Source organism: Streptomyces sp. NPDC057271, assembly GCF_042668715.1.
Lineage (GTDB): Bacteria > Actinomycetota > Actinomycetes > Streptomycetales > Streptomycetaceae > Streptomyces.
This window is the reverse complement of sequence record NZ_JBHUYJ010000048.1, coordinates 1-53,856: the sequence shown is the minus strand read 5'-3', so window position 1 is coordinate 53,856 and position 53,856 is coordinate 1. Positions and strand designations below refer to the sequence as shown.

Here is a 53,856-nt window from a genome sequence, read left to right as displayed (position 1 = left end):
GGGGGGAACGCGGCGAGGCCCGTACGGAGCGGTCTCCGTAGGGGCCCCACGCCGGCCGCTCACCACCTCGGGCCGTTGACGACCTCGGGCGGTGTTGACGACCTCGGGCCGTCGACGACCTCGGGCCGTTAAAGGCCGGCCGCCTCCGACAGGTCGCGCTTGATCGCGGCGAGGATCTCGGCGCCCGTCGCGCGCGCCGTCGCCAGCTCGCTCGCGTCGGCGACCGGGACCACGACCTCCAGGTAGCACTTGAGCTTGGGCTCGGTGCCGGACGGGCGGACGATCACCCGGGCCTTGTAGTCGCCCTCCAGGTAGTACCGCAGTCCGTCCGTCGGGGGCAGCTGCTCCGTGCCCTTCGTCAGGTCCTCGGCCGTGGTGACCGTCAGTCCCGCGAGGTGGACCGGCGGCCGCGAGCGCAGCGCGCTCATCGCGTTCGCGATGATGCTCAGGTCCTCGACCCGCACCGACAGCTGGTCCGTGGCGTGCAGCCCGTGGGCCACCGCCAGGTCGTCCAGCAGATCGGTCAGCGTGCGGTCCTGCTCCTTGAGCTCCGAGGCCAGCTCGGCGACGAGCAGCGCCGCCGTGATGCCGTCCTTGTCACGGACGCCCTCGGGGTCGACGCAGTAGCCCAGCGCCTCCTCGTAGCCGTATCGCAGGCCCTCCACGCGGGCGATCCACTTGAAGCCGGTCAGCGTCTCCTCGTAGCCGACGCCCGCCGCCTCGGCGATCCGGCCGAGCAGCGAGGACGACACGATCGACTCGGCGAAGACGCTCTTCTTCCCGTTGCGCGAGACGCCCTTGTGCACCAGGTGCGCCGCGAGCAGCGCGCCCACCTCGTCGCCGCGCAGCATCCGCCAGCCGCCCTGGACCGTCGGGTCCGGCACGGCCACGGCGCAGCGGTCGGCGTCCGGGTCGTTGGCGATGACGATGTCGGGCTCCACGGCGCGGGCCGCCTCCAAGGCGAGGTCCATCGCGCCCGGCTCCTCCGGGTTGGGGAAGGCGACCGTCGGGAACGCCGGGTCCGGCTCGGCCTGCTCGGCGACGAGCACGGGCGGCGGGAAGCCGGCGCGGGCGAAGGCGGCCGTGACGACGTCCTTGCCGACGCCGTGCATCGCGGTGTAGACGGTGCGGACGCCCCGCGGGGAGCCCGGGGTCAGGACGGCGTCCGTACGGGCCAGGTAGGCCTCGAGGACCTCGTCGCCGAGGGTCTCCCAGCCGTCGGTCGCACGAGGGACGTCGGCGAGCGAGCGCACCGCGTCGATCTCGGCGGCGATCTCGGCGTCGGCGGGCGGCACGATCTGCGAGCCGTCGCCGAGGTAGACCTTGTAGCCGTTGTCACGCGGCGGGTTGTGGCTCGCGGTGACCTCGACACCGGCGACGGCGCCCAGATGCCTTATGGCGTATGCCAGGACGGGAGTCGGCAGCGGGCGGGGGAGCAGGGCCGCGCGCAGACCGGCACCGGTCATCACGGCGGCGGTGTCGCGCGCGAAGTCGGCCGACTTGTAGCGGGCGTCGTAGCCGATGACGACGAGCCCTCCGGCGTGGCCCTTCGCCTTCAGGTACGCGGCGAGACCGGCGGCGGCCCTGATGACGACCGAACGGTTCATCCGCATCGGACCGGCGCCCAGCTCGCCGCGGAGACCCGCGGTGCCGAACTGGAGCGTGCCGCTGAACCGGGCGGCGAGCCCGTCGGTCCCACCGGCCTCGATGAGCTTGGCCAGCTCGTCGCGGGTCTCCGGGTCGGGGTCCTCCGCGAGCCATGCCTGGGCTCGGGCGAGGAGGTCGTCCTGCGTCACGGTGTGCCTTTCGGGGGTACGGGAGGGATGGGCGCGGGCTCGGGCGCGGCGGCGGCGGGGGTCGGGAGCGAGGGTCGGGCGCGGGCGGGTGGGCGCGGGCGGGTGGGCGCGGGTGGGCCGCTGCGCGGAGCCTTTCCCCGCCCCGCCCCTTCCCGAACGGGGGCAGGCCCCCGGGCCCCCGTCGGGGTGCCCGGCGTTGCCCGGCATGCCCGCAGGGCGCAGGACCGCGGCCGCGGTCTCGAGACGCCGGACGGGCTGGACTCCGCCCGCAGGGCGCGGTCCAGCCCCGGCGCCGTCAGATGCGGTCGAGGACCCGCGTCAGGAGCTCGCCCATCCGGGCGGCCGAGTCGCGGCCCGCCTGGAGGACCTCTTCGTGGTTCAGCGGCTCACCCGACAGGCCCGCCGCCAGATTGGTGACGAGGGAGATGCCCAGGACCTCGGCGCCCGCCTCGCGGGCCGCGATGGCCTCAAGGACGGTGGACATGCCGACCAGGTCGCCGCCCATGACGCGGACCATGTTGATCTCGGCCGGGGTCTCGTAGTGCGGCCCGGGGAACTGCACGTAGACGCCCTCTTCGAGGGTCTCGTCGACCTCCTTGCACAGGGCGCGCAGCCGCGGCGAGTACAGGTCGGTGAGGTCCACGAAGTTGGCGCCGACGATCGGGGAGGCGGCCGTCAGGTTGAGGTGGTCGCTGATCAGGACCGGCTGGCCGGGGCGCATGCCCTCACGCAGACCGCCGCAGCCGTTGGTCAGGACGACGGTCTTGCAGCCGGCGGCGACGGCGGTGCGCACCCCGTGGGCGACGGAGGCGACGCCCCGGCCCTCGTAGAAGTGTGTGCGGCCCAGGAAGACCAGGACGTGCTTGGCGCCGATCTTGTACGAGCGGACCTTGCCGCCGTGTCCCTCGACGGCCGGCGGCGGGAAGCCGGGCAGCTCGGTCACGGGGAACTCGGCCTCCGGAGCGCCGAGCGCGTCGACGGCCGGCGCCCAGCCGGAGCCCATGACGAGCGCCACGTCGTGGTTCTCGATTCCGGTCAGCTCGCGAAGTCGCGCGGCTGCGGCCTCGGCGGCCTCGTACGGGGTGGCAGTTGCGTTCACTGACTCTCTCGCCTCGGGGAGGGGGGTCCGAGGGGAGCCCCGGACGGATTTCGTACCCGCAGAAGCGTAGCCCGAGAATTCCTACGCGCGTAGATGACAGTGCGGACGGACATGCGATCGTTGTCTTGTCGTTTCCGACAAACGGCGCCCCGGCCCCGGGCCTCCCGGGTCTCACGGTCGGTCCGGGCGCGTCGGCGACGCGTCAGCACGGACGCTTGCGCAGCTCCATCACGTAGTCGTGGGGGGCGCCCGCGGACTCCGCCGCGTCGGCGACCTCGCCCAGGTAGCGGGCCGAGGGCAGCCCGCCCTCGTAGGCGTTCAGGACGTAGACCCAGGCGGACTCGTCGCCGTCCAGGGTGTGCACGCGCACCCGCATCCGCCGGTAGATGTCGAGGCCGACGCCCTCCCAGCGGTCCATCGACTCCTCGTCCATCGGAGCGATGTCGTACAGCGCGACGAAGACCTGGGACCGCGGGGCCTCGACGATCGTGGCCAGCGCCCCCTCCCAGCCCATCTGCTCGCCGCCGAAGGTGAGCCGCCAGCCGTTCAGCCAGCCGGTGCCGCGCAGCGGGGAGTGCGGGGCGCGGCGGGTCATGAGCCGCGCGTCGAGGTTGCCGGCGTACGCGGCGTAGAGCGACATGGGGTCGAGGGTACGGGAGGGGGGCGGGTGTCCGTGGATGTCGGTGACCGGGCAGCGGCGGGGACCGTACGGAGCCCCCGGGGAGAGACCACCGCCGGCGTACGGGACAATGGGGTACGCACTTGAAGCGTGCGGGACAATGGCGTACGCACTGCAGCCCAGCGGGGGACCCCCCGGCAGAACGAGAGCGCGAGGCGTAGATCCCAGTGACCCGGATCGTGATCATCGGCGGCGGACCCGGCGGATACGAGGCTGCCCTGGTGGGCGCCCAACTCGGCGCGGAGGTGACCGTCGTCGACTGCGACGGTCTCGGCGGCGCGTCCGTCCTGACCGACTGCGTCCCCTCCAAGACGCTCATCGCGACGGCCGAGGTGATGACCACCTTCGACTCCTCGTACGAGGAGCTGGGCATCATCGTCGCCGACGACACCCCCCACGTGGAGCAGGCCGCCCGCGTCGTGGGCGTCGACCTCGGCAAGGTCAACCGCCGGGTGAAGCGCCTCGCGCTCGCCCAGTCCCACGACATCACCGCCGCCGTCACCCGGGCCGGCGCCCGGGTGCTGCGCGGCCGTGGCCGGCTCTCCGGCCGCCAGGCGACGGACGGCTCGCGCCAGGTGATCGTGACCGCCGCCGACGGTTCCGAGGAGACGCTGACCGCCGACGCCGTGCTGATCGCGACCGGCGGCCACCCGCGGGAGCTGCCCGACGCCCAGCCCGACGGCGAGCGGATCCTCAACTGGACCCAGGTCTACGACCTCAAGGAGCTCCCCGAGGAGCTCATTGTGGTCGGTTCCGGTGTCACCGGCGCCGAGTTCGCCGGCGCCTACCAGGCGCTGGGCTCGCGGGTGACCCTGGTCTCCTCCCGTGACCGCGTGCTGCCCGGCGAGGACCCGGACGCCGCCGCCGTCCTGGAGGACGTCTTCCGCCGCCGGGGCATGAACGTCATGGCCCGCTCGCGCGCCGAGTCCGCCAAGAGGGTGGGCGACCGGGTCGAGGTCACCCTCTCCGACGGCCGGGTCATCTCCGGCACCCACTGCCTGATGGCCGTCGGCGCCATCCCGAACTCGGCCGGAATGGGTCTGGAGGAGGCCGGGGTCCGGCTGAAGGACTCCGGGCACATCTGGACCGACAAGGTCTCCCGCACCTCCGCCCCCGGTGTCTACGCGGCCGGTGACGTCACCGGCGTCTTCGCGCTCGCCTCGGTGGCGGCCATGCAGGGCCGGATCGCGATGTACCACTTCCTCGGCGACGCGGTGACCCCGCTGAACCTGAAGACGGTCTCCTCGAACGTCTTCACCGACCCGGAGATCGCCACCGTCGGCTACACGCAGGCCGACGTGGACGCGGGCAAGATCGACGCCCGGGTCGTGAAGCTTCCGCTGCTGCGCAACCCGCGCGCGAAGATGCAGGGCATCCGGGACGGCTTCGTCAAGATCTTCTGCCGCCCGGGCACCGGGATCGTGGTCGGCGGCTGTGTCGTCGCCCCCCGGGCCAGCGAGCTGATCCACCCCATCTCGATCGCGGTCGACAACAATCTGACGGTCGAACAGATCGCAAACGCTTTCACCGTGTACCCCTCCCTGTCGGGCTCGATCGCGGAAGTGGCACGGCAGTTGCACACCCGAAAGGCGACGGGCGAGGGCTGACCCGCCCTCCCGCCTGGGGCGATCTGGACAACCCCCGGCAAGGCGGGGCATGGAACGATCAACGAGGGGGCCTCCCATACCACTTGGAGGTCCCGTCTGTGCGTATCTTCTGCAATTCGGCGCATAGTGCTGAAAAGTTCCGGCCGGTCAGGTTACTGTCAGTTTCGTGTTCGCTGCAGAACGTCGTCAGTTGATCCTCGAAATGGTGCGCGCCAACGGAGCCGTGTCGCTCCGGGAGCTCGCCCGCGTCGTCCAGACCTCAGAAGTGACCGTACGGCGAGACGTGCGGGCCCTTGAGGCAGAAGGACTCCTCGACCGCCGGCACGGCGGTGCGGTACTGCCGGGCGGTTTCACGCGAGAGTCCGGCTTCCCGCAGAAATCCCATCTCGCGACCGCGGAGAAGACGGCCATCGCCGATGTCGCCGCGAGCCTCGTCGAAGAGGGCGAGGCCATCGTCGTCGGCGCCGGGACCACCACGCAGGAGCTGGCGCGCCGGCTCGCCCGCGTGCCCGGCCTCACGGTGGTCACCAACTCCCTGCTCGTCGCCCAGGCGCTGGCCCATGCCAACCGGGTCGAGGTCGTCATGACCGGCGGCACGCTGCGTGGCTCCAACTACGCGCTGGTGGGCAGCGGGGCCGAGCAGTCCCTCCAGGGGCTGCGGGTCTCCCGGGCCTTCCTCTCCGGCAGCGGCCTGACGGCCGAGCGCGGTCTGTCCACGTCCAACATGCTCTCCGCGAGCGTGGACCGGGCGCTGGTGCAGGCGGCGGCGGAGGTCGTGGTCCTGGCCGATCACACCAAGCTCGGCACCGACACCATGTTCCAGACAGTGCCGACGGACGTGATCACCCGGCTGGTCACCGACGAGCCCCCGGCCCACGACGACCGGGCCGCGACGGAGCTCCAGGCACTGGCCGACCAGGGCGTCCAGATCGCCGTGGCGGGCGCGGGTGTGGGCGGTGACGCGGTCCCCCCGCCCGGACGCCCCCGCCGCGACGTCCCCCTCCCGGGGCAGCGGGGTCGGCTCCCGGGCGCTCAACTCCGCAGCGCGGGCGGAGCGTTGACGAGTGAGGTACTCGCCCCCGAGCGCGCGGCGCGGGTGGCCGACATGCGCAGGCGCTGAGAGGCGATCCGGTGGCCCCTCCCCCAGGGGGCCCGGGTGGGAGGGCCCGCCCTCCCGGCTCAGTGCTTCAGGCCCCGCAGGGTCAGTGCGAGCAGGCGGTCTGCCAACTCCTCGTCCTCCGGGGACTCTTCAGCGGCCAGGGCGATCGCGTTGGTGAGCTGCATCAGATCGCCGATCGACACGTCGTCCCGTACCGCGCCGGCCTCCTGGGCACGTGACAGCAAGGTCTCGCCCGCCGCGCGCAGCGGTACACCGCACTGCGCGAGGGCCGAACGCGCTTCCCGCGAGCCCGACATGGCGGTCATCAGCGCCCGAGAGAGCCCACGGTACTCACCCGCATGGGTGATCAGGGAGCGCAGCCACTCCACGAGCGCCGGGCACGGCTCCTCGGCCCCCGCCAGCTCCCGGCCCCGCTCGAGCAGCGCCGCCAGCGCGTCCTGGAACACCGCGTTGATCAGCGCCTCACGGGTGGGGAAGTGCCGGTAGAGCGTCCCGATACCGACCGCCGCCCGACGGGCGACGTCCTCCAGCGAGGCGTCCGTGCCGTGCTCGGCGAAGACGGCGCGGGCCTCGGTCAGCAGCCGCTCGTGGTTGCGGCGCGCGTCGGCACGCATGGGCCTCCCTCCGGATACGGGCGAAGGGCCCGCAGGTGGTGTGCCTGCGAGCCCTTCGTACCGTACCTGTGTCCAGGCCCTGCCACGGATGCGGTGATCAGTCCTTGATCTCGCAGATCGCTGCGCCGGACGTCACCGAGGCGCCGACCTCGGCCGACAGACCCTTGATCGTGCCGGAGCGGTGCGCGTTGAGCGGCTGCTCCATCTTCATGGCCTCCAGGACGACGATCAGATCGCCTTCCTTGACCTCCTGGCCCTCCTCCACCGCGATCTTCACGATGGTGCCCTGCATCGGGGAGGCGAGGGTGTCGCCGGAGGCCGTCGGGCCGGACTTCTTCGCGGCGCGGCGCTTCGGCTTGGCGCCGGCGGCCAGACCCGTACGGGCCAGGGACATGCCGAGCGAGGAGGGGAGGGAGACCTCGAGACGCTTGCCGCCGACCTCGACGACGATGGTCTCGCGGCCGGACTCGTCCTCCTCGGCCTCGGCACCGGCCGGGGCGAAGGGCTTGATCTCGTTGACGAACTCGGTCTCGATCCACCGGGTGTGGACCCGGAAGGGGTCCGCGGTGAACGCCGGGTCGACCACGACGGCCTGGTGGAACGGGATGGCGGTGGCCATGCCCTCGACCTTGAACTCCGCGAGCGCGCGGGCGGCGCGCTGGAGCGCCTGCTCGCGGGTGGCGCCGGTGACGATCAGCTTCGCCAGGAGCGAGTCCCAGGCGGGGCCGATGACCGAGCCGGACTCGACGCCGGCGTCCAGACGGACACCGGGGCCGGTCGGCGGGTTGAACGTCGTGACCGTGCCCGGCGCGGGGAGGAAGTTGCGGCCCGGGTCCTCGCCGTTGATACGGAACTCGAAGGAGTGACCCCTTATGGCCGGGTCGTCGTACCCCAGCTCCTCGCCGTCGGCGATGCGGAACATCTCCCGTACGAGGTCGATGCCGGTGACCTCTTCGGTGACCGGGTGCTCGACCTGGAGGCGGGTGTTGACCTCGAGGAAGGAGATCGTGCCGTCGAGGCCGACGAGGAACTCGACCGTTCCGGCGCCGACGTAGCCGGCCTCCTTCAGGATCGCCTTCGACGCGCTGTAGAGCTGCGCGTTCTGCTCCTCCGTCAGGAACGGGGCCGGGGCCTCCTCCACCAGCTTCTGGTGGCGGCGCTGGAGGGAGCAGTCACGGGTGGAGACGACGACCACGTTGCCGTGGGAGTCGGCCAGGCACTGGGTCTCGACGTGGCGCGGCTTGTCGAGGTAGCGCTCGACGAAGCACTCGCCACGGCCGAACGCGGCGACGGCCTCGCGGACGGCGGAGTCGTACAGCTCGGGGACCTCTTCGAGGGTGCGGGCCACCTTCAGACCGCGGCCGCCACCGCCGAACGCGGCCTTGATCGCGATCGGGAGTCCGTGCTCCTCGGCGAAGGCGACGACCTCGTCGGCCCCGGAGACCGGGTCGGGGGTGCCGGCGACCAGGGGGGCACCGGCGCGCTGCGCGATGTGGCGGGCGGCGACCTTGTCGCCGAGGTCGCGGATCGCCTGCGGCGGCGGGCCGATCCAGGTCAGGCCGGCGTCGAGGACGGCCTGGGCGAAGTCGGCGTTCTCGGAGAGGAAGCCGTACCCGGGGTGGATGGCGTCCGCGCCGGAGTCCTTCGCGGCCTGAAGCACCTTGGCCATGTCCAGATAGCTGGCGGCCGGGGTGTCACCGCCCAGGGCGAACGCCTCGTCGGCCGCGCGGACGTGCAACGCGTCCCGGTCCGGCTCGGCGTAGACGGCTACGCTCGCGATCCCCGCATCCCGGCATGCCCGGGCGACGCGGACAGCGATTTCGCCACGGTTGGCGATGAGCACCTTGCGCACGATGGCTCCCTCCTTGAAAACAAGCTGAGTTTAGGGACTGCCGACACGTCTTTTCGACCCGTCCCCAGTGGTGAGCTTGCCCACACGGAGCGTGATACGAGGCGTTCGGGCTCGTGAAATCCCTTGTCCTGCCACGGTACGCAGGGTTCCTCTACGGCACAGTAGCTCGCCTGTGTGGCACAGGTCTCTGTTCAAGCGATCAGTCGCTGATACGGATTCTTTGTGGAGTCCCTACGAATGGCCCAATGATTCTTTGCGGCGGCTTCGTCCGTCGCCGACCCTTGTCCACGGGTTTACCCGGCAGTAGCCTTCGCGCAGTCGTACGTACTGTCGGTAACAGCCGTATACAGGGGGTGGCCGAGTGGCCCGCAGACCGATAGCGCTCGTGACGGCGGGGGTGCTGTTCCTGGAGGCGCCGGGCATCGTCGCGCTCAACGCCGTCATGGCACGGTTCGTCGAAGCGCAGTCGATGTCCCTCGACGGCCTCGACCCGGACGCGATGGTCACCGGCACATGGGTGCTCGGGATCGTCTCGGGCGTGTTGCTCGCCCTCTGCGCCACCGTCGCGCTGCTCGCCGGCGTCCGCGACAGGCGACCCGGGCGCGCCGGCCGGGCCCTGCTCATCGGCTGCGCCGTGGTCCACGGGCTGCTCGGCGCGGTGACGGTCGGTCTGATCGGCTGGGGTGCCTTCGCTTTCATGACCGTGGTGCTCGGACTGATCGTGCTGACCCTGGTGGCGTACGGAAAGGGCGTCGACGTCCCCGAGGGGGAGCCGGCGCCCGCGTAGCGATCCCGGGGCTCAGTGCCACAGCTCTGTGATGGAGATCCCGAGCTTGCCCAGCAGGGTCCGCAGCAGGGGCAGGGACAGGCCGATCACGTTGCCCGGGTCGCCGTCGATGCCGTCGATGAACGGCGCCGAGCGGCCGTCGAGGGTGAACGCGCCCGCCACGTGCAGCGGCTCGCCGCTCGCCACGTACGCGGCGACCTCGGCGTCGGTGGGCTCGCCGAAGCGCACCACGGTGGAGGCGGTCGCCGACTCGTAGCGCTTCGCGGCCGTGTCGTACACGCAGTGACCCGTCTGGAGGATGCCCACCCGGCCCCGCATGGCCTTCCAGCGGGCGATGGCCTCCTCGGCGTCGGCGGGCTTGCCCAGGGCCTTGCCGTCGAGCTCCAGGACCGAGTCGCAGCCGATGACGAGCGCGCCGAAGACCTCGGGGCGGGCGGCCACGTGGGCGGCCTTGGCCTCGGCGAGCGCGAGGGCGAGTTCGGCGGGGGTCGGGGCGTGCACCTTGTCCTCGTCGACGCCGCTCACGATGACCTCGGGGGCCAGTCCGGCCTGCCGCAGCAGTCCGAGCCGGGCGGGGGAGGCGGAGGCGAGCACGACACGGCGGCGATCAGCAGTCATGGACGAAGCGTAGCCAGTACGGACGCCCCCGGCGCCACACGGCCCGTGACCGGTCGTCAGTGGACGTTGACGACGAACATCGCCACCACCATCGCCAGGGCCAGCAGGATCGACGCGCGGCGCAGCATGGCCTGCATGTCGCGCATCTCCTTCGGCGGCTCGTTCTCCGGGTCGGACCACAGCATGCCTCCGATCCTGCTCGCGCGAGGGCCGGGCCGCCTGAGTACCCGTACTCAGACGAACCCGTGCCGACGAACTAGGCCCGGTCGTCGAAGTGGCGCCGGTAGGGCCCTCGGCGTCCGGTGCCGTGCATCGCAAGGCGGAGGGGCGCCCGACCACTGGACGTACTCGGGTGCTCCGACAACGCGGCGAGGTGCGGTGCCGGGCGTCGCGGGCCAGGCGAGACTTCGACGACAGGGCCTAGTCACGTGGTGGTGAACACCCCGGCGTCCGCCGCCGTCAGCGCCGCCCGGACCGCTCGTTCGGCGTCGTCGGGGCCCAGCGGCTCGCGGCTGATCATGAAGCGGTAGTAGAGCGGGGCCGAGACCGCGCGCAGCAGCTCCAGCGCGTCCGTCTCCGGCGGGATCTCGCCGCGCGACGCGCCCCGCTTGACCACCGGGGCCCATTCCTCCAGCCGGGCCCGGTAGAAGCCGTTCAGCGCCTCGGCGCACTCCTCGTCGCAGGCGGCGGCCGCGATGACGGCGCGGAAGACGCCGCCCATCCGGGGGTCGGTGAGGGTCCGGGTGACGAGCGCGGCGTTGGCCCGCAGGTCCCCGGCCAGGCTTCCGGTGTCGGAGGCCGGCAGGGACTGCTCCGCCATGTCGCGCAGCAGGTCGGCGACGAGGCCGACGGGGGAGCCCCAGCGCCGGTAGACGGTCGTCTTGCCGACGCCCGCGCTCGCGGCGACGTGGTCCATGTTCAGCCCGTGGAACCCCGTGGCGGCCAAGGCGTCCTCGGTCGCTTCGAGGACGGCCCGGCGCACCTTCGCGGTACGGCCCCCGGGACGCAAGGTGCCGGGCACGGCCGGCTGGCTCTCGCTCAAACGGGTCTCCTGTTCCATTAACGTCTTCCAGTCTGCTACGGTTCGGGACATCCTAACGGAACCAGAAGCCCATTAAGGGGTCCCCTCGTGGTTGCCACCGATGTCCGGCCTCAGGCCGACACCCCGCCCGCCGCCCGGATGGACGGACGGATGCGGCTCGTCCTCCTCGTCCTCCTCGTCGCCCAGTTCATGCTGGCCGTCGACTTCTCGATCCTGAACGTCGCACTGCCCGTCATGGGCGAAGGACTCGGCTTCTCCCTGGCCGGGCTCCAGTGGATCGCCACCGCCTTCGCCCTCGCCGCGGCCGGATTCACCCTTCTCCTCGGGCGCGTCGCCGACCTCGTCGGCCGTCGCCGCCTCTTCCTCGCGGGGATGGCGCTCCTCGGGCTCTCCTCCCTCGCCGGCGGCCTCGCCACCGACCCGGCCGTCCTGATGGCCGCGCGCGTCGCCCAGGGCCTCGCCACCGCCGCCGTCACCCCCGCCGGGCTCTCCCTGCTCACCTCCTCGTTCCCGGAGGGTCCCCTGCGGGCCAAGGCGCTCGGGCTCAACGGCGCCCTGATGTCGGCCGGTTTCACCACCGGAGCGATCCTCGGCGGCGTCCTGACCGATCTGCTCTCCTGGCGCTGGGCGTTCTTCATCAACGTGCCCGTCGCCCTCGCCGTCCTCCTCGTCGCCCCCGCCGTGCTCAAGGAGAGCCGTCCCGAGGTCCGCCCCCGCCTCGACATCCCCGGCGCGATCACGGTCACCGGCGGTCTGCTCGCCCTCGTCTACGGCCTCACGACCGAGCCCCTGGCGCTCCCCGTCGGCGTCGCCCTCCTCGTCGCCTTCTGGTTCGTGGAGCGACGCGCCGCCTCGCCCCTCGTCCCCGTACGGATCCTCACCCGCCGCACCGTCGTCTGGGGCAACCTCGCCGGGCTCGTCGCCTTCGTCACCGAGACCTCGCTGGTCTTCCTGATGACGCTCTACCTCCAGGACGTCCTCGGCTTCTCGCCGCTCGCCGCCGGCCTGTCGTTCGGTGTGCTCGGCGTCGGCACGGTCCTCGGCGGAGTCCTCGCGTCGCGCTTCATCGGCCGGTACGGATCCCGTGCCGCCATTGTCGCCGGTGGGCTCCTCCAGGCGGCCGCCACGGTCTCCCTCTACGCCCTCGGCGACGACCGGAGCTGGCTCGGGCTGCTGCTCGTCGCCACCTTCACGGGTGGTGTCGGCAACATGCTCGCCATCGTCGGCTTCATGGTCACCGCCACCTCGGGGCTGCCCGACTCCGAGCAGGGCATGGCCACCGGCCTCGCCACCATGACCCAGCAGATCGGCATCACCATGGGCACGCCGATCATGAGCGCCGTCGTGGTCACCTCCCCCACGGTCCTCGACGGCATCGGGCTCGCGGTCCTCGTCAACGCCGCGATCGTCCTCGCGGGCGCGGTCCTCGCCGGACTCCTCCTGCGCCGCTCGTGACCTTCCCGACCCGCGGTGCGGGTGCGCGAAAGGCCGGACCCCCCCGCACAAGGGGTCCGGCCTTCGGCGTACAGGTCTCGCTACGCGGGCCAGTAGGACCGCGCCCATGAGCGCGGCCCGGGCCGGGGGCGTGCCGAACGGGCGATACGGGCCGGGTCCGACCAGCCCTCCGGGGCCACCGGGCCGCCGCCGTCCGCGGCCGCAGCCGCCGTCGCCGCGGCCCGGGCCTGGACCACCGCCAGTGCGGCGGCCAGCTCCTCCGGGGTCGGATTACCTCGTACGACCTTGATCATGTCGACTCCCAGAGGCCTAGAGGGGGATGTTGCCGTGCTTCTTCGGAGGCAGGGATTCCCGCTTCGTACGCAGCTGACGCAGACCCTTCACGATCTGCGGGCGGGTGTCCGACGGCAGGATCACCCCGTCGACGTAGCCGCGCTCGGCCGCCGTGTACGGATTGAGCAGCGTGTCCTCGTACTCCTGGATCAGCCGCGCCCGCTCCGCCGCCGCCTCGTCTGCGTCCTTTGCCGCCTCGATCGTGCGACGGTGCAGGATGTTGACCGCGCCCTGCGCGCCCATGACCGCGATCTGCGCGGTGGGCCACGCCAGGTTCAGGTCGGCGCCCAGGTGCTTGGAGCCCATGACGTCGTACGCGCCGCCGAACGCCTTGCGGGTGATGACGGTGATCAGCGGGACGGTCGCCTCGGCGTACGCGTAGATCAGCTTGGCGCCCCGGCGGATGATGCCGCCGTACTCCTGGTCGACACCGGGCAGGAAGCCCGGCACGTCGACGAAGGTGATGACCGGGATGTTGAAGGCGTCGCAGGTACGGACGAAACGCGCCGCCTTCTCGCTCGCGTCGATGTCCAGGCAGCCGGCGAACTGCATCGGCTGGTTGGCGACGATGCCGACGGGGAAGCCCTCGACGCGGCCGAAGCCGGTCAGGATGTTCGGCGCGAACAGGGCCTGGGTCTCCAGGAACTCGCCGTCGTCGACGATGTGCTCGATGACGGTGTGCATGTCGTACGGCTGGTTCGCGGAGTCCGGGATCAGGACGTCCAGCTCGCGGTCCTCGTCGTTCACCTCCGTCTCGGCGACCTCCGGGAAGGCCGGCGGCTCCGACAGGTTGTTCGAGGGGAGGTACGACAGCAGGGACTTGACGTACTCGATCGCGTCCTTCTCGTCGCCCGCCATGTGGTGCGCGACACCGGAGGTGGTGTTGTGCGTACGGGCGCCGCCCAGCTCCTCGAAGCCCACGTCCTCGCCGGTGACCGTCTTGATGACGTCGGGTCCGGTGATGAACATGTGCGAGGTCTGGTCGACCATGACGGTGAAGTCGGTGATGGCCGGGGAGTACACGGCCCCGCCGGCGCACGGCCCGACGACCAGGCTGATCTGCGGGATCACGCCGGAGGCGTGGGTGTTGCGGCGGAAGATCTCGCCGTACATGCCGAGGGCCATGACGCCCTCCTGGATCCGCGCGCCGCCCGAGTCGTTGATCCCGACCACCGGGCAGCCGGTCTTCAGCGCGAAGTCCATCACCTTCATGATCTTCTGGCCGAAGACCTCGCCGAGCGCGCCGCCGAAGACCGTGAAGTCCTGCGAGAACACGGCGACCGGGCGGCCGTCGACGGTGCCGTAGCCGGTGACCACGCCGTCGCCGTACGGCCGGGTCCTCTCCAGGCCGAAGTTGGTCGACCGGTGCCGGGCCAGCTCGTCGAGCTCCACGAACGAGCCCTCGTCGAGCAGGAGCGCGATCCGCTCGCGCGCGGTCAGCTTGCCCTTCGCGTGCTGCTTCTCCACCGCCCGTTCGGAGCCGGCGTGGGTCGCCTCGTCAATGCGGCGCTGCAGATCCGCGATCTTGCCCGCGGTCGTGTGAATGTCGATTTCTTGCGGCTCTACCGACTCGGACATCGGGATGCGGCTCCCTGCCTGGTCACGGGGGTTCGTTGGGTACGAATGGGCTACTGCCCGGCTACTGATCCGTAGGGTATCGACGCCCATACGGTTCGGCACTGCGGTCTTTGCCACACCTAGTCTGGCTTGCATGACGTCCTCCGATGCCTCAGGAGCGCGGTGGTCCGACCTGGACCGGCCCCCGCTCAACGCCGCCGCGCTGCGCCGCGCGCTCGTCCACTCCGACGGTCTGTGGACCTCGCTCGACCTCGTCACCACGACGGGCTCCACCAACACCGACCTGGCCGCGCGCGCGGACGAGCTGCCCGAGGGCGCGGTGCTCGTCGCCGAGGAGCAGACCTCGGGGCGCGGCCGCCTCGACCGGGACTGGGTGTCGCCGCCTTGGGCCGGGATCTTCGTCTCCGTCCTGTTCAAGCCGGACGTGCCGGTGCACCGCTGGGGCTGGCTCCCGCTGCTCGCCGGCGTCGCCGCGTCGACCGGGCTCGCGAAGGCCGCCGGCGTGGACCTCTCCCTCAAGTGGCCGAACGACCTGCTGGTTTCGGTCGGGGGCGAGGAGCGGAAGACCGGCGGGATCCTCGCCGAGCGGGCGGGCGAGGACGGCATCGTCGTCGGCATCGGCGTCAACGTGACGCTGAAGGAGGACGAGCTGCCGGTGCCGGGCGCGGGCTCCCTGCTCCTGGCGAACGCGATCTCGACCGACCGGGACACGCTGCTGCGGGCGGTCCTGCGGTCGCTGGAGCACTGGTACGGGGAGTGGGTGCGCGCGGACGGCGACCCCGAGGCGTCCGGGCTGCAGGCGGCGTACACGACGGGCTGCTCGACCCTGGGCCGCCACATCAGGGCCGACCTCCCGGGCGAACGGATGCTGGAGGGCGAGGCGGTGGCCCTGGACGGCGACGGGCGCCTGGTGGTGGAGACGGAGGGCGGCGGCACGGAGGCGGTGGCGGCGGGCGACATCGTCCACGTCCGGGCGACCCCGTAACGCCGGGCCCGCCGCGCTCAGGGCCCCGGCTCGTGGGCATCCGTGCCGCCGGAGCCGGAGCCGGAGCCGGAGCCGGAGCCGGAGCTGGAGCCGGAGCTGGAGCCGGAGCCGGGGGTGCCCACGGACCCACGGACGGAGCCCGGGGGACGGTGGGCGCACCCGGGGGCCGGTGCCCCGGCGGGACGCGTGCCCGCGACGGGGGTCGGCGGGACGCGTGCCCGCGACGGGGGGTGCGGGCGGGTGACGCGCGCCTGTGGCGCGACGGGCCACCACGGGGCGGGGGTACCCCGCTCGGCGGGGTGGATGTACGCCGCGGGCGTGAGCTGGCACACACCTGTCGTATCGTGGAGCGCGATCCATGGCGACAGATCGGCAGGGCAGTGGGCAGGGAACGGGCAGGAGGCGGCCGGTGACCGTCGACGACGCGCACAACGGCGGCGAGGCCGAGCCACCGGCGTACCCCACCCCGCACCACCATGTCGACCATACGGCGGAGCCGACCGACGATCCCCTCGCGATCCGCCTCGAACAGCTCATCCTCGGCGCGGACCGCCGCTACACCCCCTTCCAGGCCGCCCGCACCGCCGGCGTCTCCATGGAGCTGGCCTCTCGCTTCTGGCGCGCCATGGGCTTCGCCGACATCGGTCAGGCCAAGGCGCTCACCGAGGCCGACGTCCTCGCCCTGCGTCGCCTCGCCGGTCTCGTCGAGGCCGGACTGCTCAGCGAGCCGATGGCCGTCCAGGTCGCCCGGTCCACCGGACAGACCACCGCCCGGCTCGCCGAGTGGCAGATCGACTCGTTCCTGGAGGGCCTCACCGAGCCGCCCGAGCCCGGAATGACCCGTACCGAGGTGACGTACCCCCTCGTCGAGCTGCTCCTGCCCGAGCTGGAGGAGTTCCTGATCTACGTCTGGCGCCGCCAGCTCGCCGCCGCCACCGGCCGCGTCGTGCAGGCCGCGGACGACGAGGAGATGGTCGACCGCCGGCTCGCCGTCGGCTTCGCCGACCTCGTCGGGTTCACCCGGCTGACCCGCCGCCTGGAGGAGGAGGAGCTGGGCGAACTCGTCGAGGCCTTCGAGACCACCTGCGCCGACCTCGTCGCCGCCCACGGCGGCCGCCTCATCAAGACGCTCGGTGACGAGGTGCTCTACGCCGCCGACGACGCCGGCACCGCCGCCGAGATCGCGCTGCGGCTGATCGAGACGCTCAGTCACGACGAGACGATGCCCGCCCTGCGCGTCGGCATCGCCTTCGGCACGGTGACGACCCGGATGGGCGATGTCTTCGGTACGACGGTGAACCTGGCGAGCCGTCTCACCTCGATAGCGCCCAAGGACACCGTCCTGGTCGACGGGGCACTCGCCGAGGAGCTGACCCGGACCGGCGACGCGCCCGTCTCCGAGACGCGGGCCGCCGAGGAGACCGCCCGCGCCGAGAAGGAGGGCGAGCAGCCTCCGTCGTACCGCTTCGCGCTCCAGCCGATGTGGCAGCGGCCCGTGCGCGGTCTCGGTGTCGTGGAGCCCTGGCACCTGACCCGCCGCCCCACCTAGGATCCGGTGAACAGTCGTTAACAGGCGTTAACCGGGAGGGTGTGGTCATGTCCGAGCAGCGTTTTGGTGAGTTCGTCGCGGTCCGGAGGCACGAGCACGTCGCCGAGCTGGTCCTCGACCGGCCCAAGGCGATGAACGCGGTCTCCCTGGAGATGGCGCGCTCGATCAGCGCGGCCTGCGCGGCGCTCGGCGCGGACGACACGGTACGGGTGACGGTACTGACGTCCTCCAACGACAAGGCCTTCTGTGTCGGCGCCGATCTCAAGGAGCGGAACTCCTTCACGGACGCCGACATGGTCCGTCAGCGCCCCGTCTCGCGCGGCGCCTACGGGGGCGTGCTCGACCTGCCGATGCCCACCGTCGCCGCGGTCCACGGCTTCGCGCTGGGCGGCGGATACGAGCTGGCGCTCGCCTGCGACGTGATCGTGGCCGACGCGACGGCCGTCGTCGGGCTGCCGGAGGTCTCGGTGGGCGTGATCCCGGGCGGCGGCGGTACGCAGCTGCTCCCGCGCCGGGTGGGCGCGGCGCGTGCCGCCGAGCTGATCTTCACGGCGCGGCGGGTGGAGGCGGTGGAGGCGCGCGAGCTGGGCCTCGTCGATCTGCTGGCGGAGGACGCCCGTGCGGCGGCCCTGGAGCTCGGCGGCCGGATGGCGGCGAACTCTCCGGTCGGTCTGCGCGCCTCCAAGCGCGCGCTGCGGCTCGGTCAGGGCCTGGACCTGAAGGCCGGCCTGGAGGTCGAGGACGCGGCCTGGCGGGCGGTGGCGTTCTCGGGGGACCGGGCCGAGGGCGTGGCGGCGTTCAACGAGAAGCGGAAGCCGGAGTGGCCGGGCGTCTGAGAATCTCTCGGATTCCTCCTGGACTGTCACTTTCCGTGATGCTCCACACGTAAAAACGGACGAAACGTCCCTAAGCTGGAGAAATGGGAGAGGATGTGCGGCTGCGGGCCGTAGTGGCGCTGGCGCAGGTGATGGCGGCGGCGCACACCCCGCGCGAGTTCTGGCGTGCCGCGGCGCTGGGTGCCCGCGACGCGCTCGGCGGGAGCTTCGCCGCACTGTCGGTCTGGGAGCGTGACCACGGCCGGCTGAAGGTACTGGTGAACGCCGGAGAGCGGGCGGTGGGGGAGGAGGAGTTCCCCGACGCGGAGACGTATCCCGTGCACCAGTTCCCCGAGATCACCGAGTTCCTGCACGCGCGGTGGGCGGGCGGCGGCGAGCCGGACGCCTGGGTGGAGACCGCGGGCGACCGCGTCCCGACCGGCCGTGTCACCGGACTGCGCAGGCGCGGGCGCGGCTGCTGCGTGGTCGCGCCGGTCGTGCTGCACGGACGGGCCTGGGGTGAGCTGTACGTGGCCCGCCCGGCCGGGGTGCTGGTCTTCGACCGTGACGACGCGGACTTCGCCGCGGTGCTCGCTGCGGTGGTCGCGGCGGGCATCGCCCAGTCGGAGCGCCTGGAGGAGGTGCGGAAACTGGCCTTCACCGACCCGCTGACCGGCCTCGCCAACCGTCGCGCGGTCGACACCCGGCTCGACGAGGCGATCGAGCGCTACCGGACGGACGGCTCCGTGGTGAGTCTGGTGGTCTGCGACCTGAACGGTCTGAAGCGGGTCAACGACACCCATGGGCACGCGGTCGGAGACCGGCTTCTGGAACGGTTCGGTTCGGTGCTCTCCCGGTGCGGGGCGATGCTCCCCGGCGCCCTCTCGGCGCGCCTCGGCGGCGACGAGTTCTGTCTGCTCTCGGTCGGTCCCACGTCGGACGAGGTGGTGGCCGTCGCGGACGAACTCTGCGTCCGCGCCGGCGAACTGGAGCTGGGCGAGGGCGTCGCCTGCGGGGTGGCCTCCACGGGCGACCCCATCGGTCCGGTCAAGTCCGCCCGCCGCCTGTTCCGGCTGGCCGACGCGGCCCAGTACCAGGCCAAGGCGGCCCGCTCGGTGAAGCCGGTGGTGGCGGGCCGCGACGGCACGGTCATCCGCCTCGCCGACGCCCCGCCCGGCGCGCGCGACCGCAGGCGCTTCCGCGACGCACCGCCCGCACCGCCGACACCGCCCGCACCGCCTGCGCCCTCGGCACCGACGGAGGGCCAGGGCCCCGACGCCCCGCCGGTGCGCTGAACGGGGGGCGTACGCGGTCCGCCCGCTCCTCTCGCGAAGGAGGACGGGCGTGGGCGGGTGGGCACGCGGGCGTGGTCGCGTGTGGGCGTGGGTGTGGGTGGGCGCGCGTGGGTGTGGGCGGGTGGGGGCCGAGCCGGCCCGGGGAGGCGTGTCCCGGGCCGGCCGGCAGGTCCTACCGGTTCCGCGCCTCGGTCACGAGGCGATTGGCCGTGGTGAGCGCGAGGTCGGGTACGGCCTGACGGAGCGCCGCCACGGCCGCCGTGTGGTTACCGTCGGCGCCGACGCCGGCGTCGGAGAGAACGCGGCGCACCCACTGGCTGACGACCTCGTCCTCGGTGCGTGCGCACTGAGCCTCGATGATGTCGACCGCTCGCTGGAGACCGGCCTGTTCGTGGGGACCGGCCGTGGTCAGGGCCTCTCGGACGGACGCGAGAATGTCGGCACTCTCGCGCAACACGATCACGGGTGCTTTCCCGAACAGCATGACTTTTCCTCCTGGGAGTGGAGCGAGAAGCGGGCGCGACGCGTTCCGCGGCACACGCCGCGCCCTTGTGCATTCACGCGCGCTTTCACACGCGCATGTCACGCATGATCAGAAACAGTTGTCCCTGATTCCGTTGATGCCGATGATCTCGGCGGCGGCGCCACCGGCAATCTTGAGGAAGTCGTCGGCGTTGCCGGCCTTCACGAGCAGCTTGGCGGTGGTCTTCACGCCGCCGAGCGCCTTGATCGCCTTGAAGCCCGTCGCCCCAGGCACGAAAACGGCCGCGACGTACGCGACGCACTTCGTGTACTTCCAGGCCGTGCCCCAGCCGCTTGCCGCCATCATGGGGCCGTCGGCCGAGGCGGCACGCCCCTCCGTACGGGGCGCGGCCGGTTCGGCCTGCCCGTTCAGCACAGCGAGCACCGCCCGCTGGGCGACCGGGTCCCCCGGATACATCGCCTCCAGGACCTGCTCCATCGTCCTGTCGGCAGGGAGGGCCGCAAGACGCTCGTCCAGGCCCTCCTCGACTATCCGGGGCGCGCCCAGATCACTCGCACTGGTACCGAGTGCGACGACAGCGGCCTTCTGCTCGACAGCGCGGGCCTGCCGCGCCTCGGTCGCCGAAGCCATGGGTGCCGTGGCACCCAGGAGCACGGCCGTCATCGCGGCGGCGGCACCCAGACGAATCACCCTCCCGGAACCTGACGAAGCCGGGACAGCGGAATCCGCACGAAATGTGAACACAGGTGTTCCCCCTTGCTTGTTGAGTCTTACATCGCCGCCCGGCTCACCTCTCTTGGTCAGAGAAAGGCGTTGGTCTGCGGGCGACGGACAAGACGTTGCCAACCAAGATCGATGCCTGCAAGGGAGTTGAGGTTCATCTGAGGCTCACCGATTCTTTCGCGCCAGTTCGCCCCCTGAGTGCTGATGCGCCTCGTCGTCGAGTGCGAAAGGAGAGGGCTCGGCGCGCGTAGCAATCGACGCACCGTGTCTTGTCCGCGAGTGTCCGGAACGGCCTTGGCCGGATGTGGTCGCCCTCGTACTCCCGTGTCCCAGGTGAGGCGGGCGGAGAGGCGGGGGTCGGTGCTGGTCGCTCGGCGGGAGGTGGCAGGAGGCGCCGGTGATGGGACCTCGCGGAGCAGGTGGCTCAGGAGGCCGCCTGGGCGGTGGACGGCTGTGCCCGCGCCGGGAGGGTGCGCGGGATGTGGGAGTGGACGCGAGCCGGTGAGTGCGCCGACCGGGCTCCCCGCCCTCGGCGTGGATCGCCCAAGCGCCGCTCACATCTGGGTAGTTGCGTGGCGCGCGTCGGATCCGGCCGGCCCGCTCCTCTGCTGGAGCGAATGATTCCTCACGGCTTGTGACGAGAGGATTTCGACAGGTAGTAATTAGGTGAATCCTTTACTGAATTATCGTCAACAGGCCGACTCCCTATATCTCGATTCGATAACGAGATCACCGGCAAGGCCTGGACCATTGAGTGCCTACGCGCGTAACTCCCCCTGCCCTAAAGAGAGTTGACTGTTCATCAAATCAAAAGGGAAAGGTAACAGTCAGATATCTCGACGGCCATTCCCGTTTGCCCGAATTCTCCACCGCGCACGTCTGGCAGGCTTTCGCGCACCCACTCCTCCGACCAAGGATTTGAGGTGCGCATGACTAGACATCGCAGAAAGCGCGAACATCGGCGCAAGCCGAGGGGGTTGGCACTCGTCACCGCCGCCATGGCAGCGGCGGCGGTGATCGCGGGAGGTATCGCCTACTCCGGAACGGGAGATGACGCCCAGGCGGGAACGCCCGCGCAGGCGGGAGCACCCGTGCAGGCCGGATCCACGACGGACGCCCTCGCGCCGGCCCCCGCCCCGGCCAAGGACGAGGAGCCGGAACCCCTCGTCGACAAGCCCGCCAACGACGCCGCCCGTGGCATGGTCTACGACGGTCTCAAGGCGGCTGCCAAGGGTGACCGCTGTACAGGCACCTACCGCACGGAGTCGGGGCTGTGCACCCACGGGCCCGACGCCCCGCCCAAGGGCGTGGACATCAAGGTGGACGTGGCTCCCGCCGTCACCACCAAGGCCCCCGCGGTCGACCCGGCGAAGCCCGCGTCCTCAGACGCGGCCGCCACGGAGGGCGGCGGGCGCCCTCAGGACGTGGCCGCCGCCGACGCGGACAGCGCCAAGTCCGGGGCCGCCGCGGCCCCGAAGCCGGTGGCCTCGTCCGGCGGGCAGGCCGTCGCCGCGGGCCCCGCGGGTCAGACCGTCCAGTGCGACGGTGACGGCAGCACCGGTAACCGAGTGCAGGTCGTGTACGTGCACGGTCCCGACCGTGACCGGTACGCCGAGTACTTCGCCTCGTTCCGCAAGTGGGCCGCCGACGCCGACCTCATCTACTCGGTCAGCGCCAAGGAGACCGGCGGTGTGCGTCACATCCGCTACGTGACCGCTGCGGACTGCACGCCGACCGTGCTCAACATCGAGCTCCCGTCGTCCGCGCTCTCCGAGTTCAGCGCGACCAACAGGGCACTCGCCGCCAAAGGCCTCGACCGACGCGACCGCAAGTACATGATCTTCGCGGACACCAAGGTCTACTGCGGCATCGGCACGTTCGCCGGTGACGAACGGCCGGGCCAGAACAACCAGAGCAACTTCGGCCCCTCCTACGGACGTACCGACGCCGGATGCTGGGGTGGGCACACCGCGGCGCACGAGCTGGGCCACAACCTCGGCGCGGTCAACAACAGCGCCCCCAACACCAGTCGCGGCGCACACTGCACGGACGAGTACGACGTCATGTGCTACTCGGACACCCCGTACTACCCCAAGATGCGGTACGTGTGCTCCAACCAGGCGGCCGAGAACATCCTGGACTGCAATCACGACGACTACTTCCACACCAACCCCAGGCCCGGCAGCTACCTGGCCACGCACTGGAACATCGCCGACAACCAGTTCCTGATGCGTTCCAGGGGAGGCACCAACCCCGACCCGGGTCCCAGCCCGACGCCCACGCCCACCCCGACGCCGACTCCGACGCCCACGAAGCCCACGGGTGGTCCCGCGGTGACGGTCAGCCAGATACAGTCCACGGCCGCCGTCGTGAGCTGGCCCAAGGTCGACGGCGCCGCCTGGTACCAGGTCCTGCTGAACGGCAGGCACCTGACCTGGGTCCAGTCGCAGTCGCTGCGCATCTACAACCTCCGGCCCGGCACCGAGTACCAGGTCGCCGTCTCGGTGCGCGACCGGTCCGGCCGAGACAGCGGGGCAGGAAGGGCGACCTCCCTCCGTACGGCCGACGCGGGCGGCGGCACGACCACCCCCGGCACCCGCTACACCCTCGGCAACGCGGGCACCGGCATGGCGGCCGAGGTGTGGGGCGGACGCTCCGCCGACGGCACGGTGCTCGTCGGTGCGCGGGCCAACGGCTACGCCCAGCAGCAGTGGCTGTTCGACGACGCCGGCGGCGGGCTCGTCCGCCTCCGCTCCGCGGTCTCGGGCAAGTGCCTGCAGACGGGAGGCGCCCCCGCCGCGGGCATGTGGGTCGCCCAGCAGCCCTGCGGCGTCATCGCCACGCAGAAGTGGAAGATGTCCAGCCGCGGCGGAGCGATCACCCTGACCGACCCGAGCGGCACCTACGCCCTGACAGTGAGCAGCCGCCCGTACTACGGGAGCTGGCTGCTCGACCTCCAGCGCGCGAACGGCCGTGCGACACAGGCGTGGACGGTCCAGAAGGTCTCCTGACCTCGGCCGTCGGACCGGGGCCGGCGCGCCCCGGTCACCTGATCCGCGTCGGCGGACGGCCACCGCGTGCGACCGTCCGCCGACGCCCCGGTCCTCCGCGGTGCGTTCACGCCGCACCGCTTTCCTCACCGCATCTCACGCACCAGGAGCACCGCAACGATGCGTACACGCCACGCTTTCCGTGTCCTCACGGGCCTCGGCCTCCTGCTCATGCTCTTCGCCCAGGCTCTGGCCATGCCTGTCGCCGCCCACGCCCACGGGGATACCGTCAAGGTGGTGGTGACCGGGCAGCGAGACGGTCACGTCACGACCGAGATCACCTGGGAGAACGACGGGGACCCGGTCGAGGAGGAGGTCGCCGCCACGGTGAACGCGACCAGCCCCGACGGATCCCGCTCCATGGGCCCCTGGCGACTGGTCCGCGACCCCGGCACGCGAACCGGATGGAGCACCGCCGAGGCCCTCGCTCCCGGTACCTGGAAGGTCACCGTCGACGTGGGGTTCCCCGCCCTCGGTCAGGGCAAGGGCGAGGTCGCCGTTCCGGTGGTCGACCCGGTGCCGCCCAGCGCCCCCGCCCCCACCGCGTCCGTGCCCGCTCCGGTCCCCTCCGCGCTGGCACCGTCCTCCGCCTCACCCGCGTCCCCGACACTCCCGCCCGCTCCGTCCTCGTCTTCGGCTTCGTCCTCGCCCTCGTCCTCGTCCTCGTCGAGCGTGGCCGTCGACGGCGGTGGCCGAACGGCGTGGTGGTCCACGGCCGGCCTGGCCGGGATCGCGCTGGTCGGTGCCGCCGTCGGCATGCGGTTGCGGCGCGCCCGCGCCGGCAGGCGCTGAGGGCGGAGCCCCGCAGGGCCGCGGGGGCCGGGCGACCACCGTCCATGCGAAGAGCCCGCGCCCCGGTCGCGGCGATCGTCGCGAACCGCAAGCCGCGCATGCGGCCCGGCCCGGAGGCCGGGAGGTCGCCCCCTCCCGCACGCGGCGGGCGGCGTGTACGCGGCGGGCGGCGTGTACGAGGCGGGCCAGCCGGCCCCGGAGCGGCCGGCATCGCTCGCCGCCGGCGGGAGGGCCCCGAGCCGAGCTGTACCCCTGTGCCCTGCGCCCGGGCCCGGCGGACGTGGACGCGCTGCGGGACGTGGACGCGCTGCGGGCCGAGGGCCGGCGGCGCACCGCCCCGGCACTCCGCTAGTGACATGGAGGTCTTCAGTCCGTAGGGTGCTGAATATGGATATGCACTCAGTCGTCCTTGGCACGTCCGGAACCACCTTCCAGGACGTCATCGACGTCGCCCGCCACGGCGCCCGCATCGAGCTGTCCCCCGAGGCCGTGCAGGCGCTTGCCGACTCCCGTGCCGTCGTCGACGCGCTCGCCGCCAAGCCCGAGCCCGTGTACGGCGTCTCGACCGGGTTCGGGGCCCTCGCCACCCGGCACATCAGCCCCGAGCTGCGGGCGCAGCTCCAGCGCAACATCGTCCGCTCGCACGCCGCCGGCATGGGACCGCGCGTCGAGCGGGAGGTCGTGCGGGCGCTCATGTTCCTCCGGCTCAAGACCGTCGCCTCCGGCCACACCGGTGTCCGCCCCGAGGTCGCCCGGACCATGGCCGACGTCCTCAACGCGGGGATCACGCCGGTCGTCCACGAGTACGGCTCCCTCGGCTGCTCCGGCGACCTCGCGCCGCTCTCGCACTGCGCCCTGACCCTCATGGGCGAGGGTGACGCCGAGGGCCCCGACGGCACCGTGAAGCCCGCGGGTGAGCTGCTGGCCGCCGCCGGGATCCAGCCCGTCGAGCTGCGCGAGAAGGAGGGTCTCGCCCTCCTCAACGGCACCGACGGCATGCTCGGCATGCTGATCATGGCCCTCGCCGACCTCGACACCCTCTACAAGTCCGCGGACGTCACCGCGGCCCTCTCCCTCGAAGCCCTCCTCGGCACCGAGAAGGTCCTCGAGCCCGAGCTGCACGCGATCCGCCCCCACCCGGGCCAGGGCGCCTCCGCCGCCAACATGCTCGCCGTGCTCAAGGGCTCGGGGCTCACCGGCCACTTCCAGGAGGAGGAGGCCCCGCGCGTCCAGGACGCGTACTCCGTGCGCTGCGCCCCGCAGGTCGCCGGTGCCGGCCGCGACACCATGGCCCACGCCCGTACGGTCGCCGAGCGCGAGCTCGCCGCCGCCGTCGACAACCCCGTGGTCCTCGCTGGAGGCACCTCCCAGGCCGAAGGCTCCGGGGAAGGCCAGGTCCGCTCCAACGGCAACTTCCACGGCGCCCCCGTCGCGTACGTCCTCGACTTCCTCGCCATCGCCGCCGCCGACCTCGGCTCCATCGCCGAGCGCCGCACCGACCGGCTCCTCGACAAGAACCGGTCCCACGGACTGCCGCCGTTCCTCGCCGACGACGCCGGCGTCGACTCGGGCCTGATGATCGCCCAGTACACCCAGGCAGCGCTGGTCAGCGAGATGAAGCGGCTGGCCGTCCCGGCCTCGGCCGACTCCATTCCGTCCTCCGCCATGCAGGAGGACCACGTCTCCATGGGCTGGTCCGCCGCCCGCAAGCTGCGCACGGCGATCGGCAACCTCAACCGGATCATCGCCGTCGAGCTCTACACCGCCACCCGCGCCATCGAGCTGCGCCGCGGCCTCACCCCCGCCCCCGCCTCGCAGGCCGCCATCGGGGCCCTGCGCGCCGCGGGTGTCGAGGGCCCGGGCCCGGACCGCTTCCTCGCCCCCGAGCTGGCGGCCACCGACGCCTTCGTACGCGAGGGGAAGCTCGTCGCCGCCGTGGAGCCGGTCACCGGCCCGCTGGCGTGACGGACCCGCACCCGGGAACGACGTAGGCGGCCGCCCCTGCCCGGGGGTGGCCGCCTACGTCGTCGCACGCGTCTCAGTACGCCCGGCCGCCGCGTCTCATCGCCAGCGCCACGAACCCGGCCCCCACCGCGAGGAAACCCGTCCCGCCGATCACGTACGGCGTCGTGTCCGGGCCGCCCGTCTCCGCGAGCCGCGCCCCGCTCGCCGCGCGCTCCTGCTCGGAGGCGGTGACGCGACCCTCGCCGGTCGCGTTCGCGGACGGGACGAACCACAGGGCGAAGAGCAGCGCCCCGGCCGCCGTGGCGGTCAGCAGCGGACGTCGAGCGACGGACACAGAGATTCGATCCTCCTTGCGGAAACCGCGAATTGGTCGGTGCGCCGATGCTAATGAACACAGCGGGTCGCAGGAAAGTCGGGAGCTCGGGCGGCCTACTCTCCGACGTATGAGCACTTCCGAGACATCGCGTTATGTACGGCTTCGAGTGGAAGTCGTCCTGGAGATCGCCGAGGCCGAGAAGCTGACGGGTGCGGCCGTCGGACGGATCGAGACCGACGAGTTCATGCCCGAGGAGGAGCGTGTGCACGCCCGCTCCGCCGTCCACGAGGACAGCGCCGAGGCGCTCGCGTACCTCATCGAGCCCTTCGACCTCGTCAGGGACGTCCCTGGCGTCGACCTGGTCCAGGCCTCCTGGACCAGCGAGGAGATCGACTACGACCCCGATGCCCAGGAGTGGGACCTCGACGAGGAAGATGGGGACGAGGAAGACGACGAAGTATCGGCCTAGCAGCGCGGACGCTCTGCCGGGAGCCCCGGGGCGACGTTGTGAGACGTCGCACACCCCGGGGCTTTCCCGTGGGGAGTCCGCGCGGACATTCCGGGTACGCGTCCCCGCGGGGACGCCAACCCGGGATGCGTGTGCGGGCTCCGTTGCACGGGATCCGCGCGTGGGACACGAGGTCCGTGCGCGGGACCCGTGTGCGGAACCGGACGGACCGTCCGCGCGTGTTGCTCAGTGGTGTTCCCCACAAAGCCCGCGCCTACGGAACCGGGCGGGGTGTCATGGATGTTCAGGCAAGTGTTGGCAGGGATTCGGCGACGATGGAGAAGCGTGTGATGACGGACAGCAAGCGCCGCAGGGGCCTGGCGGCGGCTGCCGCGGTGCTCGGTGGCGTATTGGTGCTCTCGGCGTGCAGCGACGGGGACAAGAGCGGCGCGGCCGACACCTCCAAGACGCCGCAGTCACAGGCTCAGGTCGACGAGGCGGCGGCGCAGAAGACGTCGAAGGCCCAGATATCCATCGCGCCCGAGAACGGCGCCGACAACGCCTCGATCAACAACGACGCCAAGGTCACCGTCACCGAGGGCACGCTGACCCAGGTCACGATGACCACCCAGGACGGCGAGGCCGTCAAGGGTGAGATGTCGGCCGACAAGACGAGCTGGCAGCCCACCCAGCAGCTCAAGCGCGCCACGCTCTACAAGATCGCGGCGACCGCCACGGACGCGAACGGCCTGGAGGCGCACGAGAACTCCTCCTTCACCACCGTCTCCCAGGCCAACAGCTTCATCGGCAACTTCACGCCCGAGGACGGCTCCACCGTCGGCGTCGGCATGCCGGTCTCGATCAACTTCAACAAGGCCATCACCGACAAGGCCGCCGTCCAGGGCGGCATCAAGGTGACGTCCAGCAGCGGCCAGGAGGTCGTCGGGCACTGGTTCAACTCCCAGCGCCTGGACTTCCGCCCCGAGAACTACTGGGCCGAGGGCTCCACCGTCACGCTGAAGCTCGACCTCGACGGCGTCGAGGGCGCCCAGGGTGTCTACGGCGTCCAGCAGAAGACCGTCACCTTCAAGATCGGCCGCAACCAGGTCTCCACCGTCGACGTCGCCACCAAGATCATGACGGTCAAGCAGGACGGCAAGACGGTCAAGACCATCCCGATCTCCGCCGGCTCCCCGGAGAACCCGACCTACAACGGCCAGATGGTGATCTCCGAGAAGTTCAAGGAGACCCGGATGAACGGCGCCACCGTCGGCTTCACGGACGACGACGGCAAGGGCGAGTACGACATCAAGGACGTCCCGCACGCCATGCGCCTGTCCACCTCGGGCACGTTCATCCACGGCAACTACTGGGGCCCGGACTCGATCTTCGGCTCGGCCAACACCAGCCACGGCTGCGTGGGCCTGAACGACGTCAAGGGCGCGGGCGACCCCAAGCAGCAGGCCGCCTGGCTCTACGACCACTCGATCATCGGTGACGTCGTGGTCGTCAAGAACTCCAAGGACAAGACCATCGCTCCCGACAACGGCCTCAACGGCTGGAACATGAGCTGGTCGGCGTGGAAGGCCGGCTCGGCGGTCTGATCCCGCCCCGTGCCGACGACAGCGGCCCCCTCCGAGACGGAGGGGGCCGCCGCTCTCATGCGGTGACGGTGTGCGGCACGGCGTAAGGCGCCGCCTACCGCGCGACCTCCTCCACGCCCCACTGCGCCAGCAGCCGCAGCGCGTCCGCCGAGGCCGTCCCCGGCTCCGCCTGGTAGGTCACGAGCGCCAGGTCCGGGTCCGTCCCGGAGACCTTCAGCGACTCGTACTGCAACGTCATCTCGCCCACCAGGGGGTGCCGCAGCCGCTTGCTGCCGTGTCCCTTGTCCGCGACGGTGTGCGCCGCCCACAGCGAGCGGAACTCCTCGCTCTTCACCGACAGTTCGCCGACCAGCGCGAGCAGCGCGGGATCGTCCGGATAGCAGCCCGCGTACAGCCGCAGCACGCTCACCACCTCGGTCGCCTTGCACTCCCAGTCCAGGTACAGATCACGCGCGTTGGACCCGAGGAAGACCAGCCTGGCCATGTTGCGCTCCGCCGGCTCCATCGCGACGAAGTCGCCGAGCAGCGCCCGCGCCATCCGGTTCCAGGCGAGGATGTCGAGGCGGCGGCCGACGAGAAGGGCCGGGACGGATTCCATCGAGTCCAGCAGATGCTGCAGACCGGGCCGTACCTGCTGGGGCCGGACGATCGCCGCGCGGTGCTGCTTCTTCTTCGCCGTCGGCTTGGCCAGATGCGTCAGATGCGCCCGCTCGGAGTCGTTCAGCCGCAGCGCCCGCGCGATCGCGTCCAGGACCTCCATGGACACGTTGCGCCCGTTGCCCTGTTCGAGCCGGGTGTAGTACGCGACGGAGACGCCCGCCAGCTGCGCGAGTTCCTCCCGGCGCAGGCCCGGTACGCGACGACGGCGTCCGAACTCCGGCAGGCCCACGTCCTCCGGCTTCAGCCGGGCCCGGCGCGAGCGCAGGAATTCACTGAGTCCGGCACTGAGATCCATGCGGCCATCCTTAATCTTGCGTGGGTATCCCCGGCTTCAGCCGGGGAGGGAAACGCATCCTCGGGCCGGAGGCGCGCAGCGTCGGAGTTCGCTGCGCGTCCGTCGGTGACGGTCAGATGGGCCGCTTCTGGTCTTCGATGTACTGGCGGATCACGGTCAGTGGAGCGCCGCCGCAGGATCCGGCGAAGTAGGAGCGGGACCAGAACACGGACCCCATGCCGATCCGGTTGATCCTGCCGGTGTACTCGGCCCGCAGGTATCGGGAGCTGACGCCCTTTAGCGAGTTGATCAGTTTCGACAGGGCGACCTTCGGCGGGTAGTGCACCAGCAGGTGGACGTGATCGGCCTCGCCGTTGAACTCGCGCAGTTCCACCTCGAAGCCGGCGCAGACCTCCCGCATGATCTCTTCGCAGCGTTTGAGCATGGCGTCATCGAACACATCGCGCCGGTATTTGGTCACGAACACCAAGTGGGCATGCAGGCTGTATGCAACATGTCGTCCGGTGCGGACATCGGGGTTTGGTCCCCAGCGGGGTGACATACGCCAAGGGTAGTGTGAGGGAGCGAACTCGACCGGAGGGGGTGGGCTGAGATGATCCGTGCGTACAAGTTCCTCATGCGGCCCACCGTGGGCCAGACGATCGCGCTGGGCGAGATGCTGCGTGATCACTGCTCGCTGTACAACGGGGCGTTGCAGGAACGCCACGACGCCTACCGGCACGTGTCGAAGACCTCGGTCACGTACGGGATGCAGTCCGCGCAGCTCAAAGACATCCGGGCCTACGACCCGGAACGTCAGGGACGCTGGTCGTTCTCTTCCCAGCAGGCGACGCTGCGCCGTCTCGACAAGGCGTTCGCGGCGTTCTTCCGCCGGGTCAAGTCCGGGGACGCCCCCGGCTACCCGCGTTTTCGCGGGGTGAACTGGTTCGACACGGTCGACTTCCCCAAGGACGGGGAAGGCTGCCGGTGGAACTCCACCCCGCACGACCCGGTGACCCGCGTCCGCTTCCAGGGTGTCGGTCACGTCAAGGTCAACCAGCACAGGCCGGTGGCCGGCAGGGTCAGGACCGTCAGCGTCAAGCGCGAGGGCCGCAAGTGGTTCGTCGTGCTGACCGCCGAGCAGGAGACGCCCGAACCGCTGCCCGCGACCGGCAGCGTGGCCGGGATCGACCTGGGCATCGTCAACTTCCTCGCCGACTCGGGCGGCGGGTTCGTGCCCAACCCGCGCCACGGCCGCAGGGCCGCCGCGAAGCTCGAAGCCGCGCAGCAGGAACTGTCCCGGTTCCCGCGCCGCAAGGCCAGGAACCGCACCAGGAATCACCAGCGCGCGGTGGAGAAGGTCGCCAATCTGCACGGCAAGGTACGCCGCCAGCGGCTCGACCACGCACACAAGACGGCCCTCGACCTGGTCCGCGCACACGACTTCATCGCGCACGAGGACCTCAAGATCCGCAACATGAGCAAGGCCCCCGCACCGAAGCCCGACCCCGGACAGCCTGGCGGCTTCCTGCCCAACGGGGCCGCCGCGAAGGCCGGGCTCAACCGATCGATCGCTGATGCCGGATGGGGGGTGTTCCTGACGATCCTGAACGCAAAGGCTGAGAGTGCCGGGCGGGAAGTGATGGCCGTGGACCCCCGCGACACCTCACGGCAGTGTCCCGAATGCGGGCACACCGCCAAGGAGAACCGGCCCACCCAGGAGAAGTTCCACTGCCAGGCGTGCGGCCACCACGCACACGCGGACACGGTGGGCGCCCTTAACGTTCTACGGGCCGGGCTGGTCCGTCGCGACGCCCACCCGGCATAGCGAGAAGCCCCCTCGTTCACGAGGGGGAGGAGTCACGCGTCCCGATTATCCCAGGTCGTACGACCGGCCGGACAGGTGTTCCTGACCCTGCCGGTGGTAGGCACGCTGGACGTAGGCACAGCAGAGGTCTGGGTGGACTGCGGACGCTCCGGCAGGCTGGTCGCCATGACCACGAACGTCTCCCTCGTCCCCGCCTACGCCGCCCCCGCCGCCAACGCCCCGCTGGAGCGCACCACCGTGCCGCGCCGTCCGGTCGGCGAGCACGACGTCCTGATCGAGATCAAGTACGCCGGCATCTGCCACTCCGACATCCACCAGGCCCGTGACGGCTGGGGTGAGGGCATCTTCCCGATGGTGCCCGGCCACGAGATCGCCGGCGTCGTCACCGAGACCGGCTCCGGCGTCACCCGGCACAAGGTCGGCGACCGCGTCGGTGTCGGCTGCTTCGTCGACTCCTGCCGGGAGTGCGAGTACTGCCTCCAGGGCCTGGAGCAGTACTGCACGGGCGGCTCGACGGGCACGTACAACGCCCTCGACAAGAACGGCGAACCCACGTACGGCGGCTACTCCACCCACGTCGTCGTCGACGAGAACTACACCCTCCGCATCCCCGAGGGCCTCGCCCTCGACGAGGCCGCCCCGCTGCTCTGCGCCGGCATCACCCTCTACTCGCCGCTCGTCCACTGGAAGGCCGGCCCGGGCAAGAAGGTCGCGATCGTCGGTCTCGGCGGTCTCGGCCACATGGGCGTCAAGATCGCCCACGCCCTCGGCGCCGAGGTGACCGTGCTCAGCCAGTCGCTGAAGAAGCAGGAGGACGGCCGCAAGCTGGGCGCCGACCACTACTACGCCACCAGCGACCCGCGGACCTTCACCGAGCTCGCCGGCTCCTTCGACCTGATCATCTCCACCGTCTCGGCCCCGATCGACTTCGGCGCCTACCTGAGGCTGGTCAAGACGGACGGCGCCCTCGTGAACGTCGGCGCTCCCGAGGAGCCGGTCGCGCTCAACCTGTTCTCACTGATCGGCGGCCGCAAGACGCTCGCCGGCTCGATGATCGGCGGTATCGCCGAGACGCAGGAGATGCTCGACTTCTGCGCGGAGCACGGCCTGGGCGCGGAGATCGAGCTGATCCGCGCCGACCAGATCAACGAGGCGTACGAGCGGGTGCTCGCGAGCGATGTGCGGTACCGCTTCGTGATCGACACCTCGACGATCTGACCGCTCCCACCACGAGGTGAGCGGGCGCGCGCCGGGGCATGACGTGCGGGGTAATCGACCCCGTACGGCATGTCCCGGCACGCTTGCGTCATGACCGCTTACGCCCTCGCGAACCTCCGCCCGCAGACCGCCCCGGACGACGAGGTGCTCGTGTACATCGAGCGCATCCAGTCCACGCTCGACCCTTACGGCGGCCGCTTCCTCGTGCACGGTGCTCCCGAACGGGAGGTCCTGGAGGGGGAGTGGCCCGGCGCCCTCGTCATGATCGCCTTCCCGTCGATGGAGGCCGCCCGCTCCTGGTACGACTCCGCCGCCTACCAGGAGATCCTCCCGCTGCGTACCCGCCACATCCCGGGCGACATCCTGCTGATCGACGGCGTCCCGCCCGGCTACGACCCGGCGGCGACCGCCGCCGCGATGCGCACCGCGTCAGCCGGCCCGGCCTGAGTCGAACTCCGGCGGCGTGCCATCGGCCTCAGCCGTCGGCCCTCGCGACGCCGATCGGGCAGGAGACTCCCGTGCCGCCGATGCCGCAGTAGCCGGCCGGGTTCTTGTCCAGGTACTGCTGGTGGTACCACTTCTCTTTGCGTAGAATTAGTGACTCTTCGTAAAGGGGTGGGAAGTGAACGAAGCGGCACCGGTGATCCCGGTTGTCTCGTACGCGCGTATCTCCGCCGACACGGCCAGGGACGGCCACGGCGTCGAGGACCAGCACAAGGTGAACGGCGAGACGGCGGCCCGTCTCGGCTGGACGATCGTGCACCGCTACACCGACAACGACCTGTCGGCGGCGAAGGCGGGTGTGGTGCGCCCGGACTTCGAGACCATGGTGAAGGCGCTCAAGGCCGGCCACTTGCCTGACGGGCAGCTGGTGCGAGGCGTCATCGTCGTTGCGGACGACCGGCTCACACGCAGAGCCGGAGACTACGAGCGGTTCGTGGACGCGCTCACGTACGAGGAAGGGCGGCTCTACGCCGACGCCAAGGGGTCGAAGAACCTCTACAGCGAGGACGTGGAGTCCATGGGCCTCTTCGGCGTCGTCATTTCCAAGATGGAGGTGCGCAAGATGCAGCGGCGTGCGCGCCGCTCGCACCGTGCCCGTGCCGAGCTGGGCATCCCGGTGGGCGGCAAGCGTCCGTTTGGTTGGAAGGACGACAAGCTCACGCTGGAGCCTGAGGAAGCGGCGTGGCTGGCGAAGGGCGCCCGTGAGGTGATCGCGGGCAAGTCCATGCATTCGATCCTCCGAGAGTGGCGGGAGGCCGGCGTCCGCACGATCAACGACAAGGAGTGGGCGAGCCGCTCCCTCAAGCTCGCGCTGTGGAACCCGCGGCTGTGCGGGTGGCGGAAGCACAACGGAGAACTGGTCCGTGATGCCAACGGTGTGCCGGTGGTGGGCCGCTGGGAGCCGATCATCACCCCGAAGCAGTGGATGGCCATCGACGCCGTCTTCTCGGCCCGTGTCGGTCCCAACGTGAAGTCTGACGGAACGGTCACGGACTACCGAACCCCCTCGTACCTGCTGACCGGCATCCTCCGATGCGGAAAGCCCGATGCGGACGGCCGGATCTGCAACTCGCCCCTCCGCGCGGCCATGCGACCGGATCTCTCCGGCGGCTACCTGTATCAGTGTCCCAGCAAGGAAATGGGGGGTTGCGGTGGCACGGGCCGCAATGGCGCCAAGATTGACGAATTCATCACGGAAGCAGTGCTGGCGAAGCTGGAGGAACGGGCAGCCAGGACGGCGCATGTGGACGGGAAATGGGCAGGGGAAGACGAGCTGGACCGCTTGACGCGGAAGCAGCGCAAGCTGCTCCAGGCTTGGCAGGAGGACCAGATCTCGGATGAGTTGTTCTTCCCTGAGAACCAGAGGATGGAATCCCGGGTCAAGGAACTACGTGCGGACCGGACGCGTCATGTCCTCAACCAGCAGCGTGCAGCCGAGGTTACCGGCGACGTACGCGAGCGCTGGAACTCCGGCAGGCTGGACCTGGCGCAGAAGCGCGCCCTGATCAGGGAGGCACTGCATGCGGTGATCGTCCTGCCGGTAGGCGGCGGAGGCCGACGCCCCTTCAACCCTGACCTGCTGGTCCCGAAGTGGCGTGACTGACGGCGAGCTGAAACGGAAAGGGGCACAGCCATCCGGCTGGTGCCCCTTCGTTCGTGTTGCGGGTCTGGACTACCGCTGCTTGCGCGTGGCCTTGGCCGAGTTCTGATGCTCGAACTCCAAGCCGAGTATGGTGGAAACGCGCTGCCATCGTTCTTCGCTCCAGGCCGGAGCCTTGGCAGCCTGAAGGCGACCCCACTCGCGAGCAGTGATGTTGGTCAAACGGAAGTCCTTCCCCTGGGCTATATGTTGCGCGGCGAGAGCAACGTTCAATTCTACCTTCGCGCGCGCGTATTTGAAATATGGAATCCCGTGAATCTGCAAGGGATTTGGGGGTCATTGACTTGTTCCTGAGATGATCCCCCGCTGATCCGAGGCAGAATCCCGCCGTGATGTTCGCATCGGATCTGCCCAAGAGCGGCACGGGTACATCCGATAGGCTGTGTTCGGCCCGGCGCGACGTAGCCGGGCACACTCCTGTGATGACGGTCGTGCCCCCTGGTCGACCCGTCCACCCCGTGCAGAGAGGAGCACATGACCCCCGCTCGACGGGGATGGAGGGCGCTCACGCGCCTCACAAGGAGGACTCTCGCTTGCCCATCAAGCTCAAGGAGTGGGCCGCCATCTCGCGCCCGGAGTACCGGCGCATGGCCCGTGACACCCGCTTCGACCTCGCGTTCCGCGTTCACTTCGCCGCCCTTGGGAAGGCCAACCAGTTGGGCCACGCCGAGTTGGCGTCCGGGGAACTCGCGGCGATCCTCACCCGCAAGGACGGCCAGCCTCAGCCGAAGCAGGGCGTAAGTCGCGCGATCAAGTCGGCCAAGGATCTCGGCTTGGTCAGCCCCTCATCCGATGCTCGGTGTCTCGTGCTCCCTGGCCACCTGTACGACACGGCCAGAGGTTCCCTGTCCTGCAAGGTGCATGGCATCCACCGAGCAGCCTGACCGGGGGTAGGCGTGGAATGAGTACCGCGTACACGTGGAGCGCCTACCGGCACAGGCTCTGAGCTGCGGAAACCTTCGCTGCTTCTTTATCTCCTTATAGCCATCACGGAATGAGGGCCTTCGGCCCCGATCCTGCGTGGTCACAAGTGCGGCCCCGGAGGGGCCGACAGTCCGAGGCGGCGTACGTCAGCGGCGAAGGAAAGCAGGGGCGCGGCAGCGCCCACTTGGTGTTGAGGCAGCGGCGAAAGGGTGAGGAGCAAAGGGCGGCCGTCCGGCCGCCACAGTCCGAGGCCATGACGAAGGGGCGGCCCCGCAGGGGCCGGCAGAGCCAAGTCAGGTAACCCAACCGGGCTGGGTCGCGTACGCGGCCGCATGGCGAAGCTGCTTGGCCAGTGCCCGCGAGGCGTCACTCTTGTGCGGTCTTCGACCGCTGGTCAGAGGCTGCCGTGGCGCCCTGAGCTGGCATTCCTCCGCCGCTGTTCTATTGCGTCGCGGCGCTGGCGAGCCTTGAAACCGTGGCAGGATCTGCGCGGCCAAGACATGGCGGTCGAGCAAAGACCCTTCGGGGGGTCATGCCCCCACCCCCCGCCGTTGCCCTTGGGTAGGCGTGAGTCCCTGCCTTTTCCTTCGCCGTCGCCAGGCGTACGGCTCTGCGCACGGCCGACAGGCCGCAAGCCTCACAAGGGGCGAGAGCGAAGCGGCAGGCTGGCAGACGGCACGCAGCCGCTCGACAGGGCAGAAGGTCAGGGCAGAGGGCAAGCCTGAGACGGGCGCACCAGCGCCCCGCCATCCGAGGCGGCGAGCACGAGCACCACGACCGTCCACGAGGGGGCGTCTCGTAAACCTTCGTTTTCGGGACGGGCGGACCAGGCTCGGGGCGTGTCCGTTTCGCCCACACCCAGACGTCTCGTAACCCGTCCCGAAACGTCTCCCTTGAGGCTGGCTTTCGGGACACGTTTGTGAGACGGTCTCGTCCATGACCACGAACACTCCGGCCGATCAGGTCGAGCGTCACGCCTGCCCGAAGTGCGATGCCCCCGCCGGTAGCCCCTGCCGTACGACCACGGGCAAGGTTGCAGCGAACTACCACACGGGCCGTTTCGCCCTGGTGCCCGCGCTCAAGGCGGAACTGACCGTGAAGACTCCGGCCGACCGCAACCCCGGCAAGGCGTGGACGGAAGGCACGCCCGTCACACAGGTGTCCGACGCGATACCGGGCGCAGCGATCCGACTGGGCTACGCCCGGTGCAGCACTGTTGGACAGGAGCTCCAGTCCCAGTTGGACATGCTTGCCCGTGCCGACTGCACCCGCGTGTTCTCGGAGAGGATCAGTACCCGTGTGAAGGAGCGGCCGGAGCTTGAGAAGGCGCTCGCGCTGGCACGGGAGATCAAGGCAGCCGCGCCGAATCAGCCGGTCATCCTGACCGTGGTCGAGATGAAGCGTCTTGCCCGCAGTGCGGCGGAACTCATGACGTTGTCCGCCACCCTGCAAGCGGACGGCATCCAACTGGAACTCCTGTCCGGTCCGCTTCAGGGGGTGTACGACCCGAACGGGGCAGGTGCCATCGTGTTCGCCGTGCTCGCCGTCAGTGCAGAGGTGGAACGGGAAGGCATCCGGGAGAAGACGTTGGAGGGGTTGGAGGCTGCGGCCCGTAAGGGCAACGTCGGTGGGCGTCCCTCTGTCGTGGACGATGACAAGCTCGCCGTGGCCCGTGCCCGGCACGCCAAGGGAGACAGCGTCACAGCCATCGCCAAGGCCCTGGGAATCGGCCGCGCCACGTTGTACCGCCACCTCGGAGAGAGCTGAGACAGGCGCACACGGACGCGACTGGCCCTCGGCATACGCGGGGGCCGCTGTCATGCGCGGACCTACCTGGCGGGACAGGGCAGGTCGGGAGCAGCGCGGTTCGGCGTGCACGTCACAAGGGCGACAGAGTGGAAGACAGTGCCCTTGAGGTAGTGGCCGAGGGCCACGTCTCCTCCCCACGCCAGCCGCTCGACTGCACCCTTCACCAGGAGGGCCAGTCTGGTCACCTCCCGATCCTGCTCGGAGGCGAACCGGGGAGCGAACTCTGCGAGCTGAAGGCCCAGCCATTCGCCGGCTTCCTTGGGTTCCTCCCATGTCCCTCGGATCATCGAGGGCGGTTTCATGAGCCAATGCGCCGTCTGGATCGGGGGCACGTCGGTGTTCGGGAACACGGCCACGGCTTCTCGGTACCGGTCATGTACCTCCATCTCGCTGCTCGCGGTCGGGGCCTGTCCGGCCGGTCTGCGGATGCTCTCCTTGTCGAACGTCTTCTTCTCCCCCACCCATGCGTAACCGTGGTGGTGCACCGCTGCTCCGTTCCGAGAGATGACGACGGCCCCGCCCGTCGGCGTGAGGGCGGGGCCGTCAGTTCAGGTGGTGCTGTGGATCAGGCGGAGAGGTCGAAGCGGGTGGGGTCGATGCCCGCCGCGTCCAGCTCGGCCGTGGTGAAGCGCAGCGGCTCGGCGTCCGGGCGCTTGCTGTCGCCCATCGCCCACGCGTCCGGCCCGATCTTCGCGAGGGTCACGCACGCCTCGCCGTCCGGGTGGGTGTTGCCTCCACACGCCTTGCTGAAGTGGGCTCCGGTGATGTCGAGTCCGTACAGGTCGGTCATCTGTCCTCCTTGATTCAGATGGGAAGGGCACCGCTGTCCCGCTCGGGGAGTGTCCGGTGCCTCGCAGCGCCTCTGCGATCTGCTCGACGTGAGCAGCGGGGATCGAGCCCAGGTGCACGAGCGGCTCGCCTCGGGGAGTCACCTGTGGGCGTATCGCCGCGTAGGCGCTCTCCGGCAGGCCCAGGGAGGCGAGCACCTCGCGCATGGCATCGGAGGCGCTCAGAGCTGCTGTACGTCCGTCTCTCCAGGTCTGCATGTCCACTACCGCTCCCCAGAGTGCTTCTTGGGGTGTGCGGCCAGCTCGACGTTGCAGTCCGAGACGGCGGACAGGTCCCCGGCGCCGTACGCCGCTGTGCGTTGCTTCGCAAGGGCAGCGCAAACACCGCAACCCGGCGCAGGCGCAGGCGGTGTGCGGGGGAGGGACAGTTGAACCGGTGGGTCCATCGTGGTGCTGGGGCTGCTCACTGGGATTCCCTCCCTCGGATGTCGGCACCGCTGATGCTTCACCCGCTGAGCAGCTCCTTCTAGGACCTTTCCTGTTGGGGCAAGAATCCGTCCCGGATGCCCTCGACCAGGGCTCTCATGGCATCGCCGTAGACCGCCACGGCGGCGAACCGTTCGAAGGTGTCGAGGTAGACCTGGACGTCCTTCGGGTCGCGGGTGGTGACCTCGGAGTGGAACGTCTCCACGATGACGAGACGGTCGTCGTGGAGGCTGAAGCAGGTCATGGGGAAGTCGGGCATCCGGCGGTCGGACGGGACGACACCCAGCGAGACGTTGGGCAGACGGGACACGGATACGAGCCGGTCGAGCTGGAGCGCCATGACCACGGGCTCGCTGATGCGCCACCGGAGTACGTGTTCGCAGATCAGGAAGCGGAATGACCTGCCCGGTTCGTACAGGACGGATTGCCGTTCGAGACGGGCAGCCACGGTCTTGGTCCTGGTCTCCTCCGGCAGGGACGGAGGTAGGGAGAAGACGGCGTAGGCGTACTCGGGCGTCTGGAGGAGGCCGGGAATGAGCTGCCCCTGAAAGAGCCTGAGTGTGGTCGTGCCGGCCTCGATGGCCCGGATGGTCTTCTGGTGCTTCCACGGGCCCGTGCGGCGCAGCAGGCGCCATGCTGTGGCCTCGGTAGCTTCAGCGCGGGCGGCTGCCAGGAACTCTTCCTTGACGTCCTCGCTCACGCCTATGGCAGTGAGTACCAGGTCTATGTCCTGGACGGTCGGTCGTACCTTGCCCGTCTCGATCTTCGAGAGCTTCCCGGCAGACATGGAAGCCCTGCGGGCCACCGAGTCACCCGTGAGTCCGGATGCGTCGCGCAGCGCCCGCAGGGCTTTCCCGATCGAGTCGGCAGTCAGTGGTGCCGCTCCCAGTAGTCCGAGAACGGCACCGCTTCGGCCAACGCGCGGTCTCGGTAGTCCTGATACTCGGCAAGGCGGTGGGCAGCAAGCAGGTCGGCGCCGATGAACGCACCTTCGGGCGTGTAGTGCATCCGGTACACGTCCTGGTCATCGAACAACCAGAAGTCGTGATCGGGCAGGCCGGTCACGGCCTGCTCTGACAAGTCGAGGATTCCGATGGTCTCGCCGGCCGCGATGTTGCCCGGATAGGCGGCCAGTTCGTACCGCAGGTAGTCGGTCAGTGGAGACCGAAGGATGTGGACGCGTGAGACCTGCTTGCCCTTGTCGGTCATCGACCGTACCCATGGGTTGTCGTCCCAGGTGGGGCCCATGTCCCCGCCGGCCAGGAAGCGTTCGAACTCCTCGCGCTCGTCCTCCACGTTGTAGACGGAGAGCGTCTCCAAGCGGAAGGCGGTCCGCTCGAACGTCTCGAAGAGACGGCCCAACTCCTCACCGTTGAGCACGGAAGTACTCCTCCAGCACCGCGGCCGGGACAACGACGGCGGTCTCGCCCTCAGGCAGGTCGAGCTGCGCCAGCCGCTCGGGGTCGGTGATGACGTAACCCTGCACTACGTAGTCCTTGGCGTCCTCAGTACCCCACAGCGTCGGGCACGTTCCGTTCCTGCACTCCGGGTCACCGGACAGCTTCCGCAGCATCCTCGCCCCCACATGTCGGCGTACGCCTGTCGCGTTCGATGCTCCCTAGATGCTTGGGGCAAGGTCAAGTGCCGGTTCTTTCCAGAACAGGAAAGAGTCGCCCCTCGGGGAGTTGGCGGGCATGAAGCTCCTCGGCTCGTGGCTAAGGAGCTGTTTCCACGTCACCTCTCAGGTGGAGAATCCAGGCAGTGTGGGGTTGATGAGTCCCTGGGAGCGGGAGTAATAGACCAGCCACCCCTTCGATGTCATTTCGATCGATCTGCGTCGCTGGTCAGTTTCATCCCGGCTGCTCGTCACCAGCTTGAACCGCTCCAGATCCACAACATTCTTCCTCATGTGGGTCCGGTCATTAAACCCGAGTGTTTGATGATCCCCGGGGGAGCATGTGCCACCAATTCCGGCGAGGTCCTCAAGCAGTCTCCACATGCGCGGCTGCAAGTGGATGTCTCGCTCATATTTCATGGCAAGCTCGGCGAGCCATTTCCTGGCTGCATCGTCGATTTGATCCGAAGTGCTGTCGCTGAAGAATTCAGGCTCGAAGTCGAAGGAGAAATCCTGCGCGTAACCTAGTGAGTCGCGCAGATTCTGGTGACTCACATCGTATATGTGCTCGAAGGAGCGAGAGGAAACAGGGGCTGAGGTTTCCGGACCCGTGCTGTAGTGCTTCAACCTCGCCTCGATCAGCTCTGGAATGAAAGCGTCGGGAACTGGGGCGATGTCGATCGGGTCCGAAAGGACGCCGTTAAGGCGTGGAGTGGCAGCGACAGAGCGTGCGATTCCGCGAGCTCCGCAAATTACCCAGCGAGTTCCTGGAAGTTGGAGGACGGGGTCTCGGATCTCTTCGATTACGCGCTGGGCGTCACTTGATACATCGATTAGTTCCAGGTTGTCGATCAGGCCAATGAAGCCGCCCGAGCCATCTGGAAATGCTTCAGAGAGCCATTTCTTGCAGGCTGCCCTGAATCCCGCCTGTGTGAATGCTTGTGATGTGTTGGCGGAGGCCCCGACGGCTGCGGAGAAGCCTCCGAATGGGCTCGTTATTCCGCCGGCGCGACTCCTGAGGATCGGGGAATTGAGCCAAAGGTTCAAATCTTTGGTACGCGGTACGGTGCGGCCTGCCCGCTTGAGTGTGTCTTCGTGTTCCAGAAAGGCGCGGGCAATGGCAAAATAGCAGGAGCTGATGAACTCCTCCGCGTCTTCCTTGATCTGTAGTGGTTCGGGTAGGGGCAGGTAGAGTTGCTGGCTTCGCCCTTGCCTATAGTCTTCGCTTGCCACCCATGTGGCGACAGAAACCAGGCTCGTCTTGCCGACGCCGTTCGGGCCTTCCAGGACGACGTGCATGTCACTTTCGCGGACACGCCGGAGCAGGGCGCGAAGTTCCCTATCGCGGCCGACCAGTAGCTCGCGTCCGTCCTCGCTGCCAGGGAGTGGCTTCACGACGTAGGGGTTTCCCTTGAAGCCGAGGCTCAGCCAGAAGTCCAAGATGCTCCCCCAACAGTCGTGGTGACGGTCAATCATATGCTGGCTGGGTGTCAGCGTGGGGAAGGTGCGACCGAGGCGCTCAGGCCAGGCGTTCATGTACGAGGTGCGCGCGCAGTGCGGCGGGTGCTCGCAAGGGCCGGCGGCGACAGCCGCCGACCCCGTAACCGCCTGGCGAATCAGTCAGCCTCGGCGATGCCGATCGGGCAGGCCACGCCCGTCCCGCCGATGCCGCAGTAGCCGTTAATGTTGCGGTCGAGGTACTGCTGGTGGTAACCCTCGGCCGGGTAGAAGGGGCGGCCGTCGGAAGGGAGGATCTCCGTGGTGATCGTGCCGTAGCCGGAGCCCGTCAGGACCTTCTGGTACGCCGCGCGGGAGGTGTCGGCGGCGGCGGCCTGGGCGTCGGAGTGGGTGTAGACGGCGGAGCGGTACTGGGTACCGACGTCGTTGCCCTGGCGGAAGCCCTGGGTCGGGTCGTGGGACTCCCAGAAGAGCTTGAGCAACCGCTCGTACGAGACCTTCGACGGGTCGAAGACGACCCGGACGACCTCGGTGTGGCCCGTGAGGCCCGAGCAGACCTCCTCGTAGACGGGGTGCGGCGTGATGCCGCCCTGATAACCGACGAGGGTCGTCCAGACGCCCTCGGTCTGCCAGAACTTGCGCTCGGCGCCCCAGAAACAGCCCAGGGCGAAGTCGGCCACCTCAAGACCCTCGGGGTACGGGCCGAGCAGCGGCGTGCCCAGCACCGTGTGGCGCTCGGGTACCGCGAACTCGGACTCGGACCGACCCTTGAGCGCCTGCTCGGGCGTGGGGAGGACGGGGGTGCGTGACAGGAACATGCGGCATCTCCTCGACGGTGGGCGTTACGCACAACGCCCGGGGCCCGGAGGGGATTCCCGCCAGGCCGCCGCATCCGGCTCGGGCGTCCGGTCACGCGCGCGTGCCGCCGCGGAGTGTCGCCGTGGGTCTCGGTGCCGCGCGGGTGCCGCCGCGGAGTGTCGCCGTGGGTCTCGCCGCCGGGCCCGCGCGCCGTCGCGTCAGTGCGGCAGTGTCGCCGGGCTGCCGCCGTTGGCCTCGTAGCCCGCCACCGCCAGGTTCCGGTACACCGTGTACTCCGCCGCCGGGTCCCCGCTCAGCGTCCACGGCAGCGCGCCCACGTGGCCGTCCACGTGGACCAGTTGGTGCATGGCCTCCTGCCAGCGCTCCCCGCGGACCAGGAAGAGGATCAGCATGTGCCGGACGTGCGCCAGCATCGGGTCGTCGGCGCGCGCCGAGTGCACCGCGTACAGCGCGCCCTCCATCGCCTTGCGCACCACCTCGGTGCGGAAGAAGTCCTGGACGAGGACGATCTCCGGCAGGTGCTCGTAGACCGCGAACAGCGGCAGCGCGGCGAGCAGCGAGCCCTGCGGGGCGCGGGCGGCGGCCGACGTCGCGAACCGGTCGGCGTCCTCGCGCGAGCCGTGCCACTTCTCGCACCAGTAGTGCAGCGCGGCCAGGTGCGCGCCCATGTGCTGCGGCGCGCGGTCGATGATCTTCGCCCAGACCTGGTCGAACTCCTCGTGGCTGTAGCCGAGTCCGCGCGCGACCGCGAGCTGCACGATGTACGGGACGGGGTCCCCGGGGGCGAGCAGAGCCGCCTCCTCGCTCACCTTCCTGGCCTCTTCGAGGATGATCCGGAAGTCGTCGCTGCCGGCCGAGGACGAGCGCCACGCCTGCTGCACCAGGAACTCGGCGTGCACGGCGGCCCCGCCCGGGTCCTTCGGCGAGTCGGCCCGCCAGGCGCGCAGCCACGCACCGCCGACCCCGGGCTTCTGCTGGAGTTCGAGTGAGGCCGCGCCCGCGAACGCCTGGACGCGCTGCCAGCGGACCTCGCCCTCCTTCTCCGTCCCGGCGAGGAGCTGCGAGGCCGCCCGCCAGTCCTGCGTCGCCTGGACCACGTCGAGCACGTCGAGCAGATCCCGGTCCGGCCCCGGCATCCGTACGTCCTGCTCCTCCTGGCGCAGGAAGCCGTACGCCTCGGGGTCGGCGGCGTCCGGCGAGCCGGGCGCGACCTGACGGATGCCGACGCCGGACCGGCGGCGCCTCACGTACGGGGTCACGACAGCGATCAACAGAGCCAGCGCCATCAGGAACCAGAGAATCTCCATGTGCCCATTGTCCAGGACACTCCCTGAGACATCGGGCGGCGGTCCCCGGCCCTCGGGACTACGCTCCTGAACCATGAGCGATGAGCACATCCACCAGAGCTTCGAGACCCGCGCGATCCACGCGGGCAACACCGCCGACCCGCTGACCGGCGCGGTCGTCCCGCCGATCTACCAGGTCTCCACCTACAAGCAGGACGGCGTGGGCGGACTGCGCGGGGGCTACGAGTACAGCCGGAGCGCCAACCCCACGCGCACCGCGCTGGAGGAGAACCTCGCGGCCCTCGAAGGCGGCCGCCGCGGGCTGGCCTTCGCCTCCGGTCTGGCCGCCGAGGACTGCCTGCTGCGCACGCTGCTCGCCCCCGGCGACCACGTGGTGATCCCCAACGACGCCTATGGCGGCACCTTCCGGCTCTTCGCCAAGGTCGTCCAGCGCTGGGGCGTGGACTTCTCCGTGGCCGACACCTCCGACGTCGACGCGGTGCGCGCCGCGGTCAACGACCGTACGAAGGTGATCTGGGTCGAGACCCCGTCGAACCCGCTGCTCGGCATCACCGACATCGCGGCGGTCGCGGCCGTGGCCCGGTCGGCGAGCGCGAAGCTCGTCGTCGACAACACCTTCGCCTCGCCCTACCTCCAGCAGCCGCTGTCGCTCGGCGCGGACGTCGTCGTGCACTCGCTGACGAAGTACATGGGCGGCCACTCGGACGTCGTGGGCGGCGCCCTGGTGACGGCCGACGAGGCGCTCGGCGAGGAGCTGGCGTACCACCAGAACGCGATGGGCGCGGTGGCCGGTCCGTTCGACTCGTGGATCGTGCTGCGTGGCATCAAGACGCTCGCCGTCCGCATGGACCGGCACAGCGAGAACGCGGGCAAGATCGTGGAGATGCTGACGCAGCACCCGAAGGTCACCCAGGTCCTGTACCCGGGTCTGCCGGAGCACCCGGGCCACGAGATCGCCGCCAAGCAGATGAAGGCCTTCGGCGGAATGATCTCCTTCCGGGTGGAGGGCGGCGAGGAGGCGGCGGTCGAGGTCTGCAACCGCGCGAAGCTCTTCACCCTCGGCGAGTCCCTCGGCGGCGTCGAGTCGCTGATCGAGCACCCGGGCCGCATGACGCACGCGAGCGTGGCGGGCTCGGCCCTGGAGGTCCCGGCGGACCTGGTCCGCCTCTCCGTGGGCATCGAGAACGTGGACGACCTGCTCGCGGACCTGCGCCAGGCGCTGGGCTAGTACCGGCAGGAGCGGGCCCGTGGCCGAGTGGTACGGCCGGTGCCCGCGTCTCCACGCATTGCCCGCGTCTCCACGCGTTCCAGTCGGGCGCTCCTGCGAGGGGCGCCCGACTGCGGTCACCGCCCGGTCAGGCCGGTACCTTCTCGTCCTCCAGCGATTCCCGGATCATCTTCCGCAGCTCGGGGCTGTCCTCGTGCCCATGCACCGAGATCGCGTGTTCGGTCGCGGCGCGGACGACTTCCTCTTCCTCACCGGTGATGGTGAGGGTGCAGCCCATCACGCTGGGTTCCTTGCGGCAGTCGGCGACTTTCCTGGTCATGAGACCTCCTCGACTCGCCCTGCTTCTTCCAGGCTAAGTCCGCCGTCACCAGCCTTCGAGCGGTGGCGTCGTCTCCGCGGGCGGCACGCTCCAGGGCTCGGCCACCGTCGCCCAGACCGCGAAGGCGAGCACGGCCACGACGAGCAGCATCCACAGGGCCCGGCGGACGGCCCGGTCGCGGTGGAGCAGCCGGGCGCCGCGCGTCATGGCCCGCGCGACCAGTTCGGCGGGGACCTGCGGGTGCGGGGATTCCAGCATCCGCCGCACCTCGTCCTCGTACCGGCTCACGAGGCGAGGCTCCCGCCGCGTCGGTCCCGCAGCGCGGACACGGACCGGGCGCAGATGGCCCGTACGCGCTCCTCGGCCAGTCCGAGCAGGGCCGCGGTCTGCTCCTCGGCCACCCCCTCGTACAGCCGCAGCACCACGACGAGACGTTCCTGCGGAGTGAGCGCGGAGAGGAGGCCGCCCCGGCCGCGGTGGTGCCGCCAGGCGGTGCGCGCGAAGCGGGTGGCGAGGTCGGCGCGGGTGCGGTCGTACGGATCCTCGCCGCGCAGCCGGTCCCAGTGGGCGTAGGTGTGGGCGAGGGAGGCGGTCAACAGGGCCTGGGCGCGCGGGTTGGCGTCCCGCGTCTCCGCGGTCAGCAGCGTCGCGGCATGCAGCAGCCGCCCCGCCGCCCCCGCCACGAACGCCTCGAACTGCCGGGCGCGGAAGCGGTTCTCGCCCGACCGGCCGTCCTGTCGATCTCGCACGTCCTCATATGAGGACAGGGGACGGCCGGGGTCAAGAGGTCGCGCCGGACTCCGTGTCGGTGGCGGGCGGCAGGCCCGACTGCCGGGCGGAGAGCGCGGAGTTGAAGCGGGTGAGCAGGGTGCAGAAGGATTCGCGCTCCGCCGGCGTCCAGCCCTCCGTCACCTGTGCCATCAGCTCGCGGCGCGAGGCGCGGACCTCCTCCAGGCGGGCCAGGCCGCGCGGGGAGAGCTGGAGCACGACCGCGCGCCCGTCCTCGGGGTGCGAGGTGCGCTTGACCAGGCCCGTGTCCACGAGCGGGGCGACCTGGCGGGTGACGGTCGAGGAGTCGATGCCCATGCCCGCCGCGAGCGCCTTGACGCCCATCGGACCTTCCTGGTCGAGCCGGTTCAGGAGCAGGTACGCCGCCCGGTCCATCGAGTTGCGGAGCTGGCCGGTGCCGCCGAGGCGGGTCTGTTCGGCCCGGCGCGCGAAGACGGCCACCTGGTGCTGGAGGGCATCGAGGAGACCGGGGTCAAGCTCAGTCGTCATGTCCTGAGATGTGGGCATGGCTGTGGGGGCTCTCTCGTGCGGCGGTCGGTTGGTGGGGGACAGAGTACGCGGACCCGCGAGGGTCCGTACCTGCGCTGCGCAAACCGGCTGCGACGACCTCTCGCCGGGCGGCCACGAGCCACGTGAGCTGCGAGACTTGCTGTCATGAGCTTCCGTCGGCCAGACCCCTTGCATCCGCTGATCCTCGACGACGTGCGCGGGGCGCAGAAGATGCTGTCCGGGGTGGCCCGGATGACCGCGATGGAGGGGAGCCGGCATCTGTCCTCGCTGGTGGGAGCCCCGGTTCACCTCAAGTGCGAGAACCTTCAACGAACGGGTTCGTTCAAGCTGCGCGGCGCGTACGTACGGATCGCGGGGCTCCGTCCCGAGCAGCGGGCGGCCGGGGTGGTCGCCGCGTCGGCGGGCAACCACGCGCAGGGTGTCGCCCTCGCCTCCGCGCTGCTCGGGGTGCACTCCACGGTCTTCATGCCGGTCGGCGCCCCGCTGCCGAAGGTCGCCGCGACCCGGGAGTACGGGGCCGAGGTGCGGCTGCACGGCCACGTCGTGGACGAGACGCTGGCGGCGGCGGAGGAGTACGCGGCGGAGACCGGCGCGGTCTTCATCCACCCCTTCGACCACCCGGACATCATCGCGGGGCAGGGCACGGTCGGCCTGGAGATCCTGGAGCAGTGCCCGGAGGTCCGCACGATCCTGGTGGGCGTCGGCGGGGGAGGGCTCGTGGCCGGTGTCGCGCTCGCGGTGAAGTCGGTACGTCCCGACGTGAAGGTGATCGGCGTGCAGGCGGAGGGCGCGGCCGCCTATCCGCCGTCGCTGGCCGCGGGGCATCCGGTGGCGATCGGGTCGCCGGTGACGATGGCGGACGGGATCAAGGTCGGGCGGCCCGGCGATGTGCCGTTCGCGATCGTGCGCGAGTACGTGGACGAGATCCGTACCGTCTCCGAGGACGCGCTCTCCTCGGCGCTGCTGCTCTGTCTGGAGCGGGCGAAGCTGGTCGTGGAACCGGCCGGCGCGAGCCCGGTCGCGGCGCTGCTGAGCGACCCGAGGGCGTTCCAGGGGCCGGTGGTGGCGGTCCTGTCGGGCGGGAACGTCGATCCGGTGCTGATGCAGCGGGTCCTGCGGCACGGCATGGCGGCGGGGGGCCGCTATCTGAGCCTGCGGCTGCGGGTGACGGACCGGCCGGGCGCGCTGGCGACGCTGCTCGCGGTGCTGACGGTGGTGGACGCGAACGTCCTTGACGTGAGCCATGTGCGCACCGATCCCCGTCTGGGGCTGACGGAGGCGGAGGTGGAACTGCACCTGGAGACGAAGGGTCCCGAGCACTGCCGGGAGGTCGAGGCGGCACTGCGGGACGCGGGGTACGTGGTGATGGCGTAATCCCCTTGTGGTTCGCGATATATCGCGTTAGCGTGTGGTCCGGGTCACACAATCCGTGGGCGGCGGCTGCCGTTCAAACCTAAACTTGGGCGGAAACGCCCGAATTCCTGGGAGAACCCACATGCCAGGCGCGATCTACGCCGAGGGTCTGGTGAAGACCTTCGGCGACGTACGAGCTCTGGACGGCGTGGACCTCGACGTACCCGAGGGCACGGTCCTGGGCCTGCTCGGCCCCAACGGCGCGGGGAAGACGACCGCCGTGCGGGTGCTGACGACACTCCTCCAGCCGGACAGCGGAAAGGCGTTCGTCGCGGGAATCGACGTACGGAAGCACCCCAACGAGGTCCGGCGGTCCATCGGGCTCTCCGGCCAGTTCGCCGCCGTCGACGAGTATCTGACCGGCCGCGAGAACCTCCAGATGGTCGGGCAGCTCTACCAGTTGAACGCCAGGCGGGCGAAGGCGCGGGCGGACGAGCTGCTGGAACGGTTCAACCTCGCCGACGCGGCCGACCGCACCGCCAAGACGTACTCCGGCGGCATGCGCCGCCGCCTCGACCTCGCCGCCGCGCTCGTCGTCTCCCCGCCCGTGATGTTCATGGACGAGCCGACGACCGGCCTCGACCCGCGGAACCGGCAGGCGCTCTGGGAGGTCATCCAGGAGCTCGTCGCGGGCGGTACGACCCTTCTCCTGACCACGCAGTACCTGGAGGAGGCCGACCACCTGGCCCACGACATCTGCGTCATCGACCACGGCAAGGTCATCGCCCGCGGCACCTCGGACCAGCTCAAGGCCCAGACCGGCGGCGAGCGCGTCGAGGTCGTCGTCCACGAGCCGGAGATGATCGCCCCGACCCGGGACGTCCTCGCCCGTTACGGCCTGGCGGGCATCGGCCACGGCGAGGTCTCCGTCGAGAACCACACCCGCAAGCTCACCGTCCCGGTCACCGGCGGAGCCAAGCTGCTGGCCGAGGTCATCCGCGACCTGGACACCGTCGGCGTCGAGATCGACGACATCGGACTGCGCCGCCCCACCCTCGACGACGTCTTCATCTCGCTGACCGGCCACGCGGCCGAACGGGAGGACGAGGAGTCCGGCGGAGCGGCACAGGACGCGAAGGGTCGCGGCCGTGACCAGAGGGAGGCGGCGAAGTGACCGCAGTGAACGAAGCCGTCGCGGCCCCGAAGCCGCGCGGCGGCATCGCCCAGTCCATCGGCGACTCGCTGGTCGTCGCCAAGCGCAACCTGATCCGGATGTCCCGCATCCCCGAGATGGTCGTCTTCGGGCTCATCCAGCCGATCATGTTCGTGGTGCTGTTCAGCTTCGTCTTCGGCGGCTCCATGACCATCGGGGGCACGACGGACCCCCTCGTGTACCGCGAGTTCCTGATGGCCGGCATCTTCGCCCAGACGGTCACCTTCGCCACGGCCGGCGCGGGCGCGGGCATCGCCGACGACATGCACAAGGGCCTGATCGACCGCTTCCGCTCCCTGCCGATGGCCCGCGGCGCGGTCCTCACCGGCCGCACCCTGGCCGACCTGGTGCAGACCGCCCTCACGGTCGTGGTCCTCGCGATCGTCGCCCTCCTGGTCGGCTGGCGCATCCACGAGGGCGTCCCGAAGGCCCTGGGCGCCTTCGCCCTGCTGCTCCTCCTCGGCTACGCCTTCTCCTGGATCGGCGCACTGATCGGCCTCTCGGTCCGCACACCGGAGGCCGCCACGTCCGGCGGCCTGATCTGGCTCTTCCCGGTCACGTTCATCTCGATCGCGTTCGTGGACTCCGCCCAGATGGCGTCCTGGCTGCAGCCGATCGCCGAATGGAACCCCTTCAGCGCGACGGTCCAGGCGTGCCGCGTCCTGTTCGGCAACCCGGGGGTCTCGACATCCGACGCCTGGCCGATGCAGCACCCGGTGTGGGCGTCGATCCTCTGGTCGGTGCTGATCATCGTGGTGTTCAGGACACTGTCGGTGCGGAAGTACCGCTCGGCGACCGCGTAGCGGCGACCGCCTAGGGACTGTCCGGGCTAGGGGGCGTAGCCCGAGACGACGACGCCGCCGGCGAGGCCGATGAAGACGGCCCCGCCGGCGGCGACGGCGCCGGTGGCCACGTCCTCGCCCTCCACGGCGGCCGTCCCCTCGGGCGTGTTGAACGTCCTCTCGGCGGAACCGGGGACAGAGGCCGGCGGATCGGTCACCGGAACCGAGGCGACCGTCGACTGCCTGCCGGTCAGCAGCCGGTCACCGGCGAACGCCACCCACTCCCCTTCGACGACCCGCCTCCAGCGTTCGGCGCCGGACTTCAGGTCGTACGTCGAGAGCGTCGCGCCGTCGCTCAGCGCCACCACTCCCGTGGAGTTCACCGCCAAGGCCGTCACCTGGGTCCCCCGCCCGACCGTCCGCTCCCGCTTCAGGGTGCGGGCGTCGAGGACCTCGACGCCGTCCTGCCCCGCCTGCGGACAGAGCACGCGGCGCGCGCCGACGATGATCCGGTAGCAGCCGTCGAGGCCCTGAGCCCGGGCCGTCTGGCTGCCCGTCCGGGCGTCCAGCGCCAGCACCGTGCCGTTCCCGGGGACGTAGACCTGTCCGCCGGAGGCCACGGGGGACTCGGGGAAGACGCTGATCGGCTGCCGCCACCGTTCCTTCGGAGGGCCGTCCCCCGACAGCGGGACCGCCGTCACCAGACCGGACGGCTTCTCGAAGTCCGTGGTGTCGACATAGGTCGTGTACAGGACGTTGTCGCGCAGGTCCGTCCCCTTGACGCCGAACACGCCCCCCGGCCCGGCCAGCCGTCCGACCTCACTGCCGTCGCTCAGCCGGTACCCGACGAGCCCGTCACGTCCAGTCATCCAGGCGACGTCCCCGACGACCGCCGGGTACTGCGCGCCGACCCGCAGCTCATCGCCCGCCGAGGGCTTCGACCACAGCTTCTTCCCGTCGGCCGCCCGCAACGCCACGGCCGCACCGCCGTCGCCCGAGCAGACCAGGATCTCCGGGCCCAGCGCGCACGGGCCGACGCCCGCGTCCGTCCTGGTCGCCCAGGGCGACCAGCCGGCGGGGCGGGCCGTGCGGTCGGAGCCGTCCTTGCCGAAGTCGCCGGAATGACCTTCGCCGCCGAAGGGCTGGATCACATGGTCAAGGGCGGCGGGCGTGGCGCTCGCGCCGGGTGACGCGCTGCTCGACCGCACGCCGCCGCTCGGCGTCGCCCCCGCCGAACCGCCCTGCCCGCCCTGCCCGTCCGTCCGGTCGAGCAGCACCACACCCACGGTCGCCACGGCGGCCACGGCCACCGCCCCAGCCGCGATCCGCCGCCACGGCCTGCGCCGTACCTGCGCCTCGGCGACAGCCGGCCGAACCCCCGCGGCCGTCGGGGAGTACGGAACCTGCGGGGCGAGCGTCGGCAGGTCGGCCACGCCCGCCCCGGACGCCGCCGCCTCGCCGATCCGCCGGGCGGATTCCCCGTACTCGGCAAGGAGCGAGAGCACCCCGCCCGGCCACGGGAACGCCGCCGGGACCTCCGCTCCGAGCAGCGCCACGAGCTCCGCGGCAGACGGCCGCTCCGCCGGGTCGAGCCGCAGACACCGCTCCACCACCGGTCGCAACTCCGTTGGCACACGGTCCAGTTCGGCATCGGCCCGGCTGATCCGGAAGACGACCGACGCCATCTCCTCGTCGTGGAACGGCCCGCGTCCGCTCGCCGCGAAGGCGAGGACGGCGCCCAGGCAGAACACGTCCGACGCGGGCACGACCGCCCGGCTGCCGATCAGATGCTCCGGAGACATGAACCCCGGCGAGCCCACCACGAGCCCCGTCGACGTGAGCGCCGTCGCCTCGAAGGCCTGCGCGATGCCGAAGTCGATGAGCTTCGGTCCGGCGGCCCCGAGCAGGACGTTCGCCGGCTTCAGGTCCCGGTGCAGCACCTTTGCCCCGTGCACGGACTCCAACGCCCGGGCGAGCGCCGCGCCCAGCGCCCGTACGGTGTCGACCGGCAGGGCGCCCGCCCGGGTGACCGCCTCGGCGAGCGAGGGCCCGGGCACGTACTCGGTCGCCAGCCAGGGCACGGCCGCGTCGGCGTCGACGAGGAGCGCCGCGTACGGGCTGTTCACGGCCCGCGCCGCCGTGATCTCGCGCCGGAAGCGCGTCCGGAAGTCCCCGTCGACCTCCAGGTCCTCCCGGACGGTCTTCACGGCGGCCATCCGGTACGGATCGGCCGTCGGCGCGTCAGCCCGGCACGCCAGATGGACCTCACCCATACCGCCCGCCCCCAGCCGGGCGAGCAGCCGGTAGGGGCCGACGAGGCGTGGGGGCTGCCCGGCAGGCAGTGCTTCCAGCACCGAACACGTCCTTTCAGTACGTCACTTGGGAAGCTCGACGGACGCGACGACGCCCTGGTCGTAGACGACGTACGCGATACCGCCGATCGGCAGCACGTCCGGGGCGCGGATCTCCCAGGCGAAGACCCGACCCTCGTACGACTGCGAGTACTCCTTCGGGGCACGTGGCCCGGGGGCCCCGGGCACCGCTCGGGCCTCCAGACCGGAGGGCTTGCCGTCCGTGCCGAGACGCACGGTGTAGAGCGAGGAGAAGTCGGCGTACACGACCTGCGAGCCGGCGAGCAGCGGGGTGGAGACGGCCTGCTCCAGCCCCGCGGGGGCCGCCTTGGTCGCGTACCGCGCCAGCCGCTTTCCGGTCTTCGCGTCATGGATCGAGATGCCCCTGCCGTCTCCGGCGACGACCGTGCGGGAGTCCATGGCCAGGGGGTTCAGGCCCGCCAGCGAGGTCGGGAGGTCCGCCTTGGGCGCCAGGGTGGCGGCGTCCATGACCCGCAGAACGGTCTGCCTGGTCCCGTCCTGCGGGTTGGACCGGACGTCGGTGCAGTAGGCCGACGAGCCCAGGACACGTACGGTCTCGCAGCCGGCGGCCTTCTCCGCGACCTGCCCGAGCAGCGTCCCGTTCCTCGCGTCGTACGCGACGAGCCCGGCGTCACCGAGCGCGTACACCCGCCCCTGCGCGAAGGCCACGGCATCGAAGGGGCGGAACTGCGCGCGGCTCAAGGCCGAGTTGGTGAGGGACTTGGTCCACACCGGCTTGCCGTCGGCCAGCGAGAACGCGGTCAGGTCGACCATCTCCCTGGCCCCTTCCTTCATGGGGGAGGGCGTCGTCGTGAAGACCATTCCGCCGCCCACGACGGGTCGGCTCTCCGCGTCCTGCGCCCCCCATGCCTCGGCCTCCCAGCGGATCTCCCCGGTCCGCGCGTCGCGGACCTGGAGCTTCTCCCGGGAGGTGATCACCACGGAGGAACCGTGGACCGCCGGCCGCGCGGACGACCCGGCGATGAACATGCCGCCGGTGGGACCGATGAAGCTGCGGTTGTCACGCGGGTCCTCGATCAGGTCGGCGGTCCACAGCTCCTTCCCGCTCGTCGTGTCCAGGGCCTCGTACCGTCCGTCCGTCGTCCGGCACACCACCACGGACTCGCCCGCCGAGCAGCCGAACGCCGGCGCGCTCAGCTTCGCCTTCCACGGCTTCCAGCCGGTTGGCCGCTGCGCCACGTTCTGCGGGACGACACCGGAGGCGTCGGGAAGCCCGCGGTCGTCGACGCCGGAGACCTCGGGGGCGGAGGCGGTCGGCGGGGCCGCCGGGACCGGCGGCCGCTTCTCGGCCTCCGGCCACAGCAGATACGTCC

53 protein-coding genes and 1 pseudogene are annotated in these 53,856 nt (G+C 70.5%); 23 read left to right on the top strand and 31 right to left on the bottom strand.

Features of this window, described 5'->3' with window-relative positions:
* Positions 1-128: 128 nt before the first annotated feature.
* The 3 genes from ACFUJR_RS22335 to ACFUJR_RS22325 all read right to left on the bottom strand — a co-directional run bounded on the left by ACFUJR_RS22335 (position 129) and on the right by ACFUJR_RS22325 (position 3,535).
* Entirely contained in the window at positions 129-1,796 is a 1,668-nt protein-coding gene (locus ACFUJR_RS22335) for a phospho-sugar mutase (RefSeq protein ID WP_383163176.1), read from the bottom strand.
* Between the two features lie 295 nt (positions 1,797-2,091).
* Positions 2,092-2,895 carry a purine-nucleoside phosphorylase gene (locus tag ACFUJR_RS22330; protein WP_383163174.1) on the bottom strand — a complete coding sequence of 268 codons (804 nt, stop codon included), beginning with the start codon at positions 2,893-2,895 and terminating at the stop codon, positions 2,092-2,094.
* A gap of 202 nt (positions 2,896-3,097) precedes the next feature.
* The gene (locus ACFUJR_RS22325) at positions 3,098-3,535 is read right to left on the bottom strand and encodes a gamma-glutamylcyclotransferase (protein WP_352190175.1); all 438 of its coding nucleotides are present in this window, start codon (positions 3,533-3,535) and stop codon (positions 3,098-3,100) included.
* Positions 3,536-3,741: 206 nt separating this feature from the next.
* On the opposite strand from ACFUJR_RS22325, the gene ACFUJR_RS22320 reads away from it, so the two are divergent.
* Positions 3,742-5,181, top strand: coding sequence for an NAD(P)H-quinone dehydrogenase (locus ACFUJR_RS22320; protein WP_383163172.1), 1,440 nt, complete (start codon positions 3,742-3,744; stop codon positions 5,179-5,181).
* Between the two features lie 166 nt (positions 5,182-5,347).
* Positions 5,348-6,301, top strand: a complete 954-nt coding sequence (locus ACFUJR_RS22315; protein WP_383163170.1) for a DeoR/GlpR family DNA-binding transcription regulator — start codon at positions 5,348-5,350, stop codon at positions 6,299-6,301.
* A 59-nt stretch (positions 6,302-6,360) separates the two neighbouring features.
* Here ACFUJR_RS22315 and ACFUJR_RS22310 read toward each other — a convergent pair whose 3' ends face one another.
* Together ACFUJR_RS22310 and ACFUJR_RS22305 are read right to left on the bottom strand one after the other, a co-directional pair.
* Positions 6,361-6,915 carry a TetR/AcrR family transcriptional regulator gene (locus ACFUJR_RS22310; protein ID WP_383163168.1) on the bottom strand — a complete coding sequence of 185 codons (555 nt, stop codon included), beginning with the start codon at positions 6,913-6,915 and terminating at the stop codon, positions 6,361-6,363.
* A 97-nt stretch (positions 6,916-7,012) separates the two neighbouring features.
* Positions 7,013-8,767, bottom strand: a complete 1,755-nt coding sequence (locus ACFUJR_RS22305) for an acetyl/propionyl/methylcrotonyl-CoA carboxylase subunit alpha (protein ID WP_383163166.1) — start codon at positions 8,765-8,767, stop codon at positions 7,013-7,015.
* Between the two features lie 361 nt (positions 8,768-9,128).
* Between ACFUJR_RS22305 and ACFUJR_RS22300 the strand changes: the two genes are divergently transcribed.
* A complete protein-coding gene (locus ACFUJR_RS22300) occupies positions 9,129-9,554 on the top strand; it encodes a hypothetical protein (RefSeq protein WP_383163165.1) in 426 nt (141 codons plus the stop codon).
* Positions 9,555-9,566: 12 nt separating this feature from the next.
* Here the strand turns inward: ACFUJR_RS22300 and ACFUJR_RS22295 are convergent, their stop codons facing one another.
* The 3 genes from ACFUJR_RS22295 to ACFUJR_RS22285 all read right to left on the bottom strand — a co-directional run bounded on the left by ACFUJR_RS22295 (position 9,567) and on the right by ACFUJR_RS22285 (position 11,232).
* A complete protein-coding gene (locus ACFUJR_RS22295) occupies positions 9,567-10,172 on the bottom strand; it encodes a nucleoside triphosphate pyrophosphatase (RefSeq protein WP_383163164.1) in 606 nt (201 codons plus the stop codon).
* 56 nt (positions 10,173-10,228) lie between these two features.
* A complete protein-coding gene (gene mmpB, locus ACFUJR_RS22290; protein ID WP_352190148.1) occupies positions 10,229-10,357 on the bottom strand; it encodes a morphogenic membrane protein MmpB in 129 nt (42 codons plus the stop codon).
* A gap of 239 nt (positions 10,358-10,596) precedes the next feature.
* A complete protein-coding gene (locus tag ACFUJR_RS22285; RefSeq protein ID WP_383163161.1) occupies positions 10,597-11,232 on the bottom strand; it encodes a TetR/AcrR family transcriptional regulator in 636 nt (211 codons plus the stop codon).
* Positions 11,233-11,352: 120 nt separating this feature from the next.
* Between ACFUJR_RS22285 and ACFUJR_RS22280 the strand changes: the two genes are divergently transcribed.
* Positions 11,353-12,669, top strand: coding sequence for an MFS transporter (locus tag ACFUJR_RS22280; RefSeq protein ID WP_383163311.1), 1,317 nt, complete (start codon positions 11,353-11,355; stop codon positions 12,667-12,669).
* 80 nt (positions 12,670-12,749) lie between these two features.
* Here ACFUJR_RS22280 and ACFUJR_RS22275 read toward each other — a convergent pair whose 3' ends face one another.
* Positions 12,750-12,962, bottom strand: a complete 213-nt coding sequence (locus ACFUJR_RS22275) for an acyl-CoA carboxylase epsilon subunit (protein WP_383163159.1) — start codon at positions 12,960-12,962, stop codon at positions 12,750-12,752.
* 16 nt (positions 12,963-12,978) lie between these two features.
* Positions 12,979-14,580 carry an acyl-CoA carboxylase subunit beta gene (locus ACFUJR_RS22270; RefSeq protein WP_383163157.1) on the bottom strand — a complete coding sequence of 534 codons (1,602 nt, stop codon included), beginning with the start codon at positions 14,578-14,580 and terminating at the stop codon, positions 12,979-12,981.
* A 133-nt stretch (positions 14,581-14,713) separates the two neighbouring features.
* Here ACFUJR_RS22270 and ACFUJR_RS22265 point away from each other — a divergent pair, with 133 nt between their 5' ends.
* The 4 genes from ACFUJR_RS22265 to ACFUJR_RS22250 all read left to right on the top strand — a co-directional run bounded on the left by ACFUJR_RS22265 (position 14,714) and on the right by ACFUJR_RS22250 (position 19,224).
* Entirely contained in the window at positions 14,714-15,565 is an 852-nt protein-coding gene (locus ACFUJR_RS22265; RefSeq protein WP_383163155.1) for a biotin--[acetyl-CoA-carboxylase] ligase, read from the top strand.
* A 409-nt stretch (positions 15,566-15,974) separates the two neighbouring features.
* Positions 15,975-17,114 carry an adenylate/guanylate cyclase domain-containing protein gene (locus ACFUJR_RS22260; RefSeq protein WP_383163153.1) on the top strand — a complete coding sequence of 380 codons (1,140 nt, stop codon included), beginning with the start codon at positions 15,975-15,977 and terminating at the stop codon, positions 17,112-17,114.
* 47 nt (positions 17,115-17,161) lie between these two features.
* Entirely contained in the window at positions 17,162-17,950 is a 789-nt protein-coding gene (locus ACFUJR_RS22255) for an enoyl-CoA hydratase/isomerase family protein (RefSeq protein WP_383163151.1), read from the top strand.
* Between the two features lie 83 nt (positions 17,951-18,033).
* Positions 18,034-19,224: a diguanylate cyclase domain-containing protein gene (locus ACFUJR_RS22250; protein ID WP_383163149.1), complete on the top strand. Its 1,191-nt coding sequence runs from the start codon at positions 18,034-18,036 to the stop codon at positions 19,222-19,224.
* Positions 19,225-19,396: 172 nt separating this feature from the next.
* On the opposite strand, the gene ACFUJR_RS22245 is transcribed toward ACFUJR_RS22250, so the two are convergent.
* Together ACFUJR_RS22245 and ACFUJR_RS22240 are read right to left on the bottom strand one after the other, a co-directional pair.
* Complete coding sequence (locus ACFUJR_RS22245; protein ID WP_383163147.1) at positions 19,397-19,708, bottom strand: hypothetical protein; 312 nt, start codon at positions 19,706-19,708, stop codon at positions 19,397-19,399.
* A 108-nt stretch (positions 19,709-19,816) separates the two neighbouring features.
* On the bottom strand, positions 19,817-20,398 hold the full coding sequence (locus tag ACFUJR_RS22240) for a hypothetical protein (RefSeq protein ID WP_383163145.1): 582 nt from the start codon (positions 20,396-20,398) through the stop codon (positions 19,817-19,819).
* Between the two features lie 962 nt (positions 20,399-21,360).
* Here ACFUJR_RS22240 and ACFUJR_RS22235 point away from each other — a divergent pair.
* From ACFUJR_RS22235 to hutH, 3 genes are all read left to right on the top strand, one after another.
* Complete coding sequence (locus ACFUJR_RS22235) at positions 21,361-23,442, top strand: RICIN domain-containing protein (RefSeq protein ID WP_383163143.1); 2,082 nt, start codon at positions 21,361-21,363, stop codon at positions 23,440-23,442.
* Positions 23,443-23,601: 159 nt separating this feature from the next.
* On the top strand, positions 23,602-24,273 hold the full coding sequence (locus tag ACFUJR_RS22230) for a hypothetical protein (RefSeq protein ID WP_383173622.1): 672 nt from the start codon (positions 23,602-23,604) through the stop codon (positions 24,271-24,273).
* A gap of 393 nt (positions 24,274-24,666) precedes the next feature.
* Entirely contained in the window at positions 24,667-26,238 is a 1,572-nt protein-coding gene (gene hutH / locus ACFUJR_RS22225; RefSeq protein WP_383173625.1) for a histidine ammonia-lyase, read from the top strand.
* 73 nt (positions 26,239-26,311) lie between these two features.
* Here the strand turns inward: hutH and ACFUJR_RS22220 are convergent, their stop codons facing one another.
* On the bottom strand, positions 26,312-26,572 hold the full coding sequence (locus ACFUJR_RS22220) for an LAETG motif-containing sortase-dependent surface protein (protein ID WP_383173619.1): 261 nt from the start codon (positions 26,570-26,572) through the stop codon (positions 26,312-26,314).
* A gap of 109 nt (positions 26,573-26,681) precedes the next feature.
* Between ACFUJR_RS22220 and ACFUJR_RS22215 the strand changes: the two genes are divergently transcribed.
* Positions 26,682-27,023 carry a hypothetical protein gene (locus ACFUJR_RS22215; RefSeq protein WP_383173616.1) on the top strand — a complete coding sequence of 114 codons (342 nt, stop codon included), beginning with the start codon at positions 26,682-26,684 and terminating at the stop codon, positions 27,021-27,023.
* Between the two features lie 314 nt (positions 27,024-27,337).
* Entirely contained in the window at positions 27,338-28,606 is a 1,269-nt protein-coding gene (locus ACFUJR_RS22210) for an Ig-like domain-containing protein (RefSeq protein ID WP_383173613.1), read from the top strand.
* 94 nt (positions 28,607-28,700) lie between these two features.
* Here the strand turns inward: ACFUJR_RS22210 and ACFUJR_RS22205 are convergent, their stop codons facing one another.
* Both ACFUJR_RS22205 and tnpA read right to left on the bottom strand, forming a co-directional pair.
* Positions 28,701-29,561 carry a helix-turn-helix domain-containing protein gene (locus ACFUJR_RS22205; protein WP_383173610.1) on the bottom strand — a complete coding sequence of 287 codons (861 nt, stop codon included), beginning with the start codon at positions 29,559-29,561 and terminating at the stop codon, positions 28,701-28,703.
* Between the two features lie 112 nt (positions 29,562-29,673).
* Complete coding sequence (gene tnpA / locus ACFUJR_RS22200; protein ID WP_383173607.1) at positions 29,674-30,102, bottom strand: IS200/IS605 family transposase; 429 nt, start codon at positions 30,100-30,102, stop codon at positions 29,674-29,676.
* 51 nt (positions 30,103-30,153) lie between these two features.
* Here tnpA and ACFUJR_RS22195 point away from each other — a divergent pair, with 51 nt between their 5' ends.
* From ACFUJR_RS22195 to ACFUJR_RS22185, 3 genes are all read left to right on the top strand, one after another.
* Positions 30,154-31,368 (top strand): RNA-guided endonuclease InsQ/TnpB family protein, encoded by a 1,215-nt coding sequence (locus ACFUJR_RS22195; protein ID WP_383173604.1) that lies wholly within the window; start codon positions 30,154-30,156, stop codon positions 31,366-31,368.
* 165 nt (positions 31,369-31,533) lie between these two features.
* Positions 31,534-32,586, top strand: a complete 1,053-nt coding sequence (locus ACFUJR_RS22190) for an NAD(P)-dependent alcohol dehydrogenase (protein WP_383173601.1) — start codon at positions 31,534-31,536, stop codon at positions 32,584-32,586.
* Positions 32,587-32,676: 90 nt separating this feature from the next.
* Positions 32,677-33,033: a DUF1330 domain-containing protein gene (locus tag ACFUJR_RS22185; RefSeq protein WP_383173598.1), complete on the top strand. Its 357-nt coding sequence runs from the start codon at positions 32,677-32,679 to the stop codon at positions 33,031-33,033.
* A 28-nt stretch (positions 33,034-33,061) separates the two neighbouring features.
* Here the strand turns inward: ACFUJR_RS22185 and ACFUJR_RS22180 are convergent.
* Positions 33,062-33,160 (bottom strand): annotated as a pseudogene (locus ACFUJR_RS22180) (peptide-methionine (S)-S-oxide reductase); the annotation flags it as partial.
* A gap of 144 nt (positions 33,161-33,304) precedes the next feature.
* Between ACFUJR_RS22180 and ACFUJR_RS22175 the strand changes: the two are divergent.
* Positions 33,305-34,693, top strand: coding sequence for a recombinase family protein (locus ACFUJR_RS22175; RefSeq protein WP_383173595.1), 1,389 nt, complete (start codon positions 33,305-33,307; stop codon positions 34,691-34,693).
* A gap of 69 nt (positions 34,694-34,762) precedes the next feature.
* Here the strand turns inward: ACFUJR_RS22175 and ACFUJR_RS22170 are convergent, their stop codons facing one another.
* On the bottom strand, positions 34,763-34,912 hold the full coding sequence (locus ACFUJR_RS22170) for a hypothetical protein (protein WP_327374504.1): 150 nt from the start codon (positions 34,910-34,912) through the stop codon (positions 34,763-34,765).
* A 371-nt stretch (positions 34,913-35,283) separates the two neighbouring features.
* Between ACFUJR_RS22170 and ACFUJR_RS22165 the strand changes: the two genes are divergently transcribed.
* Both ACFUJR_RS22165 and ACFUJR_RS22160 read left to right on the top strand, forming a co-directional pair.
* Positions 35,284-35,634 carry a hypothetical protein gene (locus ACFUJR_RS22165; protein ID WP_327374503.1) on the top strand — a complete coding sequence of 117 codons (351 nt, stop codon included), beginning with the start codon at positions 35,284-35,286 and terminating at the stop codon, positions 35,632-35,634.
* A gap of 976 nt (positions 35,635-36,610) precedes the next feature.
* On the top strand, positions 36,611-37,441 hold the full coding sequence (locus ACFUJR_RS22160) for a recombinase family protein (protein WP_327374502.1): 831 nt from the start codon (positions 36,611-36,613) through the stop codon (positions 37,439-37,441).
* A gap of 62 nt (positions 37,442-37,503) precedes the next feature.
* Here ACFUJR_RS22160 and ACFUJR_RS22155 read toward each other — a convergent pair whose 3' ends face one another.
* From ACFUJR_RS22155 to ACFUJR_RS22120, 8 genes are all read right to left on the bottom strand, one after another.
* Positions 37,504-37,968, bottom strand: coding sequence for a hypothetical protein (locus tag ACFUJR_RS22155; protein ID WP_383173590.1), 465 nt, complete (start codon positions 37,966-37,968; stop codon positions 37,504-37,506).
* A gap of 80 nt (positions 37,969-38,048) precedes the next feature.
* Positions 38,049-38,273, bottom strand: a complete 225-nt coding sequence (locus ACFUJR_RS22150) for a DUF397 domain-containing protein (RefSeq protein ID WP_327374500.1) — start codon at positions 38,271-38,273, stop codon at positions 38,049-38,051.
* A 524-nt stretch (positions 38,274-38,797) separates the two neighbouring features.
* On the bottom strand, positions 38,798-39,604 hold the full coding sequence (locus tag ACFUJR_RS22145) for a helix-turn-helix transcriptional regulator (RefSeq protein ID WP_327378388.1): 807 nt from the start codon (positions 39,602-39,604) through the stop codon (positions 38,798-38,800).
* Between the two features lie 23 nt (positions 39,605-39,627).
* A complete protein-coding gene (locus ACFUJR_RS22140) occupies positions 39,628-40,137 on the bottom strand; it encodes a DUF6879 family protein (protein WP_327374498.1) in 510 nt (169 codons plus the stop codon).
* Entirely contained in the window at positions 40,124-40,330 is a 207-nt protein-coding gene (locus tag ACFUJR_RS22135; RefSeq protein ID WP_060178883.1) for a hypothetical protein, read from the bottom strand. Before ACFUJR_RS22135 ends, ACFUJR_RS22140 begins: the two co-directional genes overlap by 14 nt.
* A gap of 168 nt (positions 40,331-40,498) precedes the next feature.
* Positions 40,499-41,812 (bottom strand): hypothetical protein, encoded by a 1,314-nt coding sequence (locus ACFUJR_RS22130; RefSeq protein ID WP_383173585.1) that lies wholly within the window; start codon positions 41,810-41,812, stop codon positions 40,499-40,501.
* Positions 41,813-41,988: 176 nt separating this feature from the next.
* The gene (msrA, locus tag ACFUJR_RS22125; RefSeq protein WP_383173582.1) at positions 41,989-42,648 is read right to left on the bottom strand and encodes a peptide-methionine (S)-S-oxide reductase MsrA; all 660 of its coding nucleotides are present in this window, start codon (positions 42,646-42,648) and stop codon (positions 41,989-41,991) included.
* Between the two features lie 198 nt (positions 42,649-42,846).
* Complete coding sequence (locus ACFUJR_RS22120; RefSeq protein ID WP_383173579.1) at positions 42,847-43,956, bottom strand: hypothetical protein; 1,110 nt, start codon at positions 43,954-43,956, stop codon at positions 42,847-42,849.
* Positions 43,957-44,029: 73 nt separating this feature from the next.
* On the opposite strand from ACFUJR_RS22120, the gene ACFUJR_RS22115 reads away from it, so the two are divergent.
* Positions 44,030-45,184: a cystathionine gamma-synthase gene (locus ACFUJR_RS22115; protein ID WP_383173576.1), complete on the top strand. Its 1,155-nt coding sequence runs from the start codon at positions 44,030-44,032 to the stop codon at positions 45,182-45,184.
* A gap of 127 nt (positions 45,185-45,311) precedes the next feature.
* Here the strand turns inward: ACFUJR_RS22115 and ACFUJR_RS22110 are convergent, their stop codons facing one another.
* From ACFUJR_RS22110 to ACFUJR_RS22095, 4 genes are read right to left on the bottom strand one after another with little or no spacing between them, the layout of a single operon-like run.
* Positions 45,312-45,503, bottom strand: coding sequence for a DUF1059 domain-containing protein (locus ACFUJR_RS22110; protein WP_383173573.1), 192 nt, complete (start codon positions 45,501-45,503; stop codon positions 45,312-45,314).
* A gap of 45 nt (positions 45,504-45,548) precedes the next feature.
* Entirely contained in the window at positions 45,549-45,791 is a 243-nt protein-coding gene (locus ACFUJR_RS22105) for a hypothetical protein (RefSeq protein ID WP_383173570.1), read from the bottom strand.
* Positions 45,788-46,252: a sigma factor-like helix-turn-helix DNA-binding protein gene (locus ACFUJR_RS22100; RefSeq protein ID WP_383173567.1), complete on the bottom strand. Its 465-nt coding sequence runs from the start codon at positions 46,250-46,252 to the stop codon at positions 45,788-45,790. Before ACFUJR_RS22100 ends, ACFUJR_RS22105 begins: the two co-directional genes overlap by 4 nt.
* Before the next feature lie 31 nt (positions 46,253-46,283).
* Positions 46,284-46,799, bottom strand: a complete 516-nt coding sequence (locus ACFUJR_RS22095) for a MarR family transcriptional regulator (protein ID WP_352190124.1) — start codon at positions 46,797-46,799, stop codon at positions 46,284-46,286.
* A 147-nt stretch (positions 46,800-46,946) separates the two neighbouring features.
* Here ACFUJR_RS22095 and ilvA point away from each other — a divergent pair, with 147 nt between their 5' ends.
* The 3 genes from ilvA (at position 46,947) to ACFUJR_RS22080 (ending at position 50,171) form a co-directional block, all read left to right on the top strand.
* Complete coding sequence (gene ilvA / locus ACFUJR_RS22090; RefSeq protein ID WP_383173563.1) at positions 46,947-48,176, top strand: threonine ammonia-lyase; 1,230 nt, start codon at positions 46,947-46,949, stop codon at positions 48,174-48,176.
* 121 nt (positions 48,177-48,297) lie between these two features.
* On the top strand, positions 48,298-49,329 hold the full coding sequence (locus tag ACFUJR_RS22085) for an ATP-binding cassette domain-containing protein (RefSeq protein ID WP_383173560.1): 1,032 nt from the start codon (positions 48,298-48,300) through the stop codon (positions 49,327-49,329).
* Positions 49,326-50,171, top strand: a complete 846-nt coding sequence (locus tag ACFUJR_RS22080; RefSeq protein ID WP_383173557.1) for an ABC transporter permease — start codon at positions 49,326-49,328, stop codon at positions 50,169-50,171. The genes ACFUJR_RS22085 and ACFUJR_RS22080 overlap by 4 nt, the downstream gene beginning before the upstream one ends.
* A gap of 26 nt (positions 50,172-50,197) precedes the next feature.
* Here ACFUJR_RS22080 and ACFUJR_RS22075 read toward each other — a convergent pair whose 3' ends face one another.
* Both ACFUJR_RS22075 and ACFUJR_RS22070 read right to left on the bottom strand, forming a co-directional pair.
* On the bottom strand, positions 50,198-52,504 hold the full coding sequence (locus tag ACFUJR_RS22075; protein ID WP_383450652.1) for a protein kinase: 2,307 nt from the start codon (positions 52,502-52,504) through the stop codon (positions 50,198-50,200).
* Between the two features lie 21 nt (positions 52,505-52,525).
* The coding region (locus tag ACFUJR_RS22070) for a PQQ-binding-like beta-propeller repeat protein (RefSeq protein WP_383450649.1) at positions 52,526-53,856 on the bottom strand (1,331 nt) is incomplete at its 5' end.

Bases quoted from the DNA above. Each gene is read 5' to 3' on its own strand.
- ilvA (WP_383173563.1), top strand. From the start codon at position 46,947: ATGAGCTTCCGTCGGCCAGACCCCTTGCATCCGCTGATCCTCGACGAC.
- ACFUJR_RS22110 (WP_383173573.1), bottom strand. From the start codon at position 45,503: ATGACCAGGAAAGTCGCCGACTGCCGCAAGGAACCCAGCGTGATGGGC.
- ACFUJR_RS22280 (WP_383163311.1), top strand. From the start codon at position 11,353: ATGGACGGACGGATGCGGCTCGTCCTCCTCGTCCTCCTCGTCGCCCAG.
- ACFUJR_RS22215 (WP_383173616.1), top strand. From the start codon at position 26,682: ATGAGCACTTCCGAGACATCGCGTTATGTACGGCTTCGAGTGGAAGTC.
- ACFUJR_RS22230 (WP_383173622.1), top strand. From the start codon at position 23,602: ATGCGTACACGCCACGCTTTCCGTGTCCTCACGGGCCTCGGCCTCCTG.
- ACFUJR_RS22120 (WP_383173579.1), bottom strand. From the start codon at position 43,956: ATGGAGATTCTCTGGTTCCTGATGGCGCTGGCTCTGTTGATCGCTGTC.
- ACFUJR_RS22195 (WP_383173604.1), top strand. From the start codon at position 30,154: ATGATCCGTGCGTACAAGTTCCTCATGCGGCCCACCGTGGGCCAGACG.
- ACFUJR_RS22150 (WP_327374500.1), bottom strand. From the start codon at position 38,273: ATGACCGACCTGTACGGACTCGACATCACCGGAGCCCACTTCAGCAAG.
- ACFUJR_RS22310 (WP_383163168.1), bottom strand. From the start codon at position 6,915: ATGCGTGCCGACGCGCGCCGCAACCACGAGCGGCTGCTGACCGAGGCC.
- ACFUJR_RS22135 (WP_060178883.1), bottom strand. From the start codon at position 40,330: ATGCTGCGGAAGCTGTCCGGTGACCCGGAGTGCAGGAACGGAACGTGC.
- ACFUJR_RS22255 (WP_383163151.1), top strand. From the start codon at position 17,162: ATGTCCGAGCAGCGTTTTGGTGAGTTCGTCGCGGTCCGGAGGCACGAG.
- ACFUJR_RS22205 (WP_383173610.1), bottom strand. From the start codon at position 29,561: ATGGATCTCAGTGCCGGACTCAGTGAATTCCTGCGCTCGCGCCGGGCC.
- ACFUJR_RS22115 (WP_383173576.1), top strand. From the start codon at position 44,030: ATGAGCGATGAGCACATCCACCAGAGCTTCGAGACCCGCGCGATCCAC.
- msrA (WP_383173582.1), bottom strand. From the start codon at position 42,648: ATGTTCCTGTCACGCACCCCCGTCCTCCCCACGCCCGAGCAGGCGCTC.
- ACFUJR_RS22160 (WP_327374502.1), top strand. From the start codon at position 36,611: ATGACCACGAACACTCCGGCCGATCAGGTCGAGCGTCACGCCTGCCCG.
- hutH (WP_383173625.1), top strand. From the start codon at position 24,667: ATGCACTCAGTCGTCCTTGGCACGTCCGGAACCACCTTCCAGGACGTC.
- ACFUJR_RS22285 (WP_383163161.1), bottom strand. From the start codon at position 11,232: ATGGAACAGGAGACCCGTTTGAGCGAGAGCCAGCCGGCCGTGCCCGGC.
- ACFUJR_RS22275 (WP_383163159.1), bottom strand. From the start codon at position 12,962: ATGATCAAGGTCGTACGAGGTAATCCGACCCCGGAGGAGCTGGCCGCC.
- ACFUJR_RS22235 (WP_383163143.1), top strand. From the start codon at position 21,361: ATGACTAGACATCGCAGAAAGCGCGAACATCGGCGCAAGCCGAGGGGG.
- ACFUJR_RS22245 (WP_383163147.1), bottom strand. From the start codon at position 19,708: ATGCTGTTCGGGAAAGCACCCGTGATCGTGTTGCGCGAGAGTGCCGAC.
- ACFUJR_RS22185 (WP_383173598.1), top strand. From the start codon at position 32,677: ATGACCGCTTACGCCCTCGCGAACCTCCGCCCGCAGACCGCCCCGGAC.
- ACFUJR_RS22295 (WP_383163164.1), bottom strand. From the start codon at position 10,172: ATGACTGCTGATCGCCGCCGTGTCGTGCTCGCCTCCGCCTCCCCCGCC.
- ACFUJR_RS22325 (WP_352190175.1), bottom strand. From the start codon at position 3,535: ATGTCGCTCTACGCCGCGTACGCCGGCAACCTCGACGCGCGGCTCATG.
- ACFUJR_RS22250 (WP_383163149.1), top strand. From the start codon at position 18,034: ATGGGAGAGGATGTGCGGCTGCGGGCCGTAGTGGCGCTGGCGCAGGTG.
- ACFUJR_RS22190 (WP_383173601.1), top strand. From the start codon at position 31,534: ATGACCACGAACGTCTCCCTCGTCCCCGCCTACGCCGCCCCCGCCGCC.
- ACFUJR_RS22270 (WP_383163157.1), bottom strand. From the start codon at position 14,580: ATGTCCGAGTCGGTAGAGCCGCAAGAAATCGACATTCACACGACCGCG.
- mmpB (WP_352190148.1), bottom strand. From the start codon at position 10,357: ATGCTGTGGTCCGACCCGGAGAACGAGCCGCCGAAGGAGATGCGCGAC.
- ACFUJR_RS22095 (WP_352190124.1), bottom strand. From the start codon at position 46,799: ATGCCCACATCTCAGGACATGACGACTGAGCTTGACCCCGGTCTCCTC.
- ACFUJR_RS22265 (WP_383163155.1), top strand. From the start codon at position 14,714: ATGACGTCCTCCGATGCCTCAGGAGCGCGGTGGTCCGACCTGGACCGG.
- ACFUJR_RS22210 (WP_383173613.1), top strand. From the start codon at position 27,338: ATGGAGAAGCGTGTGATGACGGACAGCAAGCGCCGCAGGGGCCTGGCG.
- ACFUJR_RS22085 (WP_383173560.1), top strand. From the start codon at position 48,298: ATGCCAGGCGCGATCTACGCCGAGGGTCTGGTGAAGACCTTCGGCGAC.
- tnpA (WP_383173607.1), bottom strand. From the start codon at position 30,102: ATGTCACCCCGCTGGGGACCAAACCCCGATGTCCGCACCGGACGACAT.